Here is a 52,054-nt window from a genome sequence, read left to right as displayed (position 1 = left end):
CCTCAAACGCCGGACGGGCTGAAAAACCAAGCGCCGGCCGGGCTGGTAAGCCAAGCGGTGGCTGGCGCCATCCAGCCCAGGTCGGCACCACTCAGCCCGTCCGGCGTTTGAGGACGAGCGCGTTCAGCGCGACAAGGGGGGTCTGGGGGCGCAGCCCCCAGGGATGGGAACGGGTAGGGGCGGCGGGGGCGAAAAAACCCTGGAGGTGCCGTCAGTTCTTGCCGCGGCGTGCCAACGCGACCGCCCCCGCTCCTGCCGCCAGCAACGCCACCGCCCCGCCCGCCAGGTACGGCGTCAACGAGCCCGCGCCCGTCTCCGCCAGGCCCGCCTCCGCCGGTGCGCCCTGCGGCTTCACCTCCGGCGCCGGGGTGGTGGGGGACGCGGGGGAGGTCGGCGGCGCCGGCGGTGTCTCGCACGTCGCCTTCGCCAACGTCACCGTTCCCTCCACCTCCGCCACGTTAAGGTTCAACGGGTTGACGGACACCGTCAGTTCGAGGGCCGTCGCTGCCGCCGTACGTGTCGTCGTCTCCGTCTGGGAGATGTCCAGGCGGACCTCGCCCACGCCCGGCACCTTCACCTCCACCGGGCCGCTCGGCGTCAGCGTCACCTTCTTGCCCAGCGCCGTCACCGCGCCCATCAGGTTCGCGGACGCGACCGGCTTCTCCCCCGCCACGCAGATCGCCTTCGACGTCACCTGCTCGACCTCGATCAGGGAGAGCAGCGGCAGACCCGGCACGTGGAGCTTCGCGTGTGCGAGTGTCGTCGTCGCCTCCGCCCTCCCCTTCGACTCCTCCACCGTCGCCTTCGCCTCCGCGACCTCCGCCCCAAGCACCGTGAACGGCCGGCCTCCGTCCACGCCGTCCAACTTCGCGGTCAGCGCCGTCTGTTCGGCGCTCTCGGGTGCCCGAACCTCGTTCAGGGTGACCGCCAGCGGGACGTTCACGCTCTTGTTGAGGAGGGACACGTCCAGGCCGGTGCGGAGGACGACCGCGCTCGCGCGGCCCTGGGCCTGGCCCTGACCCTGGTCCTCTGTCGCATGGGCGAGGCTCGCCGGGCCTGCGGCCAGTGCCGTCGCCGCCGCGACTACGGCCAGACGGCGTGCGGGCAGGCGGAAGTTGTTGGCGTTCAAGGTTTGGGGACCCCTCGGAGAGACACGCTGAAAAATCACGCTCGGGACCCGGTAAGAATTACCTACAGGCCGTCAACAGTCAGCTTTCTGACGGGAGTTCACCCCTACGTGAGGTTTCCGCGCAGATCTTCGAATCACGCGGCACGGATGTTCTCCACATTCACTCAGGTGGCCGGTGTCAGACGGTTCAGGCGGTTCGTCAAGCCGTCACACGCCCGTTCAGTACCACCCTCGTCGGCGCCCCCAGTACCCGTACATCCGCCCGTGGGTCACTCTCGTACACCACCAGGTCCGCCGCAGCCCCCTCCACCAGTCCGGGCCGCCCCAGCCACTCCCGCGCTCCCCATGTCGTCGCCGACAGGGCCGCCGGTGCCGGGATGCCGGCCTTGACCAGTTCCGCTACCTCCGCCGCGACCAGGCCGTGCGGGAGTGTGCCGCCGGCGTCCGTGCCGACGTACACGGGGATTCCCGCGTCGTACGCGGACCGGACCGTGTCGTAGCGGCGTTCGTGCAGGCGGCGCATGTGGGCCGACCAGTCGGGGAACTTGGCCTCGCCGGATGCGGCCAGGTTCGGGAATGTCGCGATGTTCACCAGGGTCGGGACGATCGCCACGCCACGCTCCGCGAACAGGGGGATCGTGTCCTCCGTCAGGCCCGTCGCGTGTTCGACGCAGTCGATGCCCGCCTCCACCAGGTCCCGCAGCGAGTCCTCCGCGAAGCAGTGGGCGGTGACCCGCGCGCCCAGGCGGTGGGCCTCCGTGATCGCCGCCTCCACCTCCCCGCGCGGCCAGCAGGCGGCCAGGTCGCCGGTGCCCCGGTCCAGCCAGTCCCCCACCAGCTTGACCCAGCCGTCGCCGCGCCGGGCCTCCTGGGCGACGTACGCCACCAGGTCGTCGGGCTCGATCTCGTGGGCGAAGCCCCGGATGTAGCGGCGGGTGCGGGCGATGTGGCGGCCGGCCCGGATGATCTTCGGCAGGTCCTCGCGGGCGTCGACCCAGCGGGTGTCCGACGGTGAACCCGCGTCGCGGATCAGCAGCGTGCCCGCGTCCCGGTCCGTCAGCGCCTGCTTCTCGGCGGTGTCGATGTCGACCGCGCCGTGCGGGCCGAGGCCCACATGGCAGTGCGCGTCGACCAGGCCGGGCAGCGCCCAGCCCTCCACCGTACGGATGTCGCGGGCGCCGGGCGGGCGGTCGTACGAGATCCGCCCGCCGACCACCCACAGCTCGTCCCGGACCTCCTCGGGGCCGACCAGCACCCGCCCCTTCACCCGCAGCACCGTCTGCGTCCGCGTCTGCTCGTTCATGCAGGGCACATTAGTCAGCCGGGCCGTTCGTCCGGTCCGAGACCTCCGCCACCGTCTCCCCCTCCGCCACCTCCTCCACCTCCGCCATCGCCGGGTCCAGCAGGCGAGAGAGGAAGTGGCGGGTGCGTTCGTGGCTCGGGTTGGTGATCACCTGCGCCGGGGGGCCGTCCTCGACGATCACTCCGCCGTCCATGAAGACGACCCGGTCGGCGACCTCGCGGGCGAACGTCATCTCGTGCGTGACGACCATCATCGTCATGCCCTCGTTCGCGAGCCGGCGCATCACCGCCAGTACGTCCCCGACCAGCTCGGGGTCGAGGGCCGAGGTCGGCTCGTCGAACAGCATGACCTCCGGGCCCATCGCCAACGCCCTTGCGATCGCCACCCGTTGCTGCTGGCCGCCGGAGAGGGAGGAGGGGTAGGACGTCGCCTTCTCCGTCAGGCCCACCCGTTCCAGGTTCTCGGCGGCCACCCTCGCCGCCTCCGTCTTGTCCCGCTTCAGCACCCTGCGCTGCGGCAGTGTCAGGTTCTCCGTCACCGTGAGGTGCGGGAAGAGGTTGAACTGCTGGAAGACCATGCCGATCCGGCGGCGGACGGCGTCGATGTCGACGTCCGGGTGCGTGACCTCCGTACCGCCGACGAAGACCTGGCCCTTCGTCGGCTCCTCCAGCAGGTTCACACAGCGCAGCAGGGTCGACTTGCCGGAGCCGGACGGGCCGATGACGCACACGACCTCGCCCTGTCCGATCTCCAGGTCGATGCCCCGCAGCACCTCGTTGTCGCCGAACGACTTGTACAGGTCCCGGACTTCGATCTCCGGGACGACCGTGTCCTTCGTACCGTCGCTCATCTCGTCGCCTCCCCCGCCTTCGTCTCCAGCCTTCGTACGACGAAGCCCAGCGGCACCGTCACCAGCAGATAGCACAGGCCCGCCACCAGGATCGGTGTCGAGTTGGCGGTCTGGCTCGCCAAGTCACGGCCGTACTTGGCGAGTTCGCGTTCCTCCAGGGTGACGCCGAGGAACAGCACCAGCGAGGAGTCCTTGAAGAGGAGCACCAACTCGTTGGTGAGCGGCGGGATCACGATCCGGAAGGCCTGTGGGATGACGATCGAGACCATCGCCCTCGCGTGCGAGAAGCCCAGTGAACGGGCCGCCTCCAGCTGGCCCTTGGGGACCGCCTGGATGCCCGCGCGGATCGTCTCCGCCATGTACGCCGCCGAGACCAGGCCCAGCGCCAACGCCACCTTGCCGTAGGTGCCGCCGGGGATCTCCGTACCGGGGAAGGCCAGTGGCACCGCCACGCCCACGAAGATGAAGATCAGCAGGGCGGGCAGGCCGCGGAAGATCTCGATGTAGATGCCCGCGACCCAGCGGTAGGGGCCGACCGACGACAGCCGCATCAGCGCCACGACCATCCCCAGCACCAGGCCGAAGACGAAGCCGGAGAGGGTGTAGAGGACGGTGTTCTTGAGGGCCAGCGTGATGATGTCCGGGAACATCTGCTGGGCCAGGTCCGCCTGCGCGAACTGGTTCTGGAGCCGGTCCCAGTCGGCCGACACCGCGAAGGCGACGACGGCCGCGACGAACAGCGCGTACTGGGCGCCCCGGGACAGCGCCCGCTTCTGACGGCGCGTCAACCCCTGTTTGCGGGGCTGTACTTGCCGGTCCGTGACCTCGGTCATGACGCGGACGGGGTCGCCGCGGAGTCGTCGTACGGGCCGATCCACTGCTCGTACAGCTTCTTGTACGTGCCGTCGGCCTTCGCGTCGGTGATCGCCTTGTTGATCGCGGCGAGCAGCTTCGCGTTGCCCTTCTTCACCGTGAAGCCGTACTCCTCACCGGTGTTGAGGTTGTCGACGACCTGGAAGGCGTCGGCGGTGGCCTTGTCCTTGAGCCAGCCCTGGACGACCGGGTAGTCGATGATCACCGCGTCGACCTGTCCGGTGCGCAGGCCGTTGAGGACGGCGTCGGAGGACTCGAAGGAGACCGGGTCGAGGCCCTTCTCCTTGGCGTAGTCCTCGCCGGTCGTCTGCGCCTGGGCGCCGACCTTCTTGTCCCCCAGGCCGTCGAAGGAGGTGATGCCGCTCTTCTTGTCGACGAGCACGGCCTGGGTGGCGTCGAAGTAGGGGTCGGAGAAGTCGACGTTCTTCTTGCGTTCCTCGGTGATGGTCATACCGGCCGCGCCGAGGTCGCACTGGTCGGAGTTGAGGAAGGCGCCCGTCTTGAAGTTCTCGAAGGGCGTGTCGAGGATTTCCTGCTTCACTCCGAGATTCTTGGCGACGAGGTCGACGAGCGACACGTCGAATCCCTGCACCTTCCCGTCGATCTCCGACTGGAAGGGCGGATAGGGGAGGTGGGTGCAGACGGTGAGCTGCCCGGCCTTGACGACCTCGACCCCGCCCGCGGCGGTCTTCGCGGCGCCGCCGCCGTCGTCGTCCGAGGAGCAGCCGGTCACGAGCAGGAGCCCGGCCGTCGCGGTGGTGGCGGCCAGGATGCGGGACCGTCGTCCGAGCACCGGGTTCACGAGGACCTCCTGTGGGGGGATGCGGGCCACCCGGCCTGGGCTGCCTCCGGATCACGGCGGACCGGGGGGGGCGGGTGGCTCTGCGGCTAGTCTCGACTCGTCCTACCTACCCCGCGAACCGAAGAGAGCACCTCCGTGACCACGCATCCCTTCCTGGACCTGGCGCCCCTCACGGCCGCCCGTTTCGCGTCGATCGAGGACCGGGTGGCGCGGCTGCTCGGGACCGAGCAGGACGTCGTGATCATGCAGGGCGAGGCGCTGCTCCCCCTGGAAGGTGCCATTAGGGGTACCGCGGGTCCGGGCACCACGGCCCTCAACATCGTCACGGGCCCCTACGGGCAGACCTTCGGCGACTGGCTGCGGGACTGCGGTGCGCGGGTCGTCGACCTCGCGGTGCCCTTCCACGCCGCCGTGACGGCCGCGCAGGTCCGGGAGGCGTTCGCCGAGCACCCGGAGATCGACTTCGTCTCGCTGGTGCACGCGGAGGCGGCGACCGGCAACACCAACCCGGTCGCGGAGATCGGCGAGGCGGTACGGGAGCAGGGCGCCCTCCTCTATCTGGACGCCGTCGCGTCGGTGGGCGCCGAGCCGGTGCTGCCGGACGCGTGGGGTGTCGACCTGTGCGTGATCGGGGCGCAGAAGGCGATGGGCGGGCCCGCCGGGGTGTCGGCGGTGTCGGTGAGCGAGCGGGCGTGGGCCCGCATGGCGGCCAATCCGGGGGCGCCGCGCCGGTCGTACCTCTCGCTGCTCGACTGGAAGGAGCGCTGGATCGACGGCGGCCGGCGCACCCTGCTGCACGCTCCGGCCCAGTTGGAGATGCTCGCGCTGGAGGCGTGCGTGGAGCGGATCGAGACGGCGGGCCTGGACGCGGTGATCGCCCGGCACCGCGCCGCGGCGGCGGCCACCCGGGCGGGGGCGCTCGCGCTGGGCGGCGGTCTTGAGCCGTATGTGTACGAGGCGGCGGACGCGGCGCCGGTCGCCACGACCCTGCGGGCGCCCGCCGGGGTCGTCGCCTCGGAGCTGGTGGCGAGCGCGCTGGCCGCCGATCCGACGCTGCCGCTGGCGGCGGGCGGGGGTGCGCTGGCCAAGGAGATGATCCGGGTCAACCACTACGGGCCCGACGCGACGCCCGAGGTGGTGCGGCGGAGTCTGGCCGCACTGGGCGCGGCGCTGGCCGGCACTGAAATTCGGTAATTGAATTCAGATTAGCTTCCCGCATTCGTCTGCCCGCTTTTTCCCGACCTAAACACAAGGTTTTGCGAACGAATTAAGCAAATTCAACGAGTGTGATTCAACCAACAACAGAAAACCGCTGACGGCCATGCATTTTTGATTTCCGATCGGTAAGTTGCATTTGCATGAGTGCCGTACTGACAGACCTGCAAATCGACCGCCCGGTGGTAGCCGACGGCGCCGCGCTGTGGCGGATCGCCAGGGACTCGAAGGTTCTCGACCTCAACTCGTCGTACAGCTATCTGCTGTGGTGCCGGGACTTCGCCGCCACCTCGGCCGTCGCCCGGGACCCCGAGGGCGAGCCGGTCGGCTTCGTCACCGGGTACGTCCGGCCGGACCTGCCGCACACACTGCTCGTCTGGCAGGTGGCCGTGGACGCCGGGCAGCGGGGGCGCGGGCTCGCCGCCGCGCTGCTCGACGGGCTGACCCGGCGGGTCTCCGGCGAGCAGGGGATCACCGCCGTCGAGACCACCATCACACCGGGCAACACCGCCTCGGAGCGGCTGTTCACCTCGTTCGCGGAGCGCCATGACGCCATCGTCGAGCGCGAGGTGCTGTTCGACGCGGGCCAGTTCCCGAAGGACGGGTCCCACGACCCCGAGGTCCTGTACCGCATCGGCCCGCTCTCCGGCTGACTCGCCGGCCCGCCGACGCACCCCCCACCGCACCCGCACCGCAAGGAGTTCACCGCCGTGACCATCACCCAGCCCGACCTGAGCGTCTTCGAGACCGTCGAGTCGGAGGTCCGCAGCTACTGCCGCAGCTGGCCCGCCGTGTTCGACCGTGCGCAGGGCAGCCGTATGTACGACGAGGACGGCCATGCCTACCTCGACTTCTTCGCCGGTGCCGGATCTCTCAACTACGGCCACAACAACCCCGTACTCAAACGGGCGTTGATCGACTATCTGGAACGGGACGGCGTCACGCACGGGCTCGACATGTCGACCTCGGCGAAGCGGGCCTTCCTGGAGTCCTTCCAGGAGTTGGTGCTGCGGCCCCGCCAACTGCCGTACAAGGTCATGTTCCCGGGCCCGACGGGCACCAACGCCGTCGAGGCGGCGCTGAAGTTGGCGCGGAAGGTGAAGGGGCGGGAGTCCATCGTGTCCTTCACCAACGCCTTCCACGGGATGTCCCTCGGGTCGCTCGCCGTGACCGGCAACGCCTTCAAGCGGGCCGGTGCGGGCATACCGCTGGTGCACGGGACGCCGATGCCCTTCGACAACTACTTCGAGGGGACCGTCCCCGACTTCCTCTGGTTCGAGCGGCTGTTGGAGGACCAGGGCTCCGGTCTCAACAAGCCGGCCGCCGTGATCGTGGAGACCGTACAGGGCGAGGGCGGCATCAACGTCGCCCGCCCGGAGTGGCTGCGGGCGCTGGCCGAGCTGTGCGAGCGGCAGGACATGCTGCTGATCGTCGACGACATCCAGATGGGCTGCGGACGGACCGGCGCCTTCTTCTCCTTCGAGGAGTCGGGCATCGTGCCCGACATCGTCACCGTGTCGAAGTCCATCAGCGGCTACGGACTCCCCATGTCCCTCTGCCTGTTCAGGCCCGAGCTGGACATCTGGGAGCCGGGCGAGCACAACGGCACGTTCCGCGGCAACAACCCGGCGTTCGTGACGGCCGCGGCCACGCTGGAGACGTACTGGGCGGACGGCTCCGCCATGGAGAAGCAGACCCGTGCCCGTGGCGAGCAGGTCGAGGAGGCGCTCATCTCGATCACCGAGGAGAACCTCGCCGACATCAGGGAGTACCGGGGCCGGGGTCTGGTCTGGGGCATGGAGTTCAAGGAGAAGGCGCGCGCGGAGCGGGTCGCGCGGCGGGCCTTCGAACTCGGGCTGCTCATCGAGACGTCCGGCCCGCAGAGCGAGGTCATGAAGCTGCTGCCGGCGCTCACGATCACGCCCGAGGAACTGGACGAGGGGCTGCGCATCGTGGCCCGCGCCGTCCGAGAGACCATTTGAGAGAGGGGTTGTTCAGCACCGTGATCGTCCGTTCGTTCAAGGACATCGAGGGCACCGACCGGCATGTGAGGTCGGCGTCCGGCACCTGGGAGAGCAAGCGGATCGTCCTCGCCCGGGAGCGGGTCGGTTTCTCGCTCCACGAGACGGTTCTGTACGCGGGTACGGAGACGTCGATGTGGTACGCGAACCATGTCGAGGCCGTCGTGTGCACCGAGGGCGAGGCCGAACTGACCGACGACGAGACCGGGATGACGTACACGATCACCCCGGGGACCATGTACCTCCTCGACGGGCACGAGCGGCACACGATGCGGATCAAGGAGGACTTCCGCTGCATCTGTGTCTTCAACCCGCCCGTGACCGGCCGCGAGGACCACGACGAGAACGGCGTCTACCCCCTGCTGACCGAGGAGGCGTGACCCAGTGATGACCACTCTCACCGACCTGTACCCCACCCGTGGCACCGCCGAGGTGTCCGTCCCTCGCCAGGACCCGGTCCTGTGGGGTGCGCCGGACCTGCCCGGGCCGTTCTCCACGGCCGACCTGATGGCGTACGAGCGCGACGGCTTCCGGGCGCTCGACGCACTCCTCGACGATGACGAAGTCGCCCTCTACCGGGCCGAGTTGGAGCGGCTGATCGCCGATCCCGCGGTCCGGGACGACGAGCGGTCGATCGTCGAGCCGAAGTCGAAGGAGATCCGGTCGGTCTTCGAGGTGCACCGGATCAGCGAGGTGTTCGCCCAGCTCGTGCGGGACGAGCGGGTGGTGGGGCGGGCCCGGCAGCTGCTCGGCTCCGACGTGTACGTCCACCAGTCGCGGATCAACGTCAAGCCGGGGTTCGGCGCGGGCGGCTTCTACTGGCACTCCGACTTCGAGACCTGGCACGCGGAGGACGGCCTGCCGAACATGCGGACGGTGTCCGTGTCCATCGCGCTGACCGAGAACCTCGACACCAACGGCGGCCTGATGATCATGCCGGGCTCGCACCGGACGTTCCTCGGCTGCGCCGGGGCGACGCCCGACGACAACTACAAGAAGTCGCTCCAGATGCAGGACGCGGGCACCCCGTCCGACGAGGCGCTGACCTCACTGGCCGGCGAGCACGGCATCAAGTTGTTCACGGGCAGGGCCGGTTCGGCCACCTGGTTCGACTGCAACTGCATGCACGGCTCCGGGGACAACATCACACCGTTCCCGCGCAGCAACGTGTTCATCGTGTTCAACAGCGTGGAGAACCAGGCGGTGGAGCCGTTCGCGGCGCCGGTGCGGCGGCCCGAGTTCGTCGGGGCGAGGGATTTCACGCCTGTGCAGTGATGTTCGTCAAAAACTCCTCAGAGCCAGGCCAGGGAGGCCGCGCGTGCCAGTACGGCGTGTGCGGCCTCCCTGTCGCCGGTTTCGCCGCGCGGGACCTCGTCGGGTGCGTAACGGCCGCCGACGAGCAGGCAGAAGTCGACCGGGTCCAGGACGAGTTCGGCCCGTATGGGTTCGTCCTCCGAGCCCAGCACCCACTCCTCCGCGCCGCCGGTGACGGCGAAGAGCACCGGGGGCGCGTCGGGTCCCAGGGCCGTGCCGAGGATACGTACGGCCAGGTGGACGAGGCGCCACAGGTGCGGGTCGGGCGGTGGGGGTACGGGGATGCCGAGGGCGCGGCCGATGTCGTCGGTGTGGATCCACGCCTCGAAGGCCCGGACGGTGAAGTGGTCGGCGACGGGCAGCCGGGCGCCCATCAACGTCGTTGCCGTGGAGGCCAGTTCGGGGTCGCGGGCCTCGGGGGTGGCGAGCAGTGCGGCGGCCTGCGCGGCCCAGGCGGCGACGGTCTCCCGGGGTTCGCGGCGCTGCTCGTGGGCGATGACCTCGGCGGTGCGCAGGGCCCAGGCGTCCGCCCAGTCGGGGCCCGCTCCGGCCGGTGCGGCGGCCGTCCCGGGGAGGCGCGAGTCCAGGCCCAGGTGGAGCGCCAGCGGTTCGTCGGCGGCGAGCAGATGGGCGACGGTGTCGCGGACGTCCCAGTCGTGCACGACGGGCGTGCCCCAGGCGCCGCGCCCGCTCCCTTCCCGTTCGCCGTCCCCTTCGCCGTCCAGTTCGCGCAGGAGTGCCTGGAGGCCGGAGACGGCGGCGGCGTAGGGCGCGGCGTGCGGGGCGATGCCGGGGGCTGCGGCCGGGCGGCGGGAGCGGAGGGCGAGGGCGAGTACGCCGCCCGTCTCCGGTGGCCGGGCGGGGGCGCTCCCGTTCAGGGACGCCGGCGCCGGAGCAGCGGTGGGCGGCCCGTCCAGGACGCGTACCGTCTCGCGCAGCCGTGCCGCCTCCGCCGCGCAGTCGGCGCACTCGGCGAGGTGCGGCCGGACCGTCCGTTCGTCGCCCGGCTGCAGGGCGCCGAAGGCCCAGGCCGCCAGCAACTCCCTTACATCCTCGTGATCGTTGGTCACCCCGCGCCTCCTTCGCCCGGCACTGTCATCATGCGCCTCTTTCCAGTGCGGGGTCGGGCGGGTCGGCCAAAGTCTCGGCCAAGGTGCGAAGTGCCGTGCGCAGCCGGGTTTTCGCCGTGCCCTCGGGGATGCCGAGTTCGACGGCGGCCTGCCGGTAGGTGCGGCCGGCGAAGTAGGCGAGGTGCACCACCTCCCTTTGTGGCTGCGGGAGTTCGGCGAGGGCGCTGTGCAGTTGCCGGAAGCGTTCGCGGTGGACGACGGTCTCGTCGGGGCCGGGGGCGGCGTCCGGGATGGCGTGCAGCGCGGAGTCGTCGGCGCGGGCGTCCTTGCGGTGCCTGGCCTCGCTGCGCACCCAGTCGACGGCCCGCCGGTGGGCGAGCATCGACAGCCAGGTGCGCAGCGTGCCACGGCGGGCGTCGAAGGCGTACGGCCTGGTCCAGAGCTGGGCGAAGACCTCCTGGGCGACGTCCTCGGCGGCGGCCGTGCTGTGGGTGACGCGGGCGGCGACGGCGCGGACCAGTCCGCCGTACGCCGTGTACGCCTCGGCCAGCGCGGACTCGTCGCCGTACACCAGCCGCCGACGCAGTTCCGCGTCGGCGGGCGGTCTCACGGACCTGACGGTCCTGTCTGGTGTCGACTCCACCGGCACCACCACCCCTTGGTGCCCTTCCTAGCGTCCCCGGCGGCCTCGCGCCACCGGTTCAGCCGGACAGGGCGTCCAGCAGACGGTCGACGTCGGAGGTCGTGTTGTAGACGTGGAAGGCGGCGCGCAGGTTTCCGGCCCGGTCGGAGACCTCGACGCCGGCGCGGCTCAACTCGGGCTGGCGGTAGCCGAGTTGCGGGACGGACACGATGGGTGAGCCGGGTGCGGGTACGGGCTGGTGGCCGAGTCGGTCGAGTCCGGTGCGGAAGCGGTCGGCGAGTGCGAGGTCATGGGCGCGTACGGTGTCGACGCCCAACTCCTCGATCAGGGCGAGGGAGTGGCGGGCGCCGGTGTAGGAGAAGAGGCTCGGGCTTTCGTCGAACCGGCGGGCGGAGTGCGCGAGTTCGCGCACCGGGCCGTAACAGCTGTCCCAGGGCTCCTCTCCCGCGACCCAGCCGGCGAACACGGGCGTCAGTCCACCGAAGTCCTCGGGTACGACGAGGAAAGCCACGCCTCGCGGGCAGACGAGCCACTTGAAGGCGACGGAGGCGACGTAGTCGTAGGCGTCGGCGTCGAGCGGCAGCCAGCCGGTGGCCTGGGAGGCGTCGACGTAGGTACGGGCGCCGTGTCGGCGCGCGGCCTCGCGCAGCGCGGGCAGGTCGACGACGCGGCCGTCGGCGGACTGGGCGGCGCTGACGGCGACGAGGGCGGTGCCGGGGCGGACGGACTCGGGGATCCGCTCCAGCGGCACGGTCCGGACCTTGAGGTCGCCGCGTACGTGGAACGGGTTGAGGACGGAGGTGAAGTCGTCCTCGGCGGTGAGGACTTCGGCGCCTGCGGGGAGCGAGGCGGCGATCAGTCCGCTGTAGACGGCGACGGAGGCTCCGGCGGCGACCCTGCGGTCGGAGACCCCGACGATACGGGCGAACGCGGAGCGCGAGGCCTCGACGTCGGCGAACATGTCCTGCGACTGGCCGTCGGCCACGGACTGGAGGGCCGCGTGCATGGCGGCCACCGAGCGGGCGGGGAGGAGGCCGGTGCTCGCGGTGTTCAGATAGGTGTTCTTCGGGGCGAACTCGGCGCGGACGAGGTTGCGGAGGTTCTCGAAGGTCTCCATGCCACTACTGTGCGGCCCGAAGATCCCCTCGTCCATCGCCGAATTCTGCACGGCACTGCGAAGGCCTGCTTATACATAGACTCTGACCTGCGGTTTTTCGGTGGACCCTACTTCTGGGGTACGGCACACCCGTCGGGCCCGCAGACCTCGGCGGCGTCATCGCCCTCCGCCCGCACGATCGTGAGAGGGGCGGGCCGCTCGCCCCAGGCCTGGGTGAGGGCCTGGGCGAAGACCTCGGCGGGCTGGGCGCCGGAGACGCCGTACTTCCGGTCGAGCACGAAGAACGGCACGCCGTTGGCGCCGAGTTCGGCGGCCTCGCGCTCGTCGGCGCGCACGGCGTCGGCGTACGCGTCCGGGTCGGCGAGCACGCCCCGCGCGTCCTGGGCGTCGAGCCCGGCGGCGACGGCCAGCTCCACGAGCCGCTCGTCGTCCCCGAAGACGGACTGCTCCTCGGCGAAGTTGGCCTGGTAGAGGAGCTGGATCAGCTCGTCCTGGCGCCCCTTGTCCTTGGCGAGGTGCAGCAGCCGGTGCATGTCGAAGGTGTTCCCGTGATCCCGGTCCCGGGTCCGGTAGGCAAGCCCCTCGGCGGCGGCCTGCGCCCCGAGGTTCTCCTCCCCGGCCTGGGCCTGCGCCTCGCTCATCCCGTACTTCTTGGTGAGCATCTTGAGCACGGGCTGGATATCACCCTTGGCCCGCCCGGGATCCAACTCGAACGACCGATGCACGACCTCGACACCGTCCCGGTGCGGGAAGGCATCCAGAGCCTTCTCGAAGCGGGCCTTGCCGACGTAGCACCAGGGGCAGGCGATATCGCTCCAGATCTCGACGCGCATGTCTTCGGCTCTCCAGGTCGTACGGGTACAGGTGGGTGCGGAGACACCCTCCGCATGAGTGTGTGAACCTTCAACCGGCCGGTTTCATTCCGTGGCGCCGACTCCGTACCGCAGGAAGAGATGGTGATCACCCTCGGCGGGCGGGTTCTCCGGGTCCGGGACCCATCCCAGACGGCGGTAGAAGGCCTGGGCCCGCCGGTTGTCGACGTGCACGTCGAGGGTGGCGGCCAGCCTGCCGTCGGCCCGCCACCGTTCGACGCAGGCGGCGTGCAGGTCGGTGCCGATGCGAGCACGCCAGCGGTCGGGGTCGACGTGGAACTGGAAGAGCTTGACCGTGTCCGCGGGAGCGCCTTCGGCCGTACGGAAGGAGGCGACGCCGATGATGTCGTCCCGCTCGACGACGCACAGGACCTGGGAGTCGGGGCGTTCGATGGCGCTCCGCCAGGAGGCGACCCAGTCCCGGTCGGCGTCAGGCAGGCCGTCCGGGTAGTACGTGGACCGTGCCCGGAGGTGCAACTCCGTGACGGCGGCGGCCTCTTCGGGCAGCGCGGCCCTGATCACCCTGATCACCCGCGTCAACTGCCGTCCCGCAGGTCCTTCGGCCACTCCGGGCGGAACTCGATGTGGTCGTACGTCACCACGCACCCCTCGCCCATCGGGGACTGGGTCATGAAGCCGACCAGGGCCGCGTCCGTCTCCTTCTCGTCGCCCAGGGTGAACAGGCGGACGAAGGTCCACTTCTCGCCGTCTCGGGAGGCGTGGAAGGCGAAGGCGCGGCCGGTTCGGCTGATCCGGAGCCAGACCGAACTGCCTTCCACGGTGAAGGAGTTGGCGTCGTCCGAGTGGCCCCGGGTGACCACGGTGCAGACGGTCGCCACATCCGGGGAGTACTCCAGGCAGAGCTTCGCCCACGCCCGCTCGCCGACGTGGACGTACAGCACCCCGGCGTCGAAGGACGCCGCGAACCCCACCGTCACCCGCGCTATCAGCTGGAAGTCCCCGTGCGGGGCCCCCAGCAGCCGCGGCGCGTCCGCGGCGGGGTCCAGTGCCTCCCCCGTAGGCGGCACGAACCGGTCCTGCCGGGGCCCGGCCCACCCGGTGAGCACCCCGTCCTCGTACGACCAATGCCCATCAGGGCCATAAGTACGGAGGGGAAAGGGCAGAGGGGAAAGCTCCAAGTCCATTGCCTGATTATCGCAGGGCAGGGCGGGCGCCCCGACAGGGGCGCGGGGAACTGCGCGACAAGCCACGACGGGCCAGCAGCCGCGAATTCCACCGCACCCCGAAGGCGCTAGCGCTCCAGCTGACCGTTGAACCGTCGAGGCAGCCCCAGCTCGTTCTCGTCCCGCAGCTCCACCGGCAGCAGCGCGACCGGCGTGTTCTGGTACGCCACCGGCCGCAGCCACCGCTCGATCGCCGTCCCGCCCACCGACGTGGACGTCGACGTCGTGGCCGGGTACGGGCCACCGTGCTGCTGGGCCGCCGCCACGGCGACCCCCGTCGGCCACGCGTTCACCAGCACGCGCCCCGCCAGCGGCGTCAGTTCCGCCAGGATCTCCGCCCCGCGCCCCTCCCCCGCGGCCTCCTCGGCCGAGAGATGGACCGTCGCCGTGAGGTTCCCCGGCAGGCGCGAGAGGACCGCGTTCGCCTCCGCGTCGTCCGCGTAGCGGGCCACCACGGTGACCGGGCCGAAGCACTCCTCCAGGAGCAGGTCGTACGCCCCCTCCGCCGTCAGCTTCTCGGCCGCCACCGTGAGGAACCCCGCGCTGACCGTGTGCTCCCCGCCCGACCCCGGCGTCACCGGCGTCTCGACCTCGGGCAGCTCCGCGCGCTCGGCGACCCCGGCGACGAAGTTGTCGCGCATCCGGTGGTCCAGGAGGACACCGGCGTCCGTGTTGCTGACCGCGTCCGTGAGGGACTTCAGCAGGCGGTCGCCCGCCGCGCCGGCCGGCGCCAGCACCAGGCCCGGCTTGACGCAGAACTGGCCGACGCCCAGCGTCATGGAGCCCGCGAGGCCCGTACCGATCGCCTCGGCGCGCTCGTTGGCCGCCGCCTCCGTGATCACCACGGGGTTCAGGGAACCCAGCTCGCCGTGGAAGGGGATCGGCACCGGCCGGGCCGCCGCCGCGTCGAAGAGGGCACGGCCGCCGCGTACGGAACCGGTGAAGCCGGCCGCCGTGACCAGCGGGTGCTTGACCAGCTCGACGCCCGCCTCGAAGCCGTGGACGAGGCCGAGGACGCCCTCGGGGATGCCGTGCTGGGCGGCTGCCCGGCGCAGGACGGCCGCGACCAGCTCGGACAGGCCCGGGTGGTCGGGGTGTGCCTTGACGACGACCGGGCAGCCCGCCGCGAGCGCGCTCGCGGTGTCGCCGCCGGGGACGGAGAAGGCGAAGGGGAAGTTGGAGGCCGAGTAGACGGCCACGACGCCCAGCGGGATCTTGTAGCGGCGCAGGTCCGGGATCGGCGGCGTCGCGGTGTCGTCGGGGTGGTTGATGACCACACCGAGGTAGTCGCCCTCGTCGACGATGTCCGCGAAGGCCCGCAGCTGGTAGCAGGTGCGGGCGAGTTCGCCGGTCAGCCGGACCGGGCCGAGCGCGGTCTCCGCGTCGGCGGCCTCGACGAGCTGCTCCTTGGCCGCTTCGAGCTGCTCCGCGGCGCCGCGGAGGAAGGCCGCGCGGACCGTGCGGTCGGCGAGGGCCGGGCGGGCGGCGTGCGCGGCGCGGACGGCGGCGTCCACCTCCTGGGCCGTGGCCTCGACCGCGACCTGCTCCCGCTGCTTCCCGGTACGGGGGTCGACACTCCAGACTGGTGCTGCTGCCACCGGGGGTCCCTCCAGTGATGCGTAGTTCCTGTGTCATCCACCAGGTGCGTTCGATATGCTGAACAGCGTCTCTGATGATGAATATGCTGTTGGAGACTATTTCCCGTCGAACGAAGGGGTCAAGGGCGATGTCGGCAGCCGAGACAGGCGGCGGGGCGCAGGTCAAGTCCGCGGTACGGACCGTTGAACTGCTGGAATACTTCGCCGGACGCCCCGGCATGCACTCCCTGGCGGCGGTCCAGGAGGCCGTCGGATACCCCAAGTCCAGTCTTTACATGCTGCTGCGCACTCTTGTCGACCTCGGCTGGGTCGAGACCGACGCCACGGGCACGCGGTACGGCATCGGCGTACGGGCACTGCTGGTCGGTACGTCGTACATCGACGGCGACGAGGTGGTCGCGGTGGCCCGGCCGACCCTGGACCGGCTCTCCGACGACACCACGGAGACCATCCACCTGGCCCGGCTCGACGGCACGAACGTCGTCTACCTCGCCACCCGCCAGTCCCAGCACTACCTGCGCCCCTTCACCCGCGTCGGCCGCCGGCTCCCCGCGCACTCGACCTCCCTCGGCAAGGCGCTGCTGGCCACCCACACCGACGAGCAGGTCCGCAAGCTGCTCCCGGAGACATTGCCCGCGCTGACCGAGCACACGATCACCGACCGGGAGAAGCTCATCGAGGAGCTGCGTCTGGTGCGCGAGCAGGGCTTCGCGGTGGACCGCGAGGAGAACACGCTGGGGCTGCGCTGCTTCGGCGTGGCGGTCCCTTACCGCACCCCCGCGCGGGACGCGATCAGCTGCTCGGTGCCGGTGGCCCGGCTCACCCCGGCCCACGAACAGATGGTCAAGGACGCCCTGTTCGACGCGCGCGACCGGCTGACCCTGGCCACCCGGAGGCTCTGAGCGATGCGATACACGGCGTCCACGGAGGTCGAACTCCGCGAGGTCCACGACAGCGACCTGCCCGTCTTCTTCCGGCAGACCAACGACCCCGAGTCGCTGCGGATGGCCGCGTTCACCGCGAAGGACCCGACCGACCGGGACGCCTTCGACGCCCACTGGGAGCGGATCCGCGCCGCACCGGACGTACTGAACCGTACGGTCCTGGTCGACGGTGACGTGGTGGGCAGCGCGGCGGTGTACGGCGAGCCGGGCGAGCGCGAGGTGACGTACTGGATCGACCGCTCCTACTGGGGACGCGGTATCGCGACGGCCGCGCTGCGCGCCCTGCTCGCCACCGAACCGGAACGCCCGCTGCACGCGCGTGCCGCCGCCGACAACGCGGGCTCGCTGCGGGTCCTGGAGAAGTGCGGGTTCCGGGTCACCGGGCACGACCGGGGGTACGCGAACGCGCGGGGCGAGGAGATCGACGAGGTCGTGCTGACGCTGGAGGCCTGAGCGTCGTACGACGGCGTGCGTGTCCCCTACAGCTCCCTGGTTTTCATGAATCGACCATGAGAAATCAGGCGGAGGGGAACGCCGCGTCGGGTGCCGGTCGTCTTCGGAGTGGGATGAACAAGACGATCAGGCGGGCCTCCGTCTTCTCACTGCTGCTCGTGCTCTCCCTGCTGGTCAGGGCGACATGGGTGCAGTTCTACGACGGCAAGGCGCTCGCGGACGACAGCAAGAACCGGCGGAACGCGATCGCGTTGTACGCGAACCCGCTCGGGAACATCATCGTGGCCGGCGAGTCGGTCACCGGCTCGAAGGAGACGAGCAGCGGGGACCTCAAGTACCAGCGGACGTACACGGACGGCAAGCTCTACGCGGCCGTGACCGGCTACAGCACGCCCTTGTTCGCGCCGACGCAGCTGGAGGGCATCTACAAGGACGTCCTCGACGGCTCGGACAGCAGACTCACAACCGTCATGGACACGGTCACCAACGCGCACGCCAAGCCGGGGAACGTCATCACGACGATCGACCCGGACGTCCAGCAGGCGGCCTACGCGGCGCTCGGCGACAAGAAGGGCGCGGCCGTCGCCATCGACCCGAAGACCGGCAAGATCCTCGCCATGGTCTCCACGCCGTCGTACGACCCGTCGACGATCACCGGGGCGAGTGACGGCGACGCCTGGACCGCGCTCAACAAGGACGCCGACAAACCGCTGGTCAACCGGGCGATACGGCAGCCGCTGCCGCCGGGTTCGACGTTCAAGCTGGTGGTCGCGGCGGCGGCCCTGGAGGACGGGCTGTACGGCTCGGTGGACGACCGTACGGCCAGCCCGGACCCGTACACCCTGCCGGGCACGAACCGTGAGCTGTCGAACGAGAACCCGAACGCGCCGTGTGAGAACGCGACGATCCGGGTCGCGCTCCAGTACTCCTGCAACAACGTCTTCGCGAAGATGGCCGTCGACCTCGGGCAGGACAAGGTGAAGGCCATGGCGGAGAAGTTCGGCTTCAACGACGAGAAGCAGGATGTTCCGGTGCGGGCGTATCCGAGCGTTTATCCGTCGGACATGGAGAAGTCGGAAACCGCGCTGACGGGAATCGGGCAGTTCGATGTCACGGCCACGCCGTTGCAGATGGCGATGGTTTCCGCCGCGATAGCGAATGGCGGCAAGCTGGTTTCGCCGCACATGGTTTCCCAGGTGACGAATTCCGACGGGGATGTGCTGCAGGACTACGACAGCGAGGCGTCCACCAAGGAGATCGTCAGTTCCGGGATCGCCGAGCAGTTGCAGTCCGCCATGCAGACGGTTGTCTCCGACGGTACGGGGACCAACGCGCGGATCGATGGTGCGACGGTGGGGGGTAAGACGGGTACTGCCCAGCATGGGGAGAACAACAGTCAGACGCCTTATGCCTGGTTCACGTCTTATGCGAAGTCGGATTCGAACGGTAAGGAAGTTGCCGTGACTGTGCTGGTGGAGCAGTCCGGGGCGGCTCGGTCCGAGGTGAGTGGGAATGGGCTTGCCGCGCCTGTTGCCAAGGCGATGATGCAGGCTGCGTTGGCGGGGTGAGTTGTTCGGGTGCTGCGCCGTCGTGGTTTTTCGCGCAGTTCCCCGCGCCCCTAAAAGCCAAAGACGGGGCGCGGGGTCACCTGCACCGGTGACTACTTCGTGCCGAAGAGCTGCTGAAGCGGGTCGATCGCGAAGTAGATCAGGAACAGCGCGCTCGTGCCCCACAGGAGCCAGTGGACCTCCTTCGCCTTGCCCACGACCGCCTTGATGAGGACGTAGGCGACAAAGCCGGCACCGATGCCGTTGGTGATCGAGTACGTGAACGGCATCACCGCGATCGTCAGGAACGCGGGGATGGCGATCTCGTACTTGTCCCAGTCGATGTGCTTGACCTGGGTCATCATCAGGAAGCCGACCGCGACCAGGGCGGGGGCCGCGGCCTGCATCGGGACGATGGTCAGGACCGGGGTGAAGAAGAGCGCGCAGGCGAACAGGCCGCCGGTGATCAGGTTGGCGAAGCCGGTGCGCGCGCCCTCGCCGACGCCCGCCGCCGACTCGATGTAGGCGGTCGCCGACGACGCGGAGCTGGCGCCGCCCGCCACCGCCGCCGCGCCGTCGATCAGCAGCACGCGGCCGAGGTTGGGGACCTTGCCGTCCTCGTCGAGGAGACCGGCCTCGGCGGTGATGCCGACGACCGTGCCCATGGTGTCGAAGAAGTCCGACAGGATCAGGGTGAAGATCAGCAGGACGACGGTGATCACCGTGGTCTCGCCGAACGCGCCGAACAGGCTGAAGTTGCCGAGCAGCCCGAAGTCGGGGGTGTCGGCGACCTTGTCGGGCCAGGCCGGGGTGGTCAGGCCCCAGCTCTTGATGTCGGCGACCGAGTTGATGATCAGCGCGACGAGCGTCATCGTGACGATGCTGATCAGGATCGCGCCCTTCACCTTGCGCGCGACGAGGCCGATGGTCAGCAGGACGCCGAGACAGAAGACCAGGACCGGCCAGCCGCTGAGGGTGCCGGTGCCGCCGAGCTGGACCGGGACCGTCGTACTCGCGACGTCCGGGATACGGGTGACGAAACCGGCGTCGACGAAGCCGATGAAGGCGATGAACAGGCCGATGCCCACGCCGATCGCCGCCTTGAGCGGCCCCGGGATCGCGTGCATGATCGCTTCTCTGAGCCCGGTCACCACCAGGACGCAGATCAGCAGGCCCTCCAGGACGACCAGGCCCATCGCGTCGTCCCAGCTCATCAGCGGGGCGATCTGGAAGGCGACCACCGCGTTGAGGCCGAGGCCCGCGGCGAGGGCGAGCGGGAGGTTGCCGCCGACGCCCATGATGATCGTCATCACCGCGGCCACCAGGGCGGTGGCGGTGACGAGCTGGACGCTGTCGAGCTGGTGCCCGAACTTGTCCTTGGCGCTCCCCAGGATGATGGGGTTCAGGACAAGGATGTAGGCCATCGTGAAGAACGTGGCGAAACCGCCGCGTATCTCACGGGCGAAGGTGGATCCCCGCTCGGAGATCTTGAAGAAGCCGTCGACGCTGTTCGCCGCGGGGGTCGCGCCGCCCGGGCGGTCGGCCACCTTCTGTGGTTCGGACATGGAGGTTGCTCCTCGTTCCCTGATCGATCTGTGTGCGGATGCTGGCTGGATTGTTCCTGGTGTTGAACCGTTCTCAGGTTTTCTCCGTGTTACGGAATCGGGCTCGACCTGTCGTGCGACCCTCGAAGGGGTGTACGCACGCCTGATACTCTCTCGGCTCTCGCGCCAAACGATCACTTTCTCTTCACTGGCGCACCACAGTGGCTGTATACGCGGACTAGCGGACTAAGGGGGAGAGGTCGCCCGTGGGCACTGTTGTCGACGACGCAGCCTCCGTCGAGTTCCACGCCTTCTTCGAGCGGCACTACGCCGAACTCGCGCGCCTGGCCCACCTGTTGACGGGCGAGGCGGACGCCGCCGACGACCTGGCGGCCGACGCGCTGCTCGCGCTGTGGCACCGCTGGGACCGGGTACGCGCGGCCGATCATCCGGTGGCGTACGCGCGTGGTGTGGTCGCCAACCTGGCCAAGACCCGTATCCGCAGCGCGGTCCGGGAGCGCCGGAGGATCACGCTGTTCTGGTCGCAGCGCGAGGAGAAGACGGAGAATCCCGACATACCCGGCGTCGTCGACGTCCAAGAGGCCCTGCGGCGGCTGCCGTTCCGCAAGCGGGCCTGTGTGGTGCTGCGGCACGCCTTCGACCTCTCGGAGAAGGACACCGCTCTCGCGCTGGGCGTTACTGTCGGTACGGTGAAGAGCCAGACGTCCAAGGGCATGGCCGAACTGCAGCGGCTCCTTGGCACCGACGAGGCCCCGCTTCGAATGCGTACCCCTGTGCGTACCCCTGGCGGAGCGGGAGGAACGAACCGATGAGGACGCCGCACGACGAGCTGCGTGCCGGGCTGCGCGAGACGGCCGAGGCGTACGAGCCCGATCGCGCGCGCATCCTCGCGCGGGTCGAGCGCGGTATGGCCGCCGCCACCGAGGAGAAGCGCCCCCGGCGCCGGGCGGCCCGGCCGCCGCTGCTGGGCTGGATGCGGGTCGCCGGTGCGACCGCCGCGGTCTCCGGGATTCTCGCGATGGGCGGCTACGCGCTGGCCTCGGTGGTGAAGAGCAACGAGACCCCGGCCGATCCGACCGTCTCGGTCTCGCCGCTGCCGACCCCGTCGCCGGACGCGACCAGCCGGGCGCCGATCCAGCCGGCTCCCGAGCCCTCCGGTGACAACACCCCCATCGAGAAGCCGACTTCGACGCCGACGCCCACCCCGACGCCCAAGGCCTCGAACACGGCTCCGGCACCGGCCGCGAAGGGCACCGAGGACGGGCCGCTGTGGTCGGACGGCTCGGTCGATCCGCACAGCAACGACTTCTGGGCGCAGAGCAACGTCACCATCAAGACCTCCGAGGAACTCTCCGCGCTGACCGTCGAGTTGAAGGTCGCCGACACCGGCGGGGTCACCTCGGCGGGCGCCTGGCGGTCGGCTCCGGAGGACGACTTCACGCTGACGGTCGCCGAGAAGGACGGCTTCCTGGTCTACACCTGGGTGCTCAAGGACGGGCACACGGTCTGGCCGGGCGAGTGGGTGTTCGCGGGCCAGTACGACCACACGCGTGGCGGCCGGGACGCGAAGGACGACTCGTACACCGTGACGGCGAAGACGAAGGCGGCGGGCGAGCAGCTCGCAGTGAAGGGTGACTTCGCCGGTCAGGACGACGATGACGAGGGCGACTCGTAGCGCCCGGGGATCGGCCCGACAGAAAGTTCCTCGGACCCGGCAACCCTTTCCGCGCGGGCGGCGACCAGGAGACGTACGCGTCTCCCCACCACCCGGGGAGCGGCGCGGAGGGAACCTTCAGCGAGTTCTCGCCATCTGACATCGCGTACACGTAAGTGAGCCTTCAAGTACGACGGAGTCGGCAGTCTTGAGCACGCACAGGAGAAACATCGGTCGCCGCAGGCTGCTGGCCGCTTCCGCGGTCGGCGTGGTCGGTACGGGCGCGGCGGCGGCGGTCGGCGGTGGACTACTGTCCTCCGCCTCGGCGGCGACTTTCGGCCACACCGACGACGGCACGAACTTCGTGATCAATACCGGAGCAGCGCTCGTCTTCAAGGTCTCCAAGTCGACCGGCGACCTCACCTCGCTGGTCTACCGGGGCAAGGAGTACGAGGGGTACGGCGGCAGGCACTCGCACGTCGAGTCGGGGCTCGGCGCGTCCACGGTGACGGTCAGGCAGTCCGGGTCGACGATCCTGGTCAAGGTCGTGCACGGCGCGATCACCCAGTGGTACGCGGCGCGCAGCGGCCAGAACAACGTCTACCTGTGGACGGACAAGGCGGACGCCTCCTTCACGGCGACCCGTTTCCTCGTCCGCCTCAAGCCGGGGCTGTTCCCGAACGAGGGTTCGGACTCCTGGATCGAGGCCTCCGACAAGGTCATCGAGGCCGGGGATGTCTGGCGGCGCGCGGACGGCACCACGCACTCCAAGCACTACTCGGGCAAGCGGGTCATCGACTACGACCACATCGGCTTCACCACCGGCTCGGTCGGCCTGTGGATCGTCCGCTCAAACCACGAGAAGGCGTCCGGCGGCCCCTTCTACCGCTCACTGCTGCGCCACTCGAACGACAAGGGCGCGGGGCTGTACGAGATCCTGCACTACAACCAGGCCCAGACCGAGGCGGAACGTTTCGGCTTGCAGGGTCCGTACGTCCTGGCGTTCACGGACGGCGGCGCCCCCTCGGCCTCCCTCGCCGCCGCCAGGCTGGACACCTCCTGGGTGGACGGGCTCGGCATCACGGGCTGGGTGGGGGCGGCCGGGCGCGGCAAGGTGGCCGGCGTCGGCATCAAGGGGATGGACGCGAAGCACCCGTACACCGTGGGCTTCGCGAACGCCGACGCGCAGTACTGGACGAGGGCGGCGGCCGGGTCCGGCGCGTTCTCCTGCAAGGGGATGCTGCCGGGGACGTACACGCTGACCGTGTACAAGGGCGAACTGGCCGTGCACACGCGGTCGGTGACCGTGAAGGCGGGCGGTGCGACCGCGCTGAACAGCATCACCGTGACCGGGGACCCGTCCACCGCGAAGACGATCTGGCGGCTCGGGGACTGGGACGGTACGCCCGGCGGGTTCAAGAACGCCGAGCTGATGACGTACGCGCATCCGTCCGACGCGCGGGCGGCGAAGTGGACGGGGAACGTCACGATCGGCGGCGGTTCGGAGGGAGCCTCGTTCCCGGCGTACATGTGGAGCGGGGTCAACGACGGCATCCTCGTGTACTTCAAGCTGACGGCCGCCCAGGCCGCAGCCGCGCACACCCTGCGTATCGGCGTGACGGACGCCTTCTCGAACGGGCGTCCGCGTGTCACGGTGAACGAGTGGGTGTCCGCCATCCCCTCGGCACCCGCGCAGCCCTCGACGCGCTCTCTCACCACGGGTTCCTATCGGGGGAACAACCGTTCGTTCACATTCAGCGTCCCTAGTAGTGCGTGGCGGACGGATGTGAGTCAGTACAACATCCTGAAGATCAACATCGTCAGTGGTTCGAGCGGCACGGCGTTCCTCAGCCCGGGCACCTCGTTCGACTGTCTGGAGCTGCTGGCCTGAGCCCCCCTCGGCCAGTCAGAGAGCCCCCGCCGGTGACGACCGGCGGGGGCTCGTTTGTCTTTGCCCGTACGTCAGTTCATGGTCGAGCCGATGGCCGTGGAGCCGACCGTCAGGAAAGTGGTCGCCGGCAGCGAGCCGTTCGACTGACGGGCGCCGTAAGCCGCCGTCGCGTCCGTCGACTTCAGTGCCGGGGTCACGATGCCGCTGTCCCAGTTGTTGGCGGCCGACACGGTCGACGAGCCCAGCTTGGACAGGCCGTTCTTGTTGCCCACCGCGAGGTTCCGCGCCAACCGCGCCTTGCCCGTGGCGAAGTAGAAGCCGCTCTGGGCGTTGGAGTAGGCGGTGTTGCGGTTGAGGAGGATCGCGCCCGTGTTGGAGTTCTCCGTGAAGCCGTGGAGGTTGTTGTCCCAGGCCGCGTTGTTGTTGACGACGTGGGCGACCGAGGCGCCTCCCCCGCCCAGCTTGAAGCCGTTGCCGTTGCCCTCGAAGGCGGTGTCGTTCCAGCGGTTCCTGCCGTTGCCGAAGGCCCAGGTGTGGTCGATGGTGACGGAGCTGGAGTACTGCCAGAGGTCGACCCCGTCATCCGCGTTGTTGTAGAGACGCGCGCCGGTGATCCTGTTGCCCGTCCCGGAGCCGAACTTGATGGCGAGGCCGTCGGCGTTCTGGCCGTGGCCCGCGGCGTCGTAGTTGAGGTAACTGTCCAGGTTCTGCACGAGGTTGTCGGTCGTGCCGTCGCCGCGCAGGGTGAAGCCGGAGTCGCCGTTGCTCGCGGTGACCAGGTTCCTGAAGATCCCGCCGACCGACGAGGTGACGACGAAGCCCTGGGCCGGGGAGTTCCGGAAGGTGAGGTTCTGGACGGTCCAGTAGTCGCCGTAGATCCCGGCCAGCCAGGAACCGGCCGGCAGCTTGGAACCGTCGATCCGCACCTTCTCGCCGCCGTACGCCTGCAGCGTGATCCGCGCCGAACTCGTGCCGTTCGCCGTCGACTTGAGGGTCGTCGTCGGGTAGTACGTGCCCGCGCGCACCTGGATGACCGTACCGGCGGCGGCGTTCTTCACCGCGGTCTCCAGCTGGGCGGTGCTGGAAACGGTGACCGTGGTGGTGGCTGCGCTGGCGCCATCGGTCGAGAGGCCGAGGCAGACGCCGCCCGCACCGGAGGCGAGGGCCACCGCGGCGGCGATGGAGAGGGTGCGGGTTCTGCGGTGACGACCGGTGCCGATGCGCACGGGATGTTCCTCTCCTCGGAGTCGGGGACGCAAGCCGGGCTGCGGCCCCGATGAGGTGGGACCGCAACCCGGCTCTGCTGTCCTGTTGCCGCCCGGCTGAAAAGAGTTGCCGTGGTCCCTGCGAAAGCGATCGAAACTTTCGATACCACCGGCCCCGTACACACCGATTGACTCGCTGTCCCGCGCTGGTGAGACTCCGAGGACGATCACTCAACAGAATCCATCAGACTCCCACAGGATGTGTCATGCGCCCCCACCTCGCCCGCACCTTCCTGCACCCCCTCATCCTCTTGGCAGCCCTTCTCCTCGCCCTGCTCGCCGCCCCGCCCAGCCCCGCCGCCTCAGGAGCGCCACCCGTGACGCAGCAGTCCGAACCCAAGTCGGCCCAGAAGTACGCCGGTTACCTCTTCGCCTACTTCACCGGCGAGGGCACGGCCGACGGCGAGCAGATCCGCTACGCCCTCAGCCGTGGCAACGACCCGCTGCACTGGCGGGAGTTGAACGCGGGCAAGCCCGTCCTCACCTCCACCACCGGTGAGAAGGGGCTGCGCGATCCGTTCGTGATCCGCTCCCCCGAGGGCGACAAGTTCTACATGATCGCGACCGATCTGCGCATGTACCGGAGCAGCAGCGGCAGTTGGGACTACGTCCAGCGGCACGGCAGCAAGTCCGTCATGGTCTGGGAGTCCACCGACCTGGTCCACTGGACCGACCAGCGCCTGGTGAAGGTCTCCCCCGACTCGGCGGGCAACACCTGGGCGCCGGAGGCCTATTACGACGACACGCTCGGCGAGTACGTCGTCTTCTGGGCGTCGAAGCTGTACGCCGACGACGACCCGGACCACACCGGCTCGACGTACAACAAGATGCTGTACGCGACGACGAAGGACTTCCGCACCTTCAGCGAACCGAAGGTCTGGGACGACCCGGGCTACTCGGTGATCGACTCGACCGTCGTGAAGCACAAGGGGACTTACTACCGCTACACGAAGGACGAGCGGGACCCGACCTCCTCCAGCCCCTGCTCGAAGTTCATCACCGCCGAGAAGTCGACCTCGCTCACCGACACCTCGTACGACTTCGTCTCCGACTGTGTCGGCAGCGGGTCGATCGACCGGGGTGAGGGGCCGACGGTGTTCAAGTCCAACACCGAGGAGAAGTGGTACCTGTTCATCGACGAGTACGGCGGTCGCGGGTACGTCCCCTTCGAGACCACCGACCTCGACTCGGGCCGGTGGACGATGTCCGCCGACTACCAGTTGCCCGCCAGCCCCCGGCACGGCACGGTCATGCCGGTGACGCAGGCGGAGTACGACCGGCTGCTGGCCGCCTATCCGCAGACGCCGACGTCCGTCGTGGACGCCACGGCCAGTGGGCAGAAGGGGTACGCCGTCGTCACTGAGGCCGCCGCCAAGGTCGTGCTGCCGATGCGGCCCGATGCCGAACTCTCGCGGCTGGCACCGAGGTTGTGGGTCGGGGAAGGGGCGAAGGTGAGCCCCGCGTCCGGGACCCGGAGGGACTTCCGCAAGCCGCAGAAGTACACGGTGACGGCGGCCGACGGGACGCGCCGCACCTGGACGGTGGAGGCCGTACCCACCCGGAGTCCGGTGCTGCCGGGGCTGTACGCCGATCCCGATGTCCAGTACCTGGACGGGCGTTACTGGATCTACCCGACCACCGACGGCTTCCAGGGCTGGAGCGGCACGCGGTTCAAGGCGTTCTCGTCGAAGGACCTGGTCCACTGGACCGACCACGGCGTGATCCTGGACCTGGGTCCCGATGTGTCCTGGGCGGACAAGAACGCGTGGGCGCCGGCGATCGCCGAACGGAACGGCAAGTACTACTTCTACTTCTGCGCCGAGCAGGCGATCGGGGTCGCGGTGGCCGACTCACCGGCGGGCCCGTTCAAGGACGCGCTGGGCGAACCCCTTGTGGCGAAGGGGCAGTTGAGCGGCCAGATGATCGACCCGGCGGTGTTCACGGACGACGACGGACAGGCGTATCTCTACTGGGGCAACGGGCACGGTTACGTCGTGCCGCTGAACGACGACATGGTGTCGTTCGACCCGGCGGAGGTGCGGGACATCACCCCGGACAACTTCCGCGAGGGCTCCTTCGTGGTGAAGCGGCAGGGGACGTACTACTTCACGTGGTCCGAGGACGACACCCGCAGCGAGAACTACCACGTCGCCTACGCGACCGGACCGTCCCCGCTCGGCCCGTGGACCAAGCGGGGGACGATCCTGTCCAAGCGCCCCGACCTCGGCATCCTGGCCACCGGCCACCACTCCGTGGTGAACGTGCCCGGCACCGACGACTGGTACATGGTGTACCACCGGTTCGCCCTCAACGGCCCCGGGAAGGCGGGCGGTGACGGTATGCACCGGGAGACCACCATCGACCGCATGCGGTTCGCGGCCGACGGGACGATCGTGCCGGTCGTACCGACGCTGGAGTCGATCAGGCCGGTACGCGGGCGGTGATCGCTCAGCTCACGAAGTACGTCGGGTTCGGGATCTTGTACGTCTTGTCGGCGTAGCCGCCGTCGAGGTCCGAGTACTGGTCGCCGAAGTTGGCGACGATGTCGTACCCGAGGTCCTTCTCGATGTGCTTGCGGGTGCCGGACTTGTACTGAACCGTCGTGCAGGTCCAGGCGGCGGCCGTGGCACAACCGCTCAGGTAGGCGGGCGGGTTGGCCGCGTCCTTGAGGAACATGTGGTCGGCGTCGAGGTTGATGTCGGCGCCGACCTTCTTCAGGTTCGCGACGGCCGCCGCGCGCTGCGACTCCTTCAGACCGGAGTTGTAGAACACCTCGACGCCCTTGGACTTGGCGTAGGCGACCAGCGCGGGCGTGCCGAACACGGCCGGGCGGTCGGCCTTCGCCACGTACTCGGCCCAAGTAGCCGAGTTGTACGTGTAGTTGGTCTTCTTCTCGTAGTCGAGGGAGAGCAGCAGCGTGTCGTCGATGTCGAAGACGACCGCGGGCTTCTTGCCCTTGTGCAGCGCCTTGCGGGCCGCCTTGTCGATGTCCTTCTTCGCCCCGGCCTCGATCCGCGCCAGGTCCTTGGCGTACGGGCTGGTGGCGGAGGCCTGGTAGACACCGGCGCTGTCGAGCGTGGTGCCGTAGTAGGTGTCGATCTCCTGGACCAGGAGCCCGATGTTGTGGGGCTCGTGGGTGGAGTTGGCCGTGGACTGGCCGGCGGTGGCCGCGCCGGTGCCGTACAGGGCGGCACCGGCGACGGCACAGGCGACGGTGAGCGTCGCGAAACGGAGTGGCTTATGCATGACAGGTTTCTACGCGCGTCACCCTCGGAACGCGAGGCCCGTTTGCCTGATTGATACCAAACCCTCAGACAAACTTGGCCTCGCGCCCTCAGAACGGAGCAGCGGCGTGGAGCGGGGGTGGGCTCAGTTCATGGTCGAGCCGATCGTGGTGCTGCCCGTCGTCAGGAACGTCGTGGCGGGCAGGGTGCCGTCCGTGGCGCGGGAGTTGTAGGTGGTCGACGCGTTCGTGGACACGAAGGACGGGGTCGATATCCCCGAGTCCCAGTTGTTGCCGGACGAGGCGACCGACGAGCCCTTGCTGACCGACCCCGAACTGTTGCTGACGGCGAGGTTCTTGCCGAGTTTGGCCGCGCCGGTGGCGAAGTAGTAGCCCCACTTGGCGTTGGCGTAGGCGGTGGTGCGGTTGATGACGATGGCGCCCTTGTTGCTGTTCTCGGTGAAGCCGTTGCCCGCGTTGTCCCAGGCCGCCGAGTTGTTGATGACGTGGGCCACGGTCTCTCCGTCGCCGCCCAGCTTGTAGCCGTTGCCGTCGCCCGCGAACGCGGAGTCGGACCAGCGGTTCTTGCCGTTGCCCATCGCCCAGGTGTGCTCGACGGTGACGGGCGAGGAGAAGGACCAGAAGTCCAGCCCGTCATCCGAGTTGTTGTAGAGGCGGGCGCCGGTGATGAGGTTGCCGGTGCCCGACCCGTACTTCACGGCGATGCCGTCGGCGTTTTCGCCGTGGTTTGCGGGGTCGTAATGGCCGTACGAGTCAAGGTTCTTGACCGTGTTGTTGGTGGTGCTGTCGCCGGTGAGGGTGAAGCCGGAGTCGCCGCCGTTGATGGTCTTGATGTTGCTCCAGACCGTGGAGGCGCAGGACTGGCAGACGACCGCGCTGTCCGGGGAGTTCTGGAAGGTGATGTTAGAGACGGTCCAGTAGTCGGCGGTCAGCTTGAAGATCCAGTCGCCGTCCGGCAGGTTCGACCCGTCGATCTTCACGGTCTCCGAGCCGTACGGCTGGAGGTAGATCCGGCTGGCGGAGGTGCCGTTGGCCGTCGACTGGAGGGTGGCCGTCGGGTAGTAGGTCCCGGCGCGCACCTGGATGACGGTCCCTGCGGTGGCGCCGGAGATGGCACTGCTCAGCTGGGCTGAGGTGGAGACGACCACGGTCGCGGCCTGGGCGGGGGTGGGGAGGACCGCGAGACCGACACCGGCGGTGGTGACGGCGAGCGCGGTGAGGGAACTCTTGAGACGGGTGATACGACGCATGACGTGCGGGTCCTTTCGTCGTAACGGGGATTGATCGAGCGGGAGTTACGGAAGTAGCGGGAGTTGCGGGAGTTACAGAACGTCGTCGAGCCATGTGAGGACTTCGTCCTGCATGGGTGCGGTGAACACATGGCCGAGGTCCGGCCAGATCCTGGTGTGCAGCCGCTCCCCGGCGCGGCGTGAGCGCCAGACGGCGCGCAGCTTCTCGTGGGCCACGCGTACGCCCTCCGCCGGGAACAGCGGATCCAGGGCGCCGTGGAAGAAGAGCATCGGCCTGGGTGCGGCGATGCTCGCCACGTCGGGGAAGTCGAGGTGGCGGGTGAGTCCGGGGTGGAGCATGTAGTAACTGGACTGTCCGCGCAGGGTGTTGTTGCCGGGGACCATCATTTCCTTCAGCCCCGTCATCCAGCCGACGCTGGCCGCGGCGGCGATGTCGTCGCTCAGCGCGGCGGTCTGCCAGGCGCGGAAGGCGCCCATGGAGAACCCGACGGCCGCGACCCGCCGCCGGTCCACCCGGTCGAGCCCGGCGAGGAAGCGGGCGGCGCGGACGTCCTCGCGGGCCATGAGTCCGGCGAGGGAGGAGCCGAGGTTGTAGAAGTTGCTTGCGAGGGCCTGCTGTTGGTCGTAGGCGAGTGGACCCCGGTCGCCCCAGCCGAGCGCGTCCAGGGCAAGTACGACATAGCCGCGCCGGGCCAGCTCGTCACCGACGAACCGTCCGCTGAAGTACCGGTCCGCCCAGCCCTGTGCGGAGGCGAGCCGGGCGTCGTCGTACCAGGGCCGGACGAGCTTCTCCTTCCCGATGTCGAACTTGGCCCCGTGGTCATGGAGGAGCAGTACGGCGGGGAAGGGCCCGGGGCCGTGCGGAGTGAGCAGGGCACCGCGCACGGGCTCGTACCTGGTGAGGGCGAGCGTCACCAACTCCCGTGTGTAGCCGGTGGCTTCGGCACGTTCGCCGAACTCCGGGTCGTACGGCGTCCCGGCCCCGTCCGGCTCGACGAGGAGCGTCTCCTCGACCTTGGCGCGGGCGATCCGCCGCCAGGCCCGGAAGTCCCGGACGCCGGAGCGGCCCCAGGCGAGCGGGAAGTCCAACTCGTCCTTGAGCGCGGGGTGGAAGCCGGGCAGGGGCCCGTCGACGACGGCCGCAGCCGCCGCCAAGTCAGGTGCCGCGTGTGTGGGTTGGGCGACACCCCCGTTGACCAGAGCCGCCCCCGCCCCCAACACGAACGCCCGCCGCCCCACCGCCGGATCAGGCCCGGCCATACGGGCACCAGTCCCCGAGATACGTCCGCCGCGTATGCTCCCCGGCCTCCGCCTCGGTGAGCTGCGGCCGGTTCTCCGGCACCGAGATCACCGCGCCCGGACCGGAGTTGCCGTACTCCCAAAAGCGCATGGTCTGCCAGGGATAGGCGTCCCGCATGTTGGTGTACGGGGTCACGGCGTCGATGCCCGGGCCGAGCCGCGTCTCCCGAACGACCAGCGAGGGCCAGGCGGTTGTCTCGTACGACGGCACCCAGGGCCGCGCGATCTTGTACGCGCCGTCCTCCGCGCCCGAGGTGACCCGCCCGTGCACGGCGAGGAAGCCGTACGGGTTGGCGCGGGCCGTGGCGGGTGCGAAGACCATGCCCTCGGGCTTGAATGCGACGTCACGGTCGAGGGTGTGGAAGTGACAGCGCTCGAAGACGGCACGTGCCCGCCCGAAGACGAAGTCGACGTCGCCCTCGATGTAGCAGTCGCGGTAGTAGTGCCGGTCGAAGGCGGTCAGCGCCGTCGTGTCCGCGAACAGGGTGTCCTGGTGGGCGAGCAGCCGGACGCGGGTGAACTCCGAACGGTCGCCGGTGACATAGGCGGCGACGGCCTGCGTTCCCGTGATCTCGGGGTGGTCCGCGCGCAGCCAGTCGTTGGCGAGGGTCAGGTCGCGTACGGTCAGGCCGGGCGCCGCCGAGGTGAAGGTGGCGGAGCCGGCGGTGCCGTAGGTGCCCGAACCGTCGGGTTTCTGGGTGCCGTTGGCGTTGTCGTAGACGATGACGGTGTCGCGCGGGTCGCGGGTGGCGCCGCGGATCGTCAACTCCGCTGCCTGGGCGGGGATGTTGACGACCTCGCGGTATGTGCCCGGGTGCACGACGATCGTCCAGCCCGCGCCGCCCCTCGCCACCGCCTCGTCCACGGCGGCCTGGACGGACCCGCCTGGGCGGACGTGCAGGACCCGGCGGGCGGCGGAGGCGAACGCGGGAGCCGTACCGCTGGCGATCAGTCCACCGGCGAACCCGGTGAGCAGCGTGCGTCGGCGCATCTCAGCACCACCGCCCCTGCCAGGGGGTCCAGTCGCCCAGGTATGCCTCGCGGGTCGCCGACTGGGCTTCTGTGGAGGTGAGTTGAGGTCGGTTCTCCGGTACCGAGATCACCGCGCCCGGGCCCGTGTTGCGGTACTCGGCGAAGCGCTGGCTCTGCCAGGGGTAGGTGTCCGACATGTTGGTGTAGGGCGCGACCGCGTCGATGCCGGGGCCGAGGTGGGTGTTGCGGACGGTGAGCATCGGGCGGGCGGTGGTGTCCGAGCTGGGCACCCAGGGGCGGGCCAACTTGTAGTAGGCGTCCGGGGATTCGCTGGTGATGCGGCTGTTGGTGACCAGGTAGCCACGGGGGTTGGCGCCGACGGTGGAGGGGGCGAGGACGAAGCCGTAGGGGGCGCCGGTGAGGTCGGCGCGGTTCAGGGTGCGGAAGTGGCAGTGGTCGTACACGGCGGTGGCCCGGCCGAAGACGAAGTCGACGTCTCCTTCGGCGTAGCAGTGCGCGAAGTACTGGCGGGCGTACGCCTCCCGGCTCAACGAGTCGGCGTACAGGGTGTCCTGGTGGCCGAGGAACCGGCAGTGGTGGAACGCGGACCGGTCACCCTGCACCTTGATGGCGACGGCCTGGGTCCCAGCGACCCCCGGGTGGTCGGCGCGCAGCCAGTCGTTGGCGAAGGTGATCCAGCGGGCCGTGAAACCGGCGCCCTGGACGAGGGTGGTGGCGGAGCCGGTGGTGCCGTAAGTACCGCCGCCGGGTTTCGGCGTACCGGCCGCGTTGTCGTAGACGATGACGACATCGCGCGGGTTCTCCGAGGCGCCGATCCAGGTCAGTTCCGTACGGGTGGAGTCGACGGCGACGGTCTCGCGGTAGACGCCGGGGGCGATGACCAGCGTGAATCCGGTGCCGCTCGCGGCCGTTACGGCGGCCTGGACGGTGGTGAAGTCGCCGGTGCCGGACGGGTCGACGTACAGGGTCTGGGCGTTGAGGCGGCGGGACGGGGAGCCGTAGCGGCCGAAGCGGGTGCGGCCGGCCGCGCGGGCGGGGGTCGCGAGCCCCAGGGCCAGTGCGGCCCCGGTGCTCGCGACGACGAACGACCTTCTGCTCAAGGGGACTTGGAGTCCGGCCATGGTCAGCAGACCTTGCCCGCGCCCGCACCCCGGCTGACGATGTACGGCACGGCTCGCGGTGAGTCGACCTTCGTCCGGAGGGTGGGGGTCCAGCCGGCGCCCGACTGGAGGGTCTCGGCGGGGATCTCGGTGTTGTGGACGGCGATCAGGTCGGTCCGCCTGCCGTTGACGTAGTTGTTCTCGGCGGTGAGCGGGGACTCGTTCCACTTCTTCAGGACCTTGCCGACCTTGGCGCCGGCCGGCAGCGAGATGGCGTTGTCGCTGGCGTACAGCTGGGAGGAGATGCCGACGCCGAAGAGGTAGTAGTCGGAGGCCTGTTCCTCGGCCACCACGTAGTTGTTGTTGTAGACGTCGACCTGTCCGAAGCGGACGCGCGGGGAGCGCTGCAGGATTCCGTCGAACTCGTTGTGGTGCATGGTGACTTTGAGCTTGCCCGCGTCGGTGGTCGCGGTGCTGTCGCTGTTGCCGATCAGCATGTTCTTGTCGTGGTCCTTGAAGGAATTCCAGGACACGGTCACGTAGTTGGCGCCGCGCACGATGTCCGTGAGGCCGTCGTGCTGCTGGAAGACCTTGCCGAAGTAGCTCGGGCGCTCACTGTCGGGGTAGCGGCCGTCGGTGAGGGTGTTGTGGTCGATCCAGACGTGGTCGGTGCCGTAGACGACCACGGCGTCGTACTCGGAGTTCCAGTTGCCGGTGTTGTTGTCGTCGGTCGGGTCCCACTTCGGGAAGCAGTCGAGGGGGGCCTCGATGGTGAGGTTGCGCAGGATGACGTTGGAGACGGCCTTGATCTGGAGGCTGCCGCCGAGGATGCCGGAGTTCTTGCCGACGCCGACGATGGTGGTGTTGCTCGGGATGTTGGCCTTGATCTCCGAGTCCTGCTTGGCGGCGGAGGCGACCCGCGCGTCCTCCTGCGGGCCGCTGGCGACCTTGTCGTTGCCCCAGACGGCCGGGTCGTAGTCCTTCAAATACTGCTGGAGGTCGTACCCGCCGGTGACGAAGGCCTCGCAGCCCTCGGACACGGCGTCGATCATGCCCTTGACCTTGATGATCTTCGGCGCGCTGCCGCCGGCCTTCAGCGCTGCCTTGAACTCCGCCCAGGTGGTGACGGTGTAGACGTGCTCGGCGTCGGCGGCCGAACCGCCGGTCGTACCACCGGCGTCGGAGCCCCAGCCGTCACCGGCGGCGAGGGTCTGCCGGCCGAGGTCACGGGCCTGCGGTGCGGCGGCCTGGGCGACGGGGCCGGTGACGGTGAGGACGAGGGCGGTGCAGCCGAGCAGGACGGCGGCCTTCACGATGGCATGATCATGACATGCACGAGCGTTCATGGTGCGGCTCTCCTTTTGGAGGAAGTGACGGGGAGGTTGGGGGAAATGGACTACGCGGCGGCGGGAGGCCAGGTGATCCAGGACTCCGGGATCACGTCGTCGAGGCGGCGCACGTCCCGGTGCGCCAGCACCCGCCGCCGCACCAGCCCGGCGGCGACGAGCCGGGCCAACGCGATGGCACCCGGCGGATTGAAGTGCGTGTTGTCCTGCTCTGTCGCTGTCCAGTTGAAGTACTTCTTCGTCTCCTCGACCCCCAACTCCTGCCACAGCGCGATCGACTCGGCCTGAATGTCGAGCAACGCCACGCGCTCCTCCTCGGCGAGCGCACGCATCGCCGCCGGGTAGTCGCCGTGGGTCGGCACCGCGTTGCCGCCCGAGTCGAACTTTCTCCGCTCGACGGAGGTGGCCAGCACCGGCCGCGCCCCACGGGCCCGCGCACCGTCGATGTACAGCCGCAGATAGTCCTGGTACGTCGTCCAGGGCTCGGTGTAGCGGACGGGATCGGCGCTTTTCTCGTCGTTGTGCCCGAACTGGATGAGCAGGAAGTCACCGGGCGAGATGACGTCGAGAATGGCGTCCAGCCGCCCTTCGTCGAAGAAACTCTTGGAACTACGCCCGTTCACCGCGTGATTGGCGACCTTCAGCCCCTTCCCGAGAAAGAAGGGAAGCGCCATTCCCCACCCGGTCTCGGGAGCGGCATCGGCGAATTTCTGGGCGGCGGTGGAATCCCCGGCTATGTAGAGGGTGCGCACGGGCCGGGATCTCCCAAAGGAGGGAGCGGCCATCGGAACTGCGGCAAGAGCGGCGGAGGCGACTTGTCGACGACTAAGAGACACGACCCTGTGCCTTTCAAGAGGAGTTGGGCACCCGCGCCCCTGCATTTAGGGGCGCGGGGCTGTATCTATTTGCGGCTCCGCCGCGGGGCGCGACCAGCCACGGCGAACCCGCAGCCGACCACCGACCACAGACCTAACCCTGCTGCTCCTTCCACTCAGCCTGCGCAGCATTGAGCTGCTCGGCCAACGTGTCCAGGAATTCCTTCGCACTCATCTTCTTCAACAACACCTTCTGGAAGTTCGGCTCGTTGTCCGCCTTCGAGATCGTGTTCCAGTCCGGCAGGTAGTACGGCAACTGCACGATCTTGATCGTGCCGCTGTTCAGCGACTCAGCCGCCAGCTTCGTCGCCTCCGCCGACTGGATCCACGCGTCCTTCGCCGCCTCCGTGTTGGACGGAATGGCGCCGGCCGACTCGTTCCACTTGCTGTTCGACGCGTGCGAGACCGCGAACTCGATGAACTTCCACGAGGCCGTCTTGTTCTTGCTGGACTTGAACAGGCCCAGCCCGTCGACGGGGTTGGAGACCTGGACGCGCGTCCCGTCGTCCTGGGTCGGGTTCGGAATGCCCCGGAACTTGCCGTCGAGCGCCTTCAAGTGGTCTTGGTACGAACCGAGGTTGTGGCTCAGCATGCCGATGTCGCCGCTGTCCCACTGCGCGACCATCTTCTTGAAGTCGTTGTTGACGTCGGCGGACGGCGTGTCCTTCTTGTACAGCGCCGCGTACTTCTCCAACGCCGCAACGTTCTTGGGGTCGTTGACGGTGGTCTTGTCACCGGCCTCGTCCCAGAACGACGTGATGCCGGACTGGCCGTACGTCGCGTCCAGGGCCTGCGCGATCGAACCCTCGCCACCGCGAATGGTGTAGCCGAACTTGTTCTTGTCCACGTCGGTGAGCTTGTCGGCGGCGGCGTAGAACTTCGACCAGGTCGTCGGCGCCTCCAGCTTCGCCGCCTCGAACAGGTCGGTGCGGTACCAGAGGGTGCCGTTGTTCGCCGAGGTCGGGACGGTGAACAGCTCGTCGCCACCGCCCGCGCTGCGCACGCTGTCGATCATGCCCGGGGTCAGCTTGCCGTTGAGCGTGCTGGCCCTGAGCCGGTCGTCCAGCGGTTCAAGGGCGTTCTGGGCGGCGATACCGGCGAGCATGGCCGCGCCGACCCCGCCGACGTCGGGCAGGCCGCCGCCCTGGATGGCGGTGTCGTACTTGGACTGGATGCTCTCGGACGGTATCCCGACGTACTTGACCTTGATGTCGGGGTTGGCCTTCTCGAAGTCGGCGATGATCGCCTTCCAGACGTCGGTACGCACACCGCCGTTGTTGTCCCAGAAGGTGATCTCGCCCTTGCCCGAGCCCTCGTTGCCCTTGTCCCCCGCGCTGCCGCTGCCGTCGTCGCCGCAGGCGGTGGCGGTCAGCGCGAGCACGGAACCCAGGGCGACCGCGATGGCCGCGCGCCTGCTTCTGCGGATGCTGATCTTCATTGGTCGGCACTCTCTCTTCTGGATCTCTTCTGGATCACTTCTGGGCCAGACGGAACTGTGAAGTTGTGGGGGGTCAGCGGCGGGCGTACGGGGCCCAGTCATCGGTACCGCGCAGATAGTCGGCGACGGTGAACGAAGCCGCGTCATCGGCACTCAACTGCGGCCGGTCGGCGGTGACTTGGGCGCCAGGACCGTACGTCCGGTACTCGGCGAGGCGGGCGTCGCGCCACGGGAAGCCGCTCATGTCGGTCCACGGCGACGCCTTGATCGCGGCGGGCAACTCGGTGTCCCGGAACAGGACTTGGGCGACGGCGTTGGGCTCGCCGCCCGGGTGCCAGGGCCGGCCGAGGTGGAAGGAGTCGGCGGGGGCGTCGCTCACGACCTTGGAGCGGGTGATCAGGAAGCCGTACGGATTCCCCGTCCAGGTCGAAGCGGCCGTGATGTAGCCGTTGTTGGTGGCGGAGCCCCGGCTCAGCGCGCGGATCACCGACCGCTCGATGACGGTCGTCGCCCGCCCGTAGATGAAGTCGACGTCACCCTCGATGTACGAGTCGCGGACGTAGACCCGGCTGATCACGTCCAGCTTGGGGCTGTCGGTCATCAGGGTGTCCTGGTTGCCGAGGAAGGCGGTGTTCTCGAAGACGATCCGGTCACCGGTCGTCTTCATCGCCAGGGCCTGCTCGCCGTTCAGCTCCACGGCGGCCTCGTCGAAGTCGTTGCTGAAGGTGAGGTTGCGGGCGGTCACGTCGTTCGCGGCGATCCGGACCGTGGCGCTGCCCGTCGAACCGCCGTACGCGGCAGGCGTGTCGTAGACGATGACGGTGTCGGAGCGGCTGCGGCCCGTCCCCTGGAGCAGGATGTTCGACTTGCCCGCCGGGATGAACACCTTCGCGCGGTACGTGCCCGGCGCGACGGCGATGGTGACCGGACCGGTGTTCCCGTCGGGCACGGCGTCGACCGCGGCCTGGACGGTCGGGTAGTCGGCGGGGACATGGAGCGTCACCCTGTCGCCGATCGCCCGCTGCGGCCCGGAGAGGCGTTTGACCAGCGCGGGCACGGCGGCGGCCGGGTCGAGCCGGTAGGCGTAGAAGTCGCGCGGTTCGAAGGCGGTGCCCCAGGCGTCCTGGCGTCCGCTGACGTTCCTCAGGATCGATCCGCGCTGTACCAACTCGGCGGTGGCGTCGGCCTGGTAGGGGTGCTGGACACCGTCGTAGTAGCTGTTCTCGATGACCATCTTGGTTTTGCCGCGTGACCAGTTCCCGTACGTCCAGACGGGATCGCCGTCCGCCACCTGCGCGGACACGTAGTTGTTGTAGAGGTGGGCGTAGGCGCAGTTGTCGGCGGACGGGTTGCGCTGCTTCGTACCCGTGAACCAGTTGTGGTCGATGGTGATCTGCGTCAGCACATTGGACGTCCAGCCGATCCCGAACGCCTTGTTGTGGTTGGTGAACTGGTTGTTGGAGACGGTGATGTACTGGCTGTCCTTGCGGATGTCGAGCAGTCCGTCGCCCATGTGCGTGAAGCGGTTGTGGTCGATCCAGACGTGGTCGGCGGTGTCCAGCTGGATGGCGTCGAAGTCGGTCGTCTTGCCGTCCCAGTCGCCCTCGACGTACGAGTCTCGGATCGTCAGGTTGCGGATGATGACGTTGCTGGTACCGGGGTTGAGGTGCAGCTCGCCGTGCACGATCTCGCCGGTGTCCCCGACGCCGACGATCGTCTTGTCGGAGGCCACGACGACATCGGCCCCGAAGGGCGCCACGGCGATCGAGCCCGCGACCCGGATGACGTACGGCTCCTCGGCCGCCGCGTACTTCACCAGCGAGGCCTGGTCGGTGACCGTCACGACCTTGCCGCCCGCACCGCCGGAGGTGCCACCGGCGAGGGAGGCGAAACCGTGCGGTTGATCGGTCCAACGGGAAGTAGCGGAAGCCGAGTTGGTGGCCGCGGCCGGGGTCTCTCCGGCCGCCCCCATGACAAGGGCGGCCACCAGCCCCACGACGGCGGCCAAGGTTCTACCGGCGCCCGGCAAGCGCTTGCTAGGGAAGTGCGTCATTGCGGCTCCCAACAGGCATACGGATCAGGCATACAGATCAGGCATACGAACAAGGCGACTTACAAAGGACTGACTCTGAACTGCGTGAACGTGGCCGCGCCGGCGTGTCCCCCGCCGACCGGCGCGAGCGCGAAGAGCCCGAGCAGGGCGCCGACCCAGCGCCAGGGCGTGGCCGCGAACACCGGCCCGGACGGCTCCCAACCGGCCCCGCCCTCAAGGGCGTACGAGAACCGGCAGCGCGCCCCCGCCCCGACGGCGATCCGCAGCCGCACCCGGCCCTCCGGTGCCACCTTCGGCACAGCGGCGTCCCGTTCCCGCTCGGCGACGGACTCGGCGAACCGGTGGACGAGCCGGACCGTCCCGTCGTCCGCCCGCTCCAGGCCGATCCAGCCGAAGGAGTCCCCCAGCACGGCGAGCCCGGCCCGGGCCCCCGGCTCCTCGCTGTCGAGCCGCAGTCCCACCTCGACCGCGCACGCGCTGCCGGGCAGCCGCTGGGTGAGGACGTTCGGGAGTCTGCGCAGGTCATGGACGTCGGCACGGCGTACGCAGCTCAGCCGCAGCCCGTCCCCCGAGTGCTGGGGAGCCCAGCCGTCCTGCGGGTTGGCCGTCCACTGCCACTGACGGCCGAACCGTCCGCCGGGGAAGTCGTCGTCGGTGGCGGGCGCGGCGGGCGGCTGCACCGGCAGCTCGGGCTTGCGGTGTACGGCGACGGGGGCGCCGGCATCGCCCAGCACGGGCCAGCCGTCCGCACCCGCGCCGCCCTCGCCCCAGCTCATCGGCTGGAGGTGCACGACCCTGCCGTACGGCCCCCGCTGCTGGAAGTGGAGGAACCAGTCCTCGCTGGCCGACGTGCGCACCCAGCCGCCCTGGTGGGGCCCGTTGACGTCGGTGTCCCCCTGTTCCAGGACGATCCGCTCCTCGTACGGGCCGAAGAAGTCCCGGGAGCGGAAGGCGCCCTGCCAGCCGGTCTCCACTCCCCCGGCGGGTGCCAGGATCCAGAACCAGCCGTCGTGCTTGTAGAGTTTCGGGCCCTCGACGGTGAACCAGCCGGGTATGCGGTCGCCGTCGACGATCACCTTGCCCTCGTCCAGAACTCCCGTGCCCTCGGGGTGCATTCGGTGACCGGTGAGCCGGTTCTTCACGCCCGACCGGGACTTGGCCCAGGCGTGCACGAGGTATGCCTCGCCGGTCTCCTCGTCCCACAGCGGGCAGGCGTCGATGAGTCCCTTGCCCTCCTTGACCAGGTGCGGGAGGGTCCAGGGGCCGCGTATCGCCGGGGCGTTGACCTGGTAGATGCCGTGGTCGGGGTCGCCCCAGAAGATCCAGAAGCGGTCGTCGTGGTGTCTCAACGAGGGTGCCCAGACACCGCAGTCGTGGCGCGGGACCCTGAACTCGGCTGCCGGATGCAGGCGTTCGAGGGCATGGCCGACGAGGGTCCAGTTGACGAGGTCGCGGGAGTGGAGCAGCGGCAGGCCCGGGGCGCGGCCGAAGCTGGAGGCCGTGAGGTAGAAGTCGTCGCCGACGCGGACCACGTCCGGGTCGGACCAGTCGGCGTTCAGGACCGGGTTGCGGTAGGTCCCGTCGCCGAGATCGGCACCGGTGATCACGGGCTCACCGCCTTGCGTACGAGGGCCGCGGCCTCGCCCCGGTCGAGGCGGCCGTCGGCGACGACGGTGACTATGCGGCGTACGGCGGTCTCGCCCGGGTCGATCGGCAGCCGTTCGTCGAAGGCGAGGGACGAGCCGACGCCCGGGTATTCCTCCGCCCGGACGAACCACGGGTCGCGGCGCGTCTGTTCGGTGGCGCCGGCGAAGACGAGGGTCCAGGTGCTGCCGGCCAGGGCGAGCCAGTCGGCGCGGGTGCCGTGCACCGCCGACTCGCCCTCGGTGGACGAGGTGAAGACATCGGGGGGCGTGGCCTCCTTCCTGGCCCGCCAGAAGAAGCCGCCGTAGGCCGCGCCGGGGCGGCCGTTGGTGGCGGGGCTGCCGATGGAGAGGGGCGCGGAGGTGGTGTTGGTGAGGGAGAAGGTGAAGTCCAACGCCCAGGCGGTGTCCGTTAATTCGGTGGCGGCGACGGTACGGCGCTCGCGCAGGAGTTCGCCGCCGCCGACCATCCAGCGCAGTTCCTCGACGAAGCCGTCGGGGTCGCGGAGCTGGTAGGCGGTGTGCCGCTGGGCGCCGTGGTTGTCCAGCTCGGTCGGACCCTGGTCCCGTACATAGGTGCGCCCGCCCCAGAAGTTGTGCCCCTCGACGTCGGGTATGGCGACACCGACGCCGAGGTGGTGGGTGTGGTCGGCGGGGCTGAGTTCGGTGACGGCGGTACCGGCCAGCGTGGTGACGGGGTGCAGATACGGGCGGGGCGCGTGGCGGAGCGGCAGCTCCGGCCGGCCGGTGTAGCGGCCGACCGGGCGGCCCGCGGCCCGCAGGACGAGCGACTCATTGGGCAGCTGAGACAACTGGGTCATCAGGTGCTCACCTCTTTCGGGACCGCCCAGGAGGCGCCCAACTCGGAGTAGAGGGAGAGGGTGTCGGCCGCGGCGGCGACCAGGCCGTCGATGCCGGGGACCACCCGACGGCGCGGGCCGCCGTCCTCGCCGGGCACGAACTCCCATGCGTCAGCCGGAAGTTGCGCCGGGTCGGGGGCCTGTCGGATCGCCTCGACGACCCGCATGAAGGCGCCCGTCACGTCGGGCTCGACGAGCAGTTCGGCGCCCTCGGTGAGATGGTCGACCAGGTTCTCCAGCAGGTCGGTGCTGTCGTACTCGTACTCCTCCGGGCCGTGGCCCGAGCGCTGGAGGAGGACGCGGTCCTGCTTGTACCAGAGGGTGATCCGGCCGCTGGTGCCGTGCACGAGGACGTACGGGTCGCCCGGGTGTTCGGCGCACAGGGTGACGGCGACGGTGACCGGGATGCTGTTCGCGGTGCTGACGCGGACGCACGAGGTGTCGTCGGACTCGATGTCGTTGGCGTGCAGCAGCTCGGTCTCGATGCCGGTGACGTCCTCGGCGCGGGTGCTGCCGCCGAGGGCGAGGCCGGTGGCGACGGCGTGCGCGAGGGGGTTGGTGAGGGCGCCGTCGATGACGTCCACGCCGTTCAGCCTGCGCTTGCCCGCCCAGGGCGCACGCCGGTAGTACGCCTCGTCGCGCGCCCATGCGCCGGCCCCGCCGATGCCGGTGACGGTGCCGATGGCGCCCTTGGCGATCAGCTCGCGGATCGCGGGCAGGGCGTGCGAGCCCAGCGACTGGAAGCCGATCTGGCAGACGACCCCGGCCGCCGCGACCCCGTCGGCCATCCGGCGGAACTCGGCGTAGGACGGCGCCGGGGGCTTCTCCAGGAGCAGGTGCACGCCCTTGGCGGCGGCGATCAGCGCGAGGTCGGTGTGGGTGGGGATCGGCGTGCAGATCACCGCGACGGCGGCGCCGGTGGAGTCGAGGAGCGCGCCGAAGTCGGCGGACTGCTCGGGCGTGCCGAGGCCGTCCAGCTCCTCGTCGGTGAGCGGGGTCAGCTCGCAGACGCCCGCCAGCCGTACGAGGCCCTTGTCCTGGAGCCTGCGGATGTTCGCGAGATGCCAGTGCCCGTGCCCGCGCGCTCCCGCGAGCACCACCGGAACCGGGGTCGTGAGGTGTGACGTGTTCATGTGAGCCTCCCTGCGCCCGCGCCGCGTGCCACCTCTCGGTCGGCCGTGTCGGCGCTGTCGATCTTTGTGTGCAGGGTAGGCGTCCAGCCGACGTCGGCCGTGAGATCGCGCTCGCTGCCCGAGTTGTAGGCGTTGTGGATGGTCAGAAGATCGACCGGGAAACCGTTGAAGAGGGTGCCGGTCTGGTGGAGCGTGCTGCCGTTCCAGCTCTTGACGAGGTCGGCGACCTCGACGTGCCCCGGCGCGCTGAAGGAGTTGTTCTCCGCGTACACGGCGGACTCGGTGGAGACGCCGAGCGAGTAGCGGTAGTCGTCTCCGTGGTCGATGAGGTAGCGGTTGTTGTAGAGGTGCACCTGGCCGAAGCGGACGCGCGGGGCGCGCTGGGTGACCGAGCGGAACTCGTTGTGGTGCAGGGTGACGCGGAGCTTCCCCCGGTCGCCGGTGGCCGTGTCGCCGCTGCCGATAAGCATCGCCTTGTCGTGGTCGGCGAACCGGCTCCAGGAGACGGTGACCAGGTCGGAGCCGTTGGTGATGTCCAACAGGCCGTCGTGGCGCAGGTAGTTGCGGGCGAAGTAGGTGGGCTCGTCGGCGTCCGAGTGCCCCTGGTCGGAGGCGGTGACGTGGTCGACCCAGACATGGGTGGCGCCGTTGAGCCAGAGGTTGTCGTACGCCGTCTTCCAGTCGCCCAGGCCACCGGAGTTGGGCTGCCAGACGGGGAAGCAGTCGTAGGCGTCGCGGAGTTGGAGATTGCGGACGATCACGTTGCTCGCGTTCTTGACCTGGAGGCTCGCGCCCTTGAGGACGGCGCCCGAACCGAGCCCGACGATGGTCGTGTTGGACCCGACGGCGAGCACGACCCGCTCGGCCTGCCGGGCGGCGGCGACCTGCCGGGCCTCCTCCTGCGTCCCGCTCGGCCTGGCGGAACCCCAGGTGCGGGGATCGTAGGCGGCGAGGTACTTCTTCAGGCTGTACCCGGTCCCGTCCGAGTAGTCCCCACACCCCAACTTCCCACCACCGTCAGCGGTGTTGGCGTCGATGACACCCGCCACCCGGATGATCTTCGGGGTGGCGCTGCCGCCGTCGAGGGCGCGGACGAGTTCACCACGGCTGCGTACGGTGAACACGTGCGCGTCGTCGGCAGCCGCACCGCCGCTGGTGCCACCGTCGGCGGCGGCCCAGCCGTCGTTAGCAGGAAGGGTGTCGCGGCTGAGGTCACGGGCGTCGGCACCGGCCGGCGTACTGAGGACGGCACCCAACAGGCCGACCACTGAGGTGACTTGAAGAAGGCGTCTCATCCCTTCACCGCCCCCGCGCTGAAGCCGGTGATCAGCCACTTCTGGATGAAGGCGAAGACGATCACCACGGGTACGGCGGCGATGATGCCGCCCGCCGCCAGGGCGCCCAGGTCGACACTGTCCGCGCTCATCAGGGTGTTGAGGCCGACCGGGATGGTCTGCTTGCCCTGGTCGCTGAGGAACATCAGGGCGAACAGGAAGTGGTTCCAGGAGTGCACGAAGGCGAAGGAGCCGACGGCGATCAACCCGGGCCGCAGCAGCGGGAGTACGACGACCCGGAAGGCCGTGAACCGGTTGCAGCCGTCGACCCAGGCGGCCTCCTCCAGGGTGTACGGCACGTTCTTGATGAATCCGCTGATGAGGATCATCGAGAGCGGGAGCTGGAAGACGGTCTCGGCGATGATGACCGCGCCCAGCGAGTTGATCATCTGGAGCTGGGCGAAGATCTGGAACAACGGCACCAACAGCAGCGCGCCCGGCACGAATTGGGAGCAGAGCAGGGCCAGCATGAAGGCGCGCTTGACCTTGAAGTCGAAACGGGCGAGGGCGTAGCCGCCGGCGAGCGCGACGAGCGTCGTCATCAGCAGTGTGGCGACGCCGACGAGGATGCTGTTCTCGAAGTACGTACCGAAGGCCCGCTCCGTCCACACCTTCTCGAAGTGGTCGAAGGTCATCGGCCAGGGGACGAGGGACGTCGAACCGGCGGGGCGCAGCGCGAAGAGGAGGATCCAGTAGAAGGGGATGAGGGTGAAGACGAGGTAGATGCCGAGGGGGAGGTAGATCTGCCAGCGAGGGGCCTCGTCCCAGGCGCGGCGCTGCTTCTTGTGCGGGCGCGGCGGCTCGGGGATGTCGTCCACGGGTGCGGGCACGATCACGGTGGCTTCCTTGGTGATCACTTGTTCTCCCCTCCGAACTTGCTCAGCCGCAGGTAGACAATCGAGAAGAAGAGCAGGATCACGAACGCGACCGTGGTGAGCGCGGAGGCATAGCCGAAGTTGTGGGCGTCGACGCTGGTGTTGGCGATGTAGAGCGGGAGTGTCGTGGTCTCACCGGCCGGTCCGCCGCCGGTGAGGGTGTAGAGCAGGTCGACGTTGTTGAACTCCCAGACCGCGCGCAGCAGCGTGGACAGCACGATGGCGTCCTTGAGGTGCGGCAGCGTGATGTGCCAGAACTGCTTGAGCCGGCTGGCCCCGTCGACCTCGGCGGCCTCGTACAGGTCCTTCGACACGGACTGCAGGTCGGCGAGGATGAGGATCGCGAAGAAGGGCACCCCGCGCCACAGATCGGCGACGATCGCCGCCGGGAACACGGTGGAGGTGTCCGACAGCCAGCTCGTGCCGTACGTCCCGATGCCCATGTCGGCGAGGTAACGGGTGATGCCCGTCTGGGAGTTGTAGAGCAGCACCCAGATCGCGGAGGTGAGGACGCCGGAGACGGCCCAGGGCGAGAAGACCAGCGCGCGGCCGATCGACCGGCCCACGAAGGTCTGGTTGACGATGAGCGCGAGCGCAAGGCCGAACATCAGCTGCAGGCCGACCTCGACGACGACCCACTTCCCGCTGAAGACCAGCGTGTCCCAGAACTGGGGGTCGTCGGTGAAGGCGTGCGTGAAGTTCTCGAACCCCGCGAACCCGTTGCGCCAGGGCTTGGTGGGGTTGAAGTGCTGCAGGCTGTAGTAGAAGACGCTGATCACCGGGTAGGCGATGAAGCCCAGCATGAGCAGGGCGGCCGGTGCGATCAGCAGGTACGGCAACCTGCGCGGTGTCGCTGAGGCACGTCGCCGCCGGGGTGGCGCCGGCGGTTTCGCCACGGCTGCGGCTTGGGCCATGACTGTTCTCCGTTCTCGGTACGTCGTGCGTGCGTGGTGCGTGCTCGTGCGTGCGTCGTACGGGAAGCGCTTTCTCTTCGTGCAGGGTTGTGCGATGTCGTGCTCTGTACGTGGTCGTGCCGTGCTCGCGGGTCAGCCCGCGTACGGGTCCTGCACCTTGCCCGGCCTGGCCAGGAACTCGAAGTCGCAGCCGGTGTCGGCCTGCGTGATCTGCTCGTTGTAGAGCGCGCCGTAGCCGCGCTCGTACCGCTCGGCCGGCGGTGTCCACTCCGCCCGTCTGCGCGCCAACTCTTCGTCGTCCACGTTGAGTCGGAGCGACCGTCCCTCGACGTCGAGGGTGATGGAGTCGCCGGTGCGGACGAGCGCGAGGGGCCCGCCGACATGCGACTCGGGTGCCACGTGCAGCACGCACGTGCCGTAACTCGTGCCGCTCATCCGGGCGTCGGAGATCCGCACCATGTCCCGTACGCCCTGCTTGAGCAGGTGGTCGGGGATGGGCAGCATCCCGTACTCGGGCATGCCGGGGCCGCCCTTGGGGCCGGAGCCGCGCAGCACCAGAACGGTGTCGGCGGTGATGCCCAACTCCGGGTCGTTGATGGTGCGTTGCATGGTCCGGTAGTCGTCGAAGACGACCGCGCGACCGGTGTGCCTGAGCAGGTGCGGCTCGGCGGAGATGTGCTTGATGACCGCGCCGTCCGGGCAGAGGTTGCCGCGCAGGACGGCGACCCCGCCCTCGTCGGCGACCGGCTTGTCGCGCGGCCGGATGACCTCGTCGTTGTGGACCTGGGCGCCCGCGAGTTGCTCGCGCATGCTGTCGTACGAGACGGTCGGCCGGTCGAGATGCAGCAGGTCGGTGATCCGGGAGAGGAATCCGGGCAGGCCACCGGCGAAGTGGAAGTCCTCCATGAGGTACGTCTGACCACCCGGCCGTACGTTGGCCAGCACCGGCACGGTACGCGCGATGCGGTCGAAGTCGTCGAGGGTGAGCCGGACACCGGCGCGGCCGGCCATGGCGATCAGATGGATGACCGCGTTGGTGGAACCACCGAGCCCGAGGACGGTCGTCACGGCGTCGGTGAAGGCGTCGGCGGTGAGGATGTCGCTCAACTTGCGGTCCTGGTGGACCAGTTCGACGATCCTCAGCCCGGAGGCGGCGGCCATCCGGTCGTGCCCGGAGTCGACGGCGGGGATGCTGGACGCCCCCGGCACGGTCACGCCGAGCGCCTCGGCGGCGGCGGTGAGCGTGGACGCCGTACCCATGGTCATGCAGTGGCCGGGCGAACGGGCGAGCCCGCTCTCCAGTTCCGTCATCTCGCAGTCGCCGATGAGCCCGGCGCGCTTGTCGTCCCAGTACTTCCACATGTCGGTGCCGGAGCCGAGGACTTCGTTGCGCCAGTGGCCGGGCAGCATGGGCCCGGCGGGCACGAAGACGGCGGGCAGGTCGACGCTCGCGGCGCCCATGAGCAGGGCGGGCGTGGACTTGTCGCAGCCGCCCATCAGGACGGCGCCGTCGACCGGGTACGAGCGCAGTAGCTCCTCGGTCTCCATGGCGAGGAGGTTGCGGTAGAGCATGGGGGTCGGCTTCTGGAAGGTCTCGCTGAGCGTCGACACCGGGAATTCCAGGGGGAATCCGCCCGCCTGCCAGACGCCCCGCTTGACGGCCTGCGCCCGGTCACGGAGGTGCACATGACAGGGATTGATGTCCGACCAGGTGTTGAGAATCGCGATGACGGGCTTGCCGAGGTGCTCCTCGGGGAGGTACCCGAGCTGGCGGGTACGGGCACGATGACTGAAGGAACGGAGCCCGTCGGTCCCGTACCACTGATGACTGCGCAGCTCCTCGGGCCGTTTCCTGGCCTTCTCCCCGGTCATATGGACCACCCGGCGGCTATGGCGGCGACCTCGGCGCGTTCGCGCTCGGGCAGGGCGCGGCTCGGCGGGCGGACCTCGCGGCGGCACAGGCCGAGCGAGGCGAGGGCCTCCTTGACGACGGTCACGTTGTTGGCGGAGGCGTTGGCGCCGCGCAGTTCCTCGAAGCGGCGGATCTGCTCCCAGACCTTCATGGCGGCCGGGTAGTCGCCGGATCGAAGCGCTTCGATCATGTTCAGCGAGACGGCCGGGGCGACGTTCACCAGCCCGGAGGTGAAGCCGGTGGCGCCGGCGGAGAAGTAGGAGGGGGCGTAGGGCTCGGCGAGCCCGGCGACCCAGACGAAGCGTTCGAGCCCGGCGTCACGGGCGAAGGAGGCGAAGCGGGCGGCGTCCGGGACGGCGTACTTCACCCCGATGACGTTCGGGCAGACATCGGCGAGTTCGGCGAGCCGCAGACCGCTGAGCGAGGCGTTGCGGATGTACGGCACGACACCCAGCTCCGGAACGGCCTCGGCGATGGCCCGGTGGTAGTCGACCCAGCCGCCTTCGGAGACATACGGATGGATGGGCTGATGGACCATCACCATCGAGGCCCCGCTGGAGCGGGCGTGCCGGGCGGCGGCGACGGCGGTCGGTACGTCGTGGCCGACACCGACGAGGATCGCGGCGCGGTCGCCGACCTCGTCGACGGTCAACTCGGTGACGAGGAACCGCTCTTCGGGGGTGAGGGTGTAGAACTCGCCCGTATTGCCGTTCGGCGTGAGGGTGTTGATGCCGCCGTCGAGCAGCCGGCGCAGCAGGGCCCGGTGGGCGGGCTGGTCGACGGTGCCGTCCTCGGCGAACGGGGTCACCGGGATCGCCACCACGTCGGCCAGGGCCGCCCGTTGGGTCTCGAACGCCACGCCGCTCATTCCTGACCGTCCTCTCGCTGGACCTCGGACTCCCCTGCGGGGAAAGCCCGTTGCACGAACGACTCGATATGGGCGTGCAGGGCGCGCGCCGCTCCGTCGGCGTCGCCGCCGAGGGCGAGCCGCAGGATCTCCCGGTGCTCGTCCGCCTCCCGCTCCCAGGAGGGGTTCGCGGCCCAGGCGACGGCGGAGACCAGGGCGGCCTGGTCGCGCACCTCGTCGAGCATCCGGCCGAGCAGCGGGTTGCCGCAGCGGACGTAGAGGGAACGGTGGAACTCCCGGTTGGCGAGGGAGCGTTCGGCGGTGTCGGTGGCCTGGTCGGCCCTGGCCAGGGCATCCCGAGCGGCGTCGAGGGAGGCTTTTCTGCGTACGGAACGCTTCAGCGCCTCCGGTTCGAGGAGCAGCCGTACGTCGTAGACCTCGCGCGCCATGTCCGCGTCCACCATGCGCACCGTGACGCCCTTGTACTGGTTCATCACGACGAGTCCGGTACCGGCCAGCGTCTTGAGCGCCTCGCGCACCGGGGTCTTGGACACCCCGAACTGGGCGGCGAGTTCGGTCTCGACGAGGGCCTGGCCCGGGGTCAACTGCCCGGTGAGGATGCGGTGTTTGATCCCCTCCAGCACGAACTGCGTGCGGGACGGGATCGGCGTGGGCACAGAGGTCATGCGCGCCTCTCGGATCTGCGGGATCGGATCTCACATATCGCGTCTCATATATGACGTACGAAGTACGACGGGTTGAAGGTAGGAGCGGCTGCGGCGTACGTCAACGCTTCTGACAAAGGAAGTTGAGAAGGACAGCCGAGGGCGGCGGGGCAGGGGCGATCAGATGATCTTGGTCGTGCCCTCGTACGCGCTGTCGGTGGGACCGCCGAAGACGGCGGCGGCGCGCTCGGTGGCCGCGTCGACGGTGAGGGTGGGGCCGACGTGTGTGACGAGCAGCGAGGCGGCGCCCTTCGCGTACGCGCCGGCGTCCTCCGGGGTCAGATGCACCTGTTCGCCATCGCGATCGCCATGCCGGTCGATGTCGGCCTCGCAGAGGAACAGGTCGGCGCCCCGGGCGAGTTCGGCGAGCGCGTCGCAGGGGCCGGTGTCACCGGAGTACGCGAGCACCTTGCCCTGCGATTCGGCCCGCAGCCCGTAGGCCTCGATGCCGTGGGAGACGGCGCGGCTGGTGAGGCGGAGATTCCAGTGCCGGACGGTGTGGCCGTCGTGCAGGGGCCTGAAGTCGAGAATTCCGCTGAGGAAGGAGGTGTCGGCCCGCCCGAAGAACCCGGCGAGGCGGAGGGCGCAGGAGCGTGGGGCGTAGACGGGGATGGGCGCGGGCGGGGTGAGCCCGCCGTACGCGAACCCGTAGACGGCGGCGAGCAGATCGGCGTTGTGGTCGGCGTGCAGATGGGAGATCCAGATGGCGGTCAGCCGCGCTGGATCGGTGTGCCGCTGCAACTCCGCGAAGGTGCCTGGCCCGGCGTCGACCCAGACCTCGGCCCCGCCGCCGCGCACCAGATAGCCGGAGCAGGGGCGTCCCGGCGCGGGGTGGGGGGAGGCGGTGCCGAGGACGGTGAGGCTCAGGGGCATGCGGGGAGCGTACGGCGCGGGAGGGTGCGCGCGGGGCTGCTCGCTGTTGTTGGCCGGGGTTGGCCGTCAACTGATCGACGGGGGCGGGCTGTTGGCGTAGCCGGCGACGGGGGGGGAGGTTGGGGCGGCGGTGGGGCTGGTGGCTGTCGGCTGGCGGCAGGCATCTGGGGGCTGAGGGGCTGGCAGTTGGCGGTTGACGGCTGTGGGCTGAGGGCTGAGGGCTGAGGGCAAGCATCTGACGGCTGAGGGGCGGGCAGTTGGCGACAGGCGGCTGAGGGGTGGCAGGGATCTGACGGCTGAGGGCTGAGGGGCAGGCATCTGACGACTGACGGCAGGCAGTTGGCAGCAGGGCGTCTGACGGCTGAGGGGCGGGTAGTTGGCGGCTGGCGGCAGTCGGCTGGCAGCTGACGACAGGCATCTGACGGCAGGCGGCAGGCGGCAGGCGGCAGGCGGCAGGCGGCAGGCGGCAGGCGGCGAATCTAGGGCACCTGACCGATCCCGGCCCCCACCCCTTAGCCCCACGATGACCAGGCATGACGACGTCCAGGAGACCACCACCACCGGCCCCGCGCCTCCTCCGTATCCTCCGTGACCCGGTCGCCGCCCCCTGTCTGGTCGCGACGGTTCTCTCCGGCTTCGGCAGTTCGGCCCTCTGGCTGGTCTCCGGTATCTGGGTGAAGGACCTCACGGGCTCGAACACCCTCGCCGCCCTCGCCCTCCTGGCGATGTGGACGCCCACGCTCGCGGGCCCCGTCCTGGGCACGCTGGCGGACCGTCTCCCCCGAAAACCCCTCCTCATCCACACCAACCTCACCTTGGCCGCGCTCCTGCTGACCCTCTTCGCGGTCGACGCGCCGGGCGACGTATGGCTCCTCTTCACGGTCCTGGTGCTGTACCGCACGGCGGGCGTGGTGCAGGACGCGGCCGAGGCGGCGCTGATGGCACGGGGAATCGACAAGACGCTGCTGGGCGACTTCAACGGCCTGCGGATGACGGCCAACGAGGGCATGAAACTGCTCGCTCCACTGGCCGGGGCGGGCCTCTACGCGGCGTACGGCGGCCCGAGCGTGGCTCTCCTGGACGCGCTGACGTTCGTACTGGCGGCGCTCGCGTACGCGCGCGTGAGGACAGAGCCGGCAGCGGAGACCGGCGCCACCGCACAGAGCCGGCCAGGCGATTGGCGCACCCGAACAACGGAAGGCGTCAGCTACTTACGCCACCACCCGACCCTCCGCCCCGTGATCCTGGCGGCGGGCGCAACGATGTTCCTCACGGGCGCGGGCAGTGCCCTGCTGTACGCGGTCATCGAATCCCTGGGCCACTCCCCCACCTACGCGGGCCCCCTGTACGTCCTCCAGGGCCTCGGCTCGGTGACGGTCGGCCTGGCCTCGGGCCCGCTGCTACGGCGCCTGGGAGAACGGCGGTTCGCGGCGTACGGCATCGCCCTCACCGGGGTGGCGACCGCGCTCAGGGCGGTGCCGTCCGACGCGGTGTTCCTCACGTCGGGCGTGGCGATGGGCGTGGGCCTGCCGTGCGCGCTGATAGCGGGCCTGACGGCAGTCCAGCGAGAAACCCCGAACGAACTACTGGGCCGCACGGCAGCGACGGCGAACACGCTGATGTTCGCGCCTACGGCACTCGGCCTGGCGGTGGGCGCGGCGCTGGTGTCCCGGGTGGATCATCGGACACTGCTGCCGGTGCTCGGCCTGGGGCTGTGCCTGACGGCGGGGTCGCTGCGGCGGCGCGGGAGCGGAGGGACGGTGCCTGGGTGCGGGCCCGGTGGGGGCTGATCGCGCAGTTCCCCGCGCCCCTCAAGACCCCCCCGGGCACATCCAGCCCATGCGGCGTTCGAGGACAAGGCCGCCCAAGCCGATCCCCCACCCCCCCCCCCCCCCCCCCCCCCCCCCCCCCCCCCCCCCCCCCCCCCCCCCCCGCCCCCCCCCCCCCCGGCCCCGCGCCCGGGGGGGGGGGGGGCCCGGGGGCCCCCCCCCCCCCAAGGATGGGACGGGTAGGGGCGGCGGGGGCGAGGA

General features: G+C 69.5%; 46 protein-coding genes. 13 read left to right on the top strand and 33 right to left on the bottom strand.

Features of this window, described 5'->3' with window-relative positions:
* Positions 1-211: 211 nt before the first annotated feature.
* The 5 genes from CW359_RS39335 to CW359_RS39315 all read right to left on the bottom strand — a co-directional run bounded on the left by CW359_RS39335 (position 212) and on the right by CW359_RS39315 (position 4,957).
* On the bottom strand, positions 212-1,129 hold the full coding sequence (locus CW359_RS39335) for an SCO1860 family LAETG-anchored protein (protein ID WP_105975031.1): 918 nt from the start codon (positions 1,127-1,129) through the stop codon (positions 212-214).
* A gap of 199 nt (positions 1,130-1,328) precedes the next feature.
* Positions 1,329-2,432, bottom strand: coding sequence for an amidohydrolase family protein (locus CW359_RS39330; protein ID WP_105975030.1), 1,104 nt, complete (start codon positions 2,430-2,432; stop codon positions 1,329-1,331).
* Between the two features lie 10 nt (positions 2,433-2,442).
* Entirely contained in the window at positions 2,443-3,282 is an 840-nt protein-coding gene (locus tag CW359_RS39325) for an amino acid ABC transporter ATP-binding protein (RefSeq protein ID WP_105975029.1), read from the bottom strand.
* A complete protein-coding gene (locus tag CW359_RS39320; RefSeq protein WP_105975035.1) occupies positions 3,279-4,115 on the bottom strand; it encodes an amino acid ABC transporter permease in 837 nt (278 codons plus the stop codon). Before CW359_RS39320 ends, CW359_RS39325 begins: the two co-directional genes overlap by 4 nt.
* Positions 4,112-4,957, bottom strand: coding sequence for a transporter substrate-binding domain-containing protein (locus CW359_RS39315; RefSeq protein WP_105975028.1), 846 nt, complete (start codon positions 4,955-4,957; stop codon positions 4,112-4,114). Before CW359_RS39315 ends, CW359_RS39320 begins: the two co-directional genes overlap by 4 nt.
* 135 nt (positions 4,958-5,092) lie before the next feature.
* Between CW359_RS39315 and CW359_RS39310 the strand changes: the two genes are divergently transcribed.
* From CW359_RS39310 to thpD, 5 genes are all read left to right on the top strand, one after another.
* On the top strand, positions 5,093-6,151 hold the full coding sequence (locus CW359_RS39310) for a pyridoxal-phosphate-dependent aminotransferase family protein (RefSeq protein WP_105975027.1): 1,059 nt from the start codon (positions 5,093-5,095) through the stop codon (positions 6,149-6,151).
* A gap of 164 nt (positions 6,152-6,315) precedes the next feature.
* Positions 6,316-6,825 carry a diaminobutyrate acetyltransferase gene (gene ectA, locus CW359_RS39305; protein WP_105975026.1) on the top strand — a complete coding sequence of 170 codons (510 nt, stop codon included), beginning with the start codon at positions 6,316-6,318 and terminating at the stop codon, positions 6,823-6,825.
* A gap of 57 nt (positions 6,826-6,882) precedes the next feature.
* Positions 6,883-8,154, top strand: coding sequence for a diaminobutyrate--2-oxoglutarate transaminase (gene ectB, locus CW359_RS39300; RefSeq protein WP_105975025.1), 1,272 nt, complete (start codon positions 6,883-6,885; stop codon positions 8,152-8,154).
* A 20-nt stretch (positions 8,155-8,174) separates the two neighbouring features.
* Complete coding sequence (locus tag CW359_RS39295) at positions 8,175-8,573, top strand: ectoine synthase (protein ID WP_105975034.1); 399 nt, start codon at positions 8,175-8,177, stop codon at positions 8,571-8,573.
* 7 nt (positions 8,574-8,580) lie between these two features.
* Positions 8,581-9,468 (top strand): ectoine hydroxylase, encoded by an 888-nt coding sequence (gene thpD, locus CW359_RS39290; RefSeq protein WP_105975024.1) that lies wholly within the window; start codon positions 8,581-8,583, stop codon positions 9,466-9,468.
* A gap of 17 nt (positions 9,469-9,485) precedes the next feature.
* On the opposite strand, the gene CW359_RS39285 is transcribed toward thpD, so the two are convergent.
* The 7 genes from CW359_RS39285 to CW359_RS39255 all read right to left on the bottom strand — a co-directional run bounded on the left by CW359_RS39285 (position 9,486) and on the right by CW359_RS39255 (position 15,991).
* Positions 9,486-10,577, bottom strand: coding sequence for a maleylpyruvate isomerase family mycothiol-dependent enzyme (locus CW359_RS39285; RefSeq protein WP_105975023.1), 1,092 nt, complete (start codon positions 10,575-10,577; stop codon positions 9,486-9,488).
* Positions 10,578-10,605: 28 nt separating this feature from the next.
* Positions 10,606-11,232 (bottom strand): RNA polymerase sigma factor, encoded by a 627-nt coding sequence (locus CW359_RS39280; protein ID WP_105975022.1) that lies wholly within the window; start codon positions 11,230-11,232, stop codon positions 10,606-10,608.
* A 46-nt stretch (positions 11,233-11,278) separates the two neighbouring features.
* Positions 11,279-12,373, bottom strand: a complete 1,095-nt coding sequence (locus CW359_RS39275) for an aminotransferase class V-fold PLP-dependent enzyme (protein WP_198655555.1) — start codon at positions 12,371-12,373, stop codon at positions 11,279-11,281.
* 71 nt (positions 12,374-12,444) lie between these two features.
* Positions 12,445-13,170 carry a DsbA family oxidoreductase gene (locus tag CW359_RS39270; protein WP_105975020.1) on the bottom strand — a complete coding sequence of 242 codons (726 nt, stop codon included), beginning with the start codon at positions 13,168-13,170 and terminating at the stop codon, positions 12,445-12,447.
* Positions 13,171-13,254: 84 nt separating this feature from the next.
* The gene (locus CW359_RS39265; RefSeq protein ID WP_105975033.1) at positions 13,255-13,731 is read right to left on the bottom strand and encodes a GNAT family N-acetyltransferase; all 477 of its coding nucleotides are present in this window, start codon (positions 13,729-13,731) and stop codon (positions 13,255-13,257) included.
* A gap of 14 nt (positions 13,732-13,745) precedes the next feature.
* Positions 13,746-14,354, bottom strand: a complete 609-nt coding sequence (locus tag CW359_RS39260; protein WP_105975019.1) for a DUF1349 domain-containing protein — start codon at positions 14,352-14,354, stop codon at positions 13,746-13,748.
* A 107-nt stretch (positions 14,355-14,461) separates the two neighbouring features.
* The gene (locus CW359_RS39255) at positions 14,462-15,991 is read right to left on the bottom strand and encodes an aldehyde dehydrogenase (NADP(+)) (protein WP_105975018.1); all 1,530 of its coding nucleotides are present in this window, start codon (positions 15,989-15,991) and stop codon (positions 14,462-14,464) included.
* Positions 15,992-16,119: 128 nt separating this feature from the next.
* Here CW359_RS39255 and CW359_RS39250 point away from each other — a divergent pair, with 128 nt between their 5' ends.
* From CW359_RS39250 to CW359_RS39240, 3 genes are all read left to right on the top strand, one after another.
* Complete coding sequence (locus CW359_RS39250) at positions 16,120-16,893, top strand: IclR family transcriptional regulator (protein WP_105975017.1); 774 nt, start codon at positions 16,120-16,122, stop codon at positions 16,891-16,893.
* 3 nt (positions 16,894-16,896) lie between these two features.
* On the top strand, positions 16,897-17,388 hold the full coding sequence (locus CW359_RS39245) for a GNAT family N-acetyltransferase (protein ID WP_105975016.1): 492 nt from the start codon (positions 16,897-16,899) through the stop codon (positions 17,386-17,388).
* Between the two features lie 113 nt (positions 17,389-17,501).
* The gene (locus tag CW359_RS39240) at positions 17,502-18,956 is read left to right on the top strand and encodes a peptidoglycan D,D-transpeptidase FtsI family protein (protein WP_105975015.1); all 1,455 of its coding nucleotides are present in this window, start codon (positions 17,502-17,504) and stop codon (positions 18,954-18,956) included.
* Positions 18,957-19,048: 92 nt separating this feature from the next.
* On the opposite strand, the gene CW359_RS39235 is transcribed toward CW359_RS39240, so the two are convergent.
* The gene (locus tag CW359_RS39235) at positions 19,049-20,500 is read right to left on the bottom strand and encodes an NCS2 family permease (protein ID WP_105975014.1); all 1,452 of its coding nucleotides are present in this window, start codon (positions 20,498-20,500) and stop codon (positions 19,049-19,051) included.
* 245 nt (positions 20,501-20,745) lie between these two features.
* On the opposite strand from CW359_RS39235, the gene CW359_RS39230 reads away from it, so the two are divergent.
* From CW359_RS39230 to CW359_RS39220, 3 genes are all read left to right on the top strand, one after another.
* A complete protein-coding gene (locus CW359_RS39230; RefSeq protein WP_105975013.1) occupies positions 20,746-21,312 on the top strand; it encodes a SigE family RNA polymerase sigma factor in 567 nt (188 codons plus the stop codon).
* Positions 21,309-22,175, top strand: a complete 867-nt coding sequence (locus CW359_RS39225) for a hypothetical protein (RefSeq protein ID WP_105975012.1) — start codon at positions 21,309-21,311, stop codon at positions 22,173-22,175. The genes CW359_RS39230 and CW359_RS39225 overlap by 4 nt, the downstream gene beginning before the upstream one ends.
* Before the next feature lie 187 nt (positions 22,176-22,362).
* Positions 22,363-24,045, top strand: a complete 1,683-nt coding sequence (locus CW359_RS39220; protein WP_105975011.1) for a rhamnogalacturonan lyase B N-terminal domain-containing protein — start codon at positions 22,363-22,365, stop codon at positions 24,043-24,045.
* 71 nt (positions 24,046-24,116) lie between these two features.
* On the opposite strand, the gene CW359_RS39215 is transcribed toward CW359_RS39220, so the two are convergent.
* Positions 24,117-25,271, bottom strand: coding sequence for a right-handed parallel beta-helix repeat-containing protein (locus CW359_RS39215; RefSeq protein WP_105975010.1), 1,155 nt, complete (start codon positions 25,269-25,271; stop codon positions 24,117-24,119).
* 245 nt (positions 25,272-25,516) lie between these two features.
* Here CW359_RS39215 and CW359_RS39210 point away from each other — a divergent pair, with 245 nt between their 5' ends.
* Positions 25,517-27,754 (top strand): glycoside hydrolase family 43 protein, encoded by a 2,238-nt coding sequence (locus tag CW359_RS39210; protein ID WP_105975009.1) that lies wholly within the window; start codon positions 25,517-25,519, stop codon positions 27,752-27,754.
* A gap of 4 nt (positions 27,755-27,758) precedes the next feature.
* Here the strand turns inward: CW359_RS39210 and CW359_RS39205 are convergent, their stop codons facing one another.
* From CW359_RS39205 to CW359_RS39115, 19 genes are all read right to left on the bottom strand, one after another.
* Positions 27,759-28,556, bottom strand: coding sequence for an HAD family acid phosphatase (locus CW359_RS39205; RefSeq protein ID WP_105975008.1), 798 nt, complete (start codon positions 28,554-28,556; stop codon positions 27,759-27,761).
* 123 nt (positions 28,557-28,679) lie between these two features.
* Positions 28,680-29,804, bottom strand: a complete 1,125-nt coding sequence (locus CW359_RS39200; RefSeq protein WP_198655554.1) for a right-handed parallel beta-helix repeat-containing protein — start codon at positions 29,802-29,804, stop codon at positions 28,680-28,682.
* 72 nt (positions 29,805-29,876) lie between these two features.
* On the bottom strand, positions 29,877-31,064 hold the full coding sequence (locus CW359_RS39195) for a dienelactone hydrolase family protein (protein WP_105975007.1): 1,188 nt from the start codon (positions 31,062-31,064) through the stop codon (positions 29,877-29,879).
* Entirely contained in the window at positions 31,051-32,094 is a 1,044-nt protein-coding gene (locus CW359_RS39190) for a pectinesterase family protein (RefSeq protein ID WP_105975006.1), read from the bottom strand. The genes CW359_RS39195 and CW359_RS39190 overlap by 14 nt, the downstream gene beginning before the upstream one ends.
* A gap of 1 nt (position 32,095) precedes the next feature.
* Positions 32,096-33,217: a pectinesterase family protein gene (locus CW359_RS39185; protein WP_105975005.1), complete on the bottom strand. Its 1,122-nt coding sequence runs from the start codon at positions 33,215-33,217 to the stop codon at positions 32,096-32,098.
* Between the two features lie 2 nt (positions 33,218-33,219).
* Positions 33,220-34,542, bottom strand: coding sequence for a pectate lyase family protein (locus tag CW359_RS39180; RefSeq protein WP_105975004.1), 1,323 nt, complete (start codon positions 34,540-34,542; stop codon positions 33,220-33,222).
* A 50-nt stretch (positions 34,543-34,592) separates the two neighbouring features.
* Positions 34,593-35,378, bottom strand: a complete 786-nt coding sequence (locus tag CW359_RS39175) for a rhamnogalacturonan acetylesterase (RefSeq protein ID WP_105975003.1) — start codon at positions 35,376-35,378, stop codon at positions 34,593-34,595.
* Positions 35,379-35,511: 133 nt separating this feature from the next.
* Positions 35,512-36,855, bottom strand: coding sequence for an ABC transporter substrate-binding protein (locus tag CW359_RS39170; protein ID WP_105975002.1), 1,344 nt, complete (start codon positions 36,853-36,855; stop codon positions 35,512-35,514).
* 73 nt (positions 36,856-36,928) lie between these two features.
* Positions 36,929-38,908, bottom strand: a complete 1,980-nt coding sequence (locus CW359_RS39165) for a pectinesterase family protein (protein ID WP_105975001.1) — start codon at positions 38,906-38,908, stop codon at positions 36,929-36,931.
* 59 nt (positions 38,909-38,967) lie between these two features.
* Positions 38,968-40,515 (bottom strand): glycoside hydrolase family 43 protein, encoded by a 1,548-nt coding sequence (locus CW359_RS39160; protein WP_105975000.1) that lies wholly within the window; start codon positions 40,513-40,515, stop codon positions 38,968-38,970.
* On the bottom strand, positions 40,512-41,372 hold the full coding sequence (locus CW359_RS39155) for a DUF6807 domain-containing protein (protein ID WP_105974999.1): 861 nt from the start codon (positions 41,370-41,372) through the stop codon (positions 40,512-40,514). The genes CW359_RS39160 and CW359_RS39155 overlap by 4 nt, the downstream gene beginning before the upstream one ends.
* The gene (locus tag CW359_RS39150; protein WP_105974998.1) at positions 41,372-42,544 is read right to left on the bottom strand and encodes a Gfo/Idh/MocA family protein; all 1,173 of its coding nucleotides are present in this window, start codon (positions 42,542-42,544) and stop codon (positions 41,372-41,374) included. The genes CW359_RS39155 and CW359_RS39150 overlap by 1 nt, the downstream gene beginning before the upstream one ends.
* Entirely contained in the window at positions 42,541-43,839 is a 1,299-nt protein-coding gene (locus CW359_RS39145; RefSeq protein WP_105974997.1) for a pectate lyase family protein, read from the bottom strand. Before CW359_RS39145 ends, CW359_RS39150 begins: the two co-directional genes overlap by 4 nt.
* On the bottom strand, positions 43,836-44,735 hold the full coding sequence (locus CW359_RS39140; protein WP_105974996.1) for a carbohydrate ABC transporter permease: 900 nt from the start codon (positions 44,733-44,735) through the stop codon (positions 43,836-43,838). The genes CW359_RS39145 and CW359_RS39140 overlap by 4 nt, the downstream gene beginning before the upstream one ends.
* Positions 44,732-45,667 carry a carbohydrate ABC transporter permease gene (locus CW359_RS39135; RefSeq protein ID WP_105974995.1) on the bottom strand — a complete coding sequence of 312 codons (936 nt, stop codon included), beginning with the start codon at positions 45,665-45,667 and terminating at the stop codon, positions 44,732-44,734. Before CW359_RS39135 ends, CW359_RS39140 begins: the two co-directional genes overlap by 4 nt.
* A 132-nt stretch (positions 45,668-45,799) precedes the next feature.
* Positions 45,800-47,539, bottom strand: a complete 1,740-nt coding sequence (araD, locus tag CW359_RS39130) for an L-arabinonate dehydratase (RefSeq protein ID WP_105974994.1) — start codon at positions 47,537-47,539, stop codon at positions 45,800-45,802.
* Positions 47,536-48,447 carry a dihydrodipicolinate synthase family protein gene (locus CW359_RS39125; RefSeq protein ID WP_105974993.1) on the bottom strand — a complete coding sequence of 304 codons (912 nt, stop codon included), beginning with the start codon at positions 48,445-48,447 and terminating at the stop codon, positions 47,536-47,538. Before CW359_RS39125 ends, araD begins: the two co-directional genes overlap by 4 nt.
* A complete protein-coding gene (locus CW359_RS39120; protein ID WP_105974992.1) occupies positions 48,444-49,112 on the bottom strand; it encodes a GntR family transcriptional regulator in 669 nt (222 codons plus the stop codon). The genes CW359_RS39125 and CW359_RS39120 overlap by 4 nt, the downstream gene beginning before the upstream one ends.
* Positions 49,113-49,271: 159 nt before the next feature.
* The gene (locus tag CW359_RS39115) at positions 49,272-50,024 is read right to left on the bottom strand and encodes an MBL fold metallo-hydrolase (protein ID WP_105974991.1); all 753 of its coding nucleotides are present in this window, start codon (positions 50,022-50,024) and stop codon (positions 49,272-49,274) included.
* A gap of 533 nt (positions 50,025-50,557) precedes the next feature.
* Between CW359_RS39115 and CW359_RS39110 the strand changes: the two genes are divergently transcribed.
* Positions 50,558-51,814: an MFS transporter gene (locus tag CW359_RS39110; protein WP_105974990.1), complete on the top strand. Its 1,257-nt coding sequence runs from the start codon at positions 50,558-50,560 to the stop codon at positions 51,812-51,814.
* Positions 51,815-52,054: the final 240 nt, after the last annotated feature.

This window comes from Streptomyces geranii, assembly GCF_002954775.1.
Taxonomy (GTDB): domain Bacteria; phylum Actinomycetota; class Actinomycetes; order Streptomycetales; family Streptomycetaceae; genus Streptomyces; species Streptomyces geranii.
The sequence above is the reverse complement of the archived record's forward strand: the minus strand, read 5'-3'. Positions and strand labels throughout refer to the sequence as shown.

What these genes read in the sequence shown, in the direction of transcription:
- CW359_RS39185 (WP_105975005.1), bottom strand. Translation starts at nt 33,217, where the DNA reads ATGGCCGGACTCCAAGTCCCCTTGAGCAGAAGGTCGTTCGTCGTCGCG.
- CW359_RS39260 (WP_105975019.1), bottom strand. Translation starts at nt 14,354, where the DNA reads ATGGACTTGGAGCTTTCCCCTCTGCCCTTTCCCCTCCGTACTTATGGC.
- ectA (WP_105975026.1), top strand. Translation starts at nt 6,316, where the DNA reads ATGAGTGCCGTACTGACAGACCTGCAAATCGACCGCCCGGTGGTAGCC.
- CW359_RS39195 (WP_105975007.1), bottom strand. Translation starts at nt 31,064, where the DNA reads ATGGCCGGGCCTGATCCGGCGGTGGGGCGGCGGGCGTTCGTGTTGGGG.
- CW359_RS39190 (WP_105975006.1), bottom strand. Translation starts at nt 32,094, where the DNA reads ATGCGCCGACGCACGCTGCTCACCGGGTTCGCCGGTGGACTGATCGCC.
- CW359_RS39155 (WP_105974999.1), bottom strand. Translation starts at nt 41,372, where the DNA reads ATGACCCAGTTGTCTCAGCTGCCCAATGAGTCGCTCGTCCTGCGGGCC.
- CW359_RS39165 (WP_105975001.1), bottom strand. Translation starts at nt 38,908, where the DNA reads ATGACGCACTTCCCTAGCAAGCGCTTGCCGGGCGCCGGTAGAACCTTG.
- CW359_RS39245 (WP_105975016.1), top strand. Translation starts at nt 16,897, where the DNA reads ATGCGATACACGGCGTCCACGGAGGTCGAACTCCGCGAGGTCCACGAC.
- CW359_RS39205 (WP_105975008.1), bottom strand. Translation starts at nt 28,556, where the DNA reads ATGCATAAGCCACTCCGTTTCGCGACGCTCACCGTCGCCTGTGCCGTC.
- araD (WP_105974994.1), bottom strand. Translation starts at nt 47,539, where the DNA reads ATGACCGGGGAGAAGGCCAGGAAACGGCCCGAGGAGCTGCGCAGTCAT.
- CW359_RS39200 (WP_198655554.1), bottom strand. Translation starts at nt 29,804, where the DNA reads ATGCGTCGTATCACCCGTCTCAAGAGTTCCCTCACCGCGCTCGCCGTC.
- CW359_RS39120 (WP_105974992.1), bottom strand. Translation starts at nt 49,112, where the DNA reads ATGACCTCTGTGCCCACGCCGATCCCGTCCCGCACGCAGTTCGTGCTG.
- CW359_RS39170 (WP_105975002.1), bottom strand. Translation starts at nt 36,855, where the DNA reads ATGAAGATCAGCATCCGCAGAAGCAGGCGCGCGGCCATCGCGGTCGCC.
- CW359_RS39330 (WP_105975030.1), bottom strand. Translation starts at nt 2,432, where the DNA reads ATGAACGAGCAGACGCGGACGCAGACGGTGCTGCGGGTGAAGGGGCGG.
- CW359_RS39150 (WP_105974998.1), bottom strand. Translation starts at nt 42,544, where the DNA reads ATGAACACGTCACACCTCACGACCCCGGTTCCGGTGGTGCTCGCGGGA.
- CW359_RS39275 (WP_198655555.1), bottom strand. Translation starts at nt 12,373, where the DNA reads ATGGACGAGGGGATCTTCGGGCCGCACAGTAGTGGCATGGAGACCTTC.
- CW359_RS39235 (WP_105975014.1), bottom strand. Translation starts at nt 20,500, where the DNA reads ATGTCCGAACCACAGAAGGTGGCCGACCGCCCGGGCGGCGCGACCCCC.
- CW359_RS39135 (WP_105974995.1), bottom strand. Translation starts at nt 45,667, where the DNA reads ATGGCCCAAGCCGCAGCCGTGGCGAAACCGCCGGCGCCACCCCGGCGG.
- CW359_RS39270 (WP_105975020.1), bottom strand. Translation starts at nt 13,170, where the DNA reads ATGCGCGTCGAGATCTGGAGCGATATCGCCTGCCCCTGGTGCTACGTC.
- CW359_RS39180 (WP_105975004.1), bottom strand. Translation starts at nt 34,542, where the DNA reads ATGAACGCTCGTGCATGTCATGATCATGCCATCGTGAAGGCCGCCGTC.
- thpD (WP_105975024.1), top strand. Translation starts at nt 8,581, where the DNA reads ATGACCACTCTCACCGACCTGTACCCCACCCGTGGCACCGCCGAGGTG.
- CW359_RS39240 (WP_105975015.1), top strand. Translation starts at nt 17,502, where the DNA reads ATGAACAAGACGATCAGGCGGGCCTCCGTCTTCTCACTGCTGCTCGTG.
- CW359_RS39145 (WP_105974997.1), bottom strand. Translation starts at nt 43,839, where the DNA reads ATGAGACGCCTTCTTCAAGTCACCTCAGTGGTCGGCCTGTTGGGTGCC.
- CW359_RS39110 (WP_105974990.1), top strand. Translation starts at nt 50,558, where the DNA reads ATGACGACGTCCAGGAGACCACCACCACCGGCCCCGCGCCTCCTCCGT.
- CW359_RS39250 (WP_105975017.1), top strand. Translation starts at nt 16,120, where the DNA reads ATGTCGGCAGCCGAGACAGGCGGCGGGGCGCAGGTCAAGTCCGCGGTA.
- CW359_RS39210 (WP_105975009.1), top strand. Translation starts at nt 25,517, where the DNA reads ATGCGCCCCCACCTCGCCCGCACCTTCCTGCACCCCCTCATCCTCTTG.
- CW359_RS39125 (WP_105974993.1), bottom strand. Translation starts at nt 48,447, where the DNA reads ATGAGCGGCGTGGCGTTCGAGACCCAACGGGCGGCCCTGGCCGACGTG.
- CW359_RS39225 (WP_105975012.1), top strand. Translation starts at nt 21,309, where the DNA reads ATGAGGACGCCGCACGACGAGCTGCGTGCCGGGCTGCGCGAGACGGCC.
- CW359_RS39320 (WP_105975035.1), bottom strand. Translation starts at nt 4,115, where the DNA reads ATGACCGAGGTCACGGACCGGCAAGTACAGCCCCGCAAACAGGGGTTG.
- CW359_RS39115 (WP_105974991.1), bottom strand. Translation starts at nt 50,024, where the DNA reads ATGCCCCTGAGCCTCACCGTCCTCGGCACCGCCTCCCCCCACCCCGCG.
- CW359_RS39325 (WP_105975029.1), bottom strand. Translation starts at nt 3,282, where the DNA reads ATGAGCGACGGTACGAAGGACACGGTCGTCCCGGAGATCGAAGTCCGG.